Below are 53,622 nucleotides of genomic sequence, written 5' to 3' on the forward strand. Positions count from 1 at the left end.
GGGCTTTTCGCCGTTTCCACCACGTCGCAAGCCACCGACCTGCGGTTTCACACCCGAACATGCCCTGGATCATGGATTAGCTGCGGAACGCGGGTTCGACTAGCGCTTCACGTGTTTCTCCGGGTCTCCCCGTAGCGGAGATGATCAACAAGAACCGTGGAACGCGAGAACCCGCAGGTCAGGCCTTAATCCGTTGGATTTCCGCCGTTTGGTACGGGGACCCGTCACCGCACCACTTCCCTGGCTGGTGCGGTGACGGGGAACGATCACCGGGGCGGGTAGCGGTGCCGCGGTGATCGCTCGCAGCCGGCGCGGCCTCTTCGGCTACGACGCCTGACCGCTGGGCTGTGGCGCCTGCCGGACGCCGCGTGACGGGAGGCGGAACAGCCGCGCCAGCCGGCTCAGGCGCTCGCGGTCGCCGCTCACGGTGGCGGCTCCGGTGGTGACCGCCTCCGCCAGCGTCGAGGTCTGACCGATGAGCTCGACGAAGGCGTTCTCACTGATGGTGATGACCAGGTCCGGATGCTGGGCAGGACCGTGCAGCGCCTCGATGGTGCCGTCATCGACGCGGATGTGGAAGACCTCCTCGTCGACGCGGAACTCGCACACCACATGGATCCCGGCGGCGGCGTCGGCGTCGAAGCAGGCCCGCAGGCCCAGCACGGCCCAGCCGGGGTGGAAGGTCTCGTCCTCGCGCCTCTCGTCCATCGCCCATTTCAGGCCCCACCGGGCCAGTTCGAGGATGGCCGGGGCCAGTTCGGCGCCCGCCTCCGTGAGCGCGTAGGCGGAGGTGCGGGCGGGCGGTGGGAGGGTGACCTTGCGGGCGAGCCCTTCGTGTTCCAGGTGTTTGAGCCGGGCCGCCAAGAGCCCGGTGCCCAGGCCGCGAAGGCTCGCCTGCAGATCGCTGAACCTCTTGGGGCCGGTCAGCAGCTCGCGGATGAGGAGCACCGTCCAGCGTTCGCCGATGAGGTCGAGGGTACGGGCGGTCGCGCAATACTGTTTGTATGTCCGCTGCTCCACCCGCCCCATACTAAACTTCGGACTTCCGGTTTCCGAACTCACTGGTTTCCAGGAGCAGGCGGGCGAGCCGGTAGGGATGCGTCAGCATGACGTCGTGGGCGCCCTCCATGGCCAGCGTTCGATACCCGACCTCCACGCCGAAGCGGTCGAAGGGGTAGGTCTGCGGGGTGCAGTAGACGGCCGTCCCGGGGATCTTGTCGACCGCTCCGCTGAGGCGGGTCGTCTCGGTGAAGGTACGCAGCGGCTGGGGGAGTAGGCGCGGGGCCAGCCACGCCACGTCGTCAGGGGCGACCACGCCGAAGAGTTCAGGAGGCGGGGCGGGGATATGGCGCCCGTCACCGGAGGTCTCCGCGGCCGCGAGCACCGCGGCGGTGAAGTCGTCCGGCGCCAGGGTGAGCATGCCGGCGCCATCGGCTCCCGCCCATCCCTCCACCAGGACGATGTGATCGACGGACTGGGGGCGGAGGTCGGCGGCCTCGCGCACGACCAGACCCGCATAGCTGTGCCCGACCAGGATGATCTCGTCCCCGTCGTCGATCGTGTCGAGAACGGCGGCGACGGCTTCGGCGTGATCGTGCAGACCGTGATCGCCCGGATCGCTGAGATCGGGGGTCAGGGTGCGGGCACCCGCGGCGTGCAGGACCGGCAGGACGCGGTCCCAGGCCGACGGGCCATGCCAGGCGCCGTGCACGAGAACGAACGTGGTCATGCGTACTCCTCGGTGTGTAGCAGGGGCAGAACCCGGTCGGCGAGTTCTTCCAATCCCGTCTCCTGGTCGTCGGTGGCCAGGCGGATCACGAGGTGGCGGGCTCCGGCCCGCACGTAACCCGCCAACCACGCGGCAGCCTCGCGTGCGGAGCCGGCGAAGAGGGCCTGGACCTGTTCGACGAGTTCAAGGGGGGTGTTGTAGTAACGCTCGATGCTGGTGCGCAGGTGCTGACGTGCCCGTTCGGGGTCCTCGTCGAGCGTCAAGGTGGCGTAGAAGGCAGGGGTGATCGGACGGGCCGCGCCCTGTTCGACCAGTACGCGTTCCTTCGCGTACGTCGCCGGACTGGGCGGATAGGGGAGCCACCCGTCCGCGAGGCGGGCTGCCCGGCTCAGCGCGGGGCGGCCGCTGCCGGCCAGCCAGATCTCGGGGCCGGACGGGCGAAGGGGCGTAGGCACCAGGTGGACGTCGTCGAAGCTGAAGTGCCGACCCCGGTGAGACACCGCATCGCCGGACCAGAGCCGCCGCATCACGGTGATCGACTCCTCCATGCGACTGATGCGCCGGGCATAGTCGGCATCGACAGCCGCGAACTGAGCTTCGGTGTCCGCGCGCGGGAAGCCGCCGCCCATGCCCGCGATCACCCGTCCGCCTGACAGCCGGTCGAGGGTGGCGAGTTGATGGGCGAGCAGGATCGGATGGCGCAGCGCGGGCAGCAGGACCGCCGTACCGAGCGCGACCCGTTCGGTGACGCTGCTCAGAGCGGCCAGCAGCAGCAGTGGATCGGCTCGGGGCCTGGCCAGGGGGCTGTCACCCGCCCAGACCGAGTCGAAGCCGAGTTGCTCGGCACGTCGCGCGCCCTTGATGAGGGGAGCCGGATCGTGCTCGCCCTGGACCGCGCGCTCGCGCGTCGGCAGCAGGTAGCCGATCTTCACGGGTGCTACTGCACTTATTGGTAATGAAGTGCCCACATCATGAATCGTAAGTCATGGATTCAAAATCCGGTAGCAGTACGTATGCTTCGCCGGATTGCCGCGGAACCGGTCGGCGACACGTCGGCGTGGACGAGGCGAGGGCGGCCGCCCGGTCGGCGGCGCTGAACCTGCTGGCGATCGTCCGCGACGTCACCGGCAGCCTTGACGCGGTCAGGCAGGTCCTGTCCCTGCAGGGGGTGGTCAACGCCGCGCCCGACTTCACCGACCACACCCACGTCATCGACGCCGCGCTCGCGGCGGTGGGGCGTGACGCGGTCGAGCTCGTCGCGGCGTGGGACGGGCGGGTGCGGGTCCGCGAGGCGCCGTTGTGCTCTCTCCTGTTCTACGACGCGTCACGTCCCGGCACCTGTGGTCAACACCAGGGCGTACCGCGACCGGCGCCGGCAGTCCGCCTGAACGCACCGCCGCTTCCCCTCCCGGCCCGCCGGACGAGCCTGAGGCCGGCGCTCAGCCGGAGGACGGCGGGTCCGCCGTGATGCGCTGCAGGTTCTCCAGCCCTCGGGTGAGCGCGAGACCGGCGGCAGTCAGAGCGCGCACCTGCTCGTCCAGCTCGTCCACCCGCTTCTTCAGCGCCAGCAGCTCGGCGTCGAGCGCCGACGACTCCATGAGCATCCGTCCGCCGATCATGGCGATTCACCTCTCCTGCGTCCCTTGCCCTATACGCGTATGGTGAGCGTTCGGCGGCGTTCCGCACAGCGACGAACGTCCCGTGACCGTGGGGACCAAAGGCCCACGTTCGGCTGCTACGGGGTGTCTGCGACGATCACCCATGAGAATCGCCGCCGCACAGTTACGTTGCCCCTGGCTCGACCCGGCGGCCGGGACAGCGAAGGTGCTCGACTTCCTGGGCAAGGCCGCGGCCGAGGACGTCGGATCGGTCGAGATCGACGGACAAGAATTGACTGGATGCCTCTCGCCCGGCACGCCCTCTACGCCCAGGTGAGGACGTGCATGTCTCTGTCTGGCCGGGCTCCGCCCGCTCGACCATCGACATCACCCGGTTCATCGCACGCGAGGGCAGGGTCTACTCCCTGGCCGCGGGCGCGCTGTTCTCCTACGCCGACATCCCCGCCGATTTCCCCTTCCGCGACCAACTCGCCGAATGGACGGCGCGGCTCCTGGAGCGATCTCGTCGCCATCCCGGCCGCCTCCGTCGTCCAGGCGCCCACGTCGGTCAGCCTGGCCGAAGCGGCGACCCTGCCCCTGCCGGGAGTGACCGCGGTGCAGACCCTGGACTGGCTGCGGATCGGGCAGGGAGACAGACTCCTGGTGGCCGACGGCGGCAGGTACGCCTCGATCGCCTCCCAGGCCGGGCCCGTGCCCGACCTGTCGCACCGTCGGGTGCGCACCACGGTCTACCAGGTACGCGAAGACGGCCGCGCGCTCGCCGAACTCGCCGCAGCCGTGGACGCCGGGCGACTGAAGCTCCGGGTCGAGGCGCCGTACGCGATGCAGGACTTCAAAGCCGCGCACGAGCATTTCCAGCGGGGGAGCCTGACCGGGAAGATCGCGTTGATCTTCTGACGTCACCGGCCTGGTTGTGCCCGCGCCGCGGGTGCCCGTACGTCGCCGCCGGCGTGCAGGCCGGCCAGGAGCCGCAGGGTGTCCTCGGCCGGGCTGCCGGGAGCCGCGGAGAGCACCACCAGCTCCAGGCCCGACTCATCCGGCAGCGCGAAGTTCTCCTGATGCAGTTCCAGTTCCCCGACCAGGGGATGCCGGTAGGCCTTGCGCCCGTGGGTCCGTGTCCGCACGTCCGCACGGGCCCACAGGCGCCGGAAGCGCTCGCTGCCCATCGCCAGCTCCCCGATCAACGAGGTCAGGCGCGGATCATCGGGGTACTTGCCGGCCGCCAGGCGCAGGTGCCCGACCACGTCCTGGGTGCACTGGTCCCAGGCCGCGTACAGTCCGCGCTCGGCTTCTTCCAGAAAGACGTGCCGGGCCGTGTTCAGTCCCCTCATGGGGCGGCCGTACAGCAACTCGGCGAGCCGGTTGCCGGGGGCGGCGTCGAGCCGGTGGTCGAGGATGAACGCGGGCGCGTCGGTGACCAGGTCCAGGACGCGCAGCAACTCCGGCCGCAGCCGCCCGGTGGGCGACTTGGCCTTCCGGCGGCGCTGCCGGGCCAGCCGGTACAGGTGCCCGCGCTCGGTGTCGTCGAGTTCGAGGACCCGCGCGAGCGCGTCGAGCACCTGGTCCGACGGCTGCGTGGCGCGGCCCTGTTCGAGGCGTACGTAGTAGTCGACGCTCACCCCGGACAGGTGCGCGACCTCTTCCCGGCGCAGCCCCTGGACACGGCGGCGGCTGTCGACCGGGATGCCTGCCCCGGCCGGGTCGACCCGGGAACGGCGGGTGCGCAGGAAGCCCGCGAGATCGTCCATCGTCCCAGTATCCCCGAGCCCCTGGCGGGGAGGGTGGCCCTGCCGTTCCCAGGAAGCGGGGTCCGACGGAAACAGCGGCCCTGAACGACGGCCGCTCGGACGCGGAGGATCGTGGCATCTGATCCTGAGGAGCACACATGAAGACGCTGATCGTCCATGCCCACCCGGAGCCGCGTTCGCTCAACGGCGCGCTGAAGGACCTGGCGGTGACCACGCTGCGGAAGGCGGGGCACGAGGTACGGGTCAGTGACCTGTACGCGATGGGCTGGAACGCCGTCGTGGACGCCGGCGACTTCGGCTCGTCCGCCTCGAGCCCGCTGCTTGCCGTCGCCGACTCGGGCCGGGCCTTCGACACCGGGACCCTTGCCCCGGACATCCGCGCCGAGCAGGAGAAGCTGCTGTGGGCGGACACGATCATCTTCCAGTTCCCGCTGTGGTGGTACACGATGCCGGCGATCCTCAAGGGCTGGTTCGACCGGGTTTTCACGTACCACTTCGCCTACGGCGTCGGCGAGCACAGCGACGTCAAGTACGGAGAGCGGTTCGGCGAGGGGACCCTGATGGGCAGGCGGGGGCTGCTGTCGGTGACCGTCGGCGGCCGGGAGTCGCACTACGCCCCGCGCGGGATCAACGGCCCGATCGACGACCTGCTGTTCCCCATCCAGCACGGGATCCTGTACTACCCGGGGATCGACGTGCTGCCGCCGTTCGTGGTCTACAACGCGGACCGGATCGACGACGAGGGCTTCCCGGACGTCGCCAAGGCCTGGGAGCAGCGGTTGCTGACCTTGGAGTCGGCCGAGCCGATCCCGTTCCGGAGGCAGAACTTCGGCGACTACGAGATCCCGGCGCTGGAGCTGAAGGAGGGGCTGGAGCCCGCGGGCCGCTCCGGGTTCGGGCTCCACCTATGGTCCTGACCTGCGGGAACGCACCGTGCTCGGCTCCCTGGATGCCGCCCGCGTCGAACGGCACTGCCTCGACCTGGCCAGACAGCTGACCGAGCAGGCGGCAGACCTCGGCTACCAGCGCGTGGTGAGCGGCCCGCCATCGCAGATCGTCGTGCTGCGCACCGACCACGCCGACCGCCTGTCCGCGCGGCTGCGCGCACAAGGCGTGCGCGCGACCGCGCTCGGCGACCGCGTGCGGTTCGGATAGACCGCCAGCACGAGGGAGACCGCCGCGCCCGCCAGGGAGACCTTCCAGAAAAGGGGCGGCGCGGGCGGCCGCGGAGGGGGGATCGCCATGCGGACACTGCTTGCGTCCAGACACTCCGGGCCTCGGCTTCACCGAGGCCCGGCACAAAGATCCGGTACGTGTTGGCGTACCGGATGGTCGTGGATCGGCAAGAGGGCTCGCTGCCTAGCCTTTCTCGAAGCGGACGACCTCTTCCAGCACCGTGCGCATACCGGCGACCCGATCCTGGCCGAGGTGCCGTGCCCACCGCCGCTCGATGTCCCCGAGGATTCGAGCCGCGGCGACCTGCACCTGCATTCCCCGTTCGGTCAATCGGATGATCTTGGCGCGATGGTCGGCCGGATCGGTCGCCCGCTCGACGTAGCCGTGCCGTTCGAGGTCGGCGACCACCTCACCGAGCGCCTGCTTCGAGAGCCCTGAGCGTTCGGCGAGCACGGTCAGCCGCGAGCCCTCGGCGTCGATGAACCGGAACACTGCGCCGTGGCTGAAGCGGACCCCCTTGAACCCTTCCTCGTCAAGCCGCCGGTGCAGGTGCGCGACCGTGACCTCCTTGGCCTGCGTGAACAAGGCGGGAAGCGGGGTCCCGCTCACGCCTCGGTCGCCCTCCCCTCCGGCGGGCGTCGTCATCCTGGCCACCCCTTCTCTCGCGGCAATTCGTCAGGCGACTTGACAATATCGTACCGAAGGATAGTACGGTCGCCTTACTATCTGCGGCGGCTCCGGCTGATCGCGCACCGTCAGCGACGACCCAGAGGAAATGATCATGAGCAGTTCACACCCGCGACGCTTCGAGCCCACCGAGGTCAAGGCCCTGGCCGAGCGGACGAGAGGCCCGGTGCTGACACCCGAGGACGACGGCTACGACACCGAGCGGACCGGCTACCAGCTCGCTCGCCTGCATCGGCCCGACCTCGTGGTCGGCGCGACCGGAGCCGCGGACGTGCGGGCCGCGGTGGAGTTCGCGAGAAGCCACGCGCTCCCGGTGGCCGTGCAGGGCACCGGCCACTCGTCAGCAGGCATCGCCGGTGAGGGCGGCGTGCTGATCAACACCACCCGGATGACAGGTGTCCGGGTGAACCCCGAAACGAACACGGCCTGGGTGGCAGCCGGAACCCGATGGGCCGAGGTGATCCACGAGGCCGCCCCTGCCGGGCTGGCGCCGTTGTCCGGCTCCTATCCGGGCCTCGCCGTGGTGCCCTACACCCTGGCCGGAGGGCTCAGCCTGCTCTCCCGGCGCTACGGTTACGCCGCCGATCACGTGCACGGTATCGACGTCGTCACAGCGGACGGCCGGCTGCGGCATGTTACCGACAAGTCCTACCCGGACCTGTTCTGGGCACTACGCGGCGGCCGGGACAACTTCGGCGTGGTCACCGGCATCGAGATCGGCCTCGTGCCCATCACCACCCTCTACGGCGGATCACTGCAGTATCCCGGCGAACTGGCCGCCGAGGTGTTCGACACCTACCTACGCTGGACGGCCACCGTCCCCGACGAGATGAGCTCATCGATCATGCAGATGTCCTACCCGGACATCCCCGCCTTCCCCGCCGCATTGCGAGGCCGGCAGGCCGTCCATGTCCGCATCGCCTACTCCGCGGACGTCCTCGACGGCGCCGAGCACCTGGTCGAGCCGTTACGGGCACTCGGCCCCATGAGCGACACCCTCGGCGTCCTGCCCTACACGGAAGCCGGGTCCATCTACGCCGATCCACCCTTTCCCGGACACGTCGAAGCCGGTACGGCCCTGCTCGGCGAACTCGACACCACGGCGGTACGCACCATCCTCGATCTGGCCCCGCCACACACGCCGGTGCCGCACATCGTCGAACTGCGTCACCTCGGCGGCCGACTCGCCCTCCCGCCGGCCGCTCCCAACGCCGTCGGCAACCGGGACGCGCGCTACCTGTTCAATGTGATCTCCCGGCTGGAACGCGCCGACATCACCGAGATCCGGCCGGCACACCAGCGCATCCTCGAAGCGCTCGGTCCGTGGAGCACTGGCGGCCGCCTCCTGAACTTCATGAACGGAGAGAACGCCGCCCAGGAGGTGCGCTCGGCGTACGAGCCCCAGGACTACCGGCGCCTCACCGAGATCAAGGCCATCTACGATCCGGACAACACTTTCCGGCTGAATCACAACATCCCGCCCGCTGACGCCGTCAACCTCACATCAGCCTGACCCTCTGCCCTCCGGGGTCGGCGCCTCGTCGTCCGCGACGAGCACTTCGATCATGTCGGTAGCCTGACGCTACTTGCTCGGGTTCGAGCTGCTGCCGCGGATGAAGACATCGCCCGACAGAAGCTGATGAAGGCCGACGCCGATGTCCAGGAGGTGCGGGCCCGGGCCCGCCTGGAGGTCGAACAACAACTCGTCCATGACGCCGGCGAACGCGGCTGGACTCCTGAGGTTGAACGACACACCGCCGTGGCCAGGCGGCTGCAGGCCCTGCTGACCGATCTCGGCGAAGCCCCCGGTCATATGGATGCCCCTGCCTGCCATGGAGCCTTGGCAGCGTCGAACTCCGGGCGATCCCAGATCGAGGACGATTCCGCCGGGTCCACCTCCTGAACAGGTGGTGTTTTTGAACCCTTCCCGTCGCGCATACTGGTGCCAGTCGCCCACGGACGGAGATGCCATGCTGAGGAGGACGACCCTTAACCGGCCCCTGGAGCGTCTCCTTACGGCTCGTGCTCAGCAGGCGCTCGACCTGGCCAAACAGGAGGCCAAGACTTTGGGCCATGACCGCGTCACCGCCGATCACCTCCTGATGGGCTTGGCCCGCCTGGACGAGGGCGTGGCCATCACGACGCTCAGAAGCCTCGGATGCGACCTCACCACACGCGTCCAGGAGACAGGCGTCGACCTTGACCACGTCGTGGAACTGGCCCGCCGCGAGGCCGCCGGGCTCAAGCACCGGTATATCGGCACCGAGCACCTTCTGCTCGGCCTCCTACGCGAGGAGAGAACGGCTGCTGACCTGGGTGTTGACCTGGGACAGACCCGTGCTCAGGTCATCAAAGTTCTGCATGGCAAGGCTGCTCTAACTCGCTACAGCGATTCGCGACCGTTGGACTCCGAGCCAGGGCCGCTTGACAGTGTCCACATAAAGACCGAGATCGGGTTCGGCGTGACCCGGCTCTTGGGCTTTGACCTGCTCCCGCGTATCAAGCAGATCAACAAGGTCAAGCCGTACCGGATCGAGAGCGGCGAGAGCGAGCTGTACCCGCGGCTGACGCCGGCGCTGACCCGGCCGATCCGCTGGGACCTGATCGAGCAGAACTACGACCAGATGATCAAATACGCGACCGCGATCAAGCAGGGCACCGCCTCCACCGAGGCCATCTTGCGCCGCTTCACCGAGTCCGCCTCCCATTCGACCTACCAGGCCATGCTGGAGGTGGGCCGGGCGCAGAAGACCATTCTTGTGGCCCGCTATCTGGGCCTGCGCGAGCTGCAGCGGGAGATCCAGGAAGGGCTCAACGTGGTGGAGTCCTCCAACGGAGCGAACTCGGTGATCTTCTACGGCAAGGGTGGCGACATCGCCACCAACCGGCGCGAGCACTTGGAGATGAGCGTGTTGTGCCTGCGCATCCTGCAGGCCGCGCTCGTGTACATCAACACCCTGATGCTGCAGGAGGTCCTGGCCGACCTCGAACGGGCTGAGCTGCTCAAACCCGCCGACCAGCGCGGCCTGACCCCGCTGTTCTGGCAGCACATCCAGCCCTACGGCGAGGTACGACTGGATGTGGCCAAGCGCCTTTCGCTCGGCGGCGCTGCGCGGGCCGGCGATTCACGTGCAGGCCTGGGGAAGTCGTACAAGGAACTGCGTGTGTTGCGCGGCATGGACTTCGAGATGGCCACTTGCGTCGAGACGACGCTGCCCACGCATCCCCTGCTGACCTTTCCTGAGCGGGAAACGGGGGTCCCGGCGTCGCCGCCGGCTGAGGTTGCGGGACGCCCGGGTGGCTTGACAGCCGCGGTGCAAGGTTGCATGGTTACTTACACATGTAGCTAACCAGTTGGGCGGCTAAGCCAACAATGGACGACGACCGACCGATCTTCCTTCAGATCGCCGAGCTGATCGAGAACTCGATCATCGACGGGTCGCTGGCGGAGGAGGCCCAGGTCCCCTCCACCAACGAGCTTGCCGCCTTTCACCGGATCAACCCGGCCACCGCGGCCAAGGGCGTCAACCAGCTCGTGTCGGAGGGAACGCTCTACAAGCGACGCGGCATCGGCATGTTCGTCGCCGGTGGCGCCCGGGCCAGGCTGCGCGAGCGGCGACGGGAACGGTTCACCGAACAGTACGTGGAACCCCTGCTCGCCGAGGCGCGCAAGCTCGGCATCGGCCACGACGAGCTGATGAAGATGATCGATTCATTCGGTGCGGTTGTCGGGAGGGACCTGGGATGACGGCGGTGGTAACCGCACACGGGGTGACCAAGCGCTTCGGTGACGTCACGGCGCTCGACGACGTGAGCTTCGCGCTGGCCGAGCACACGATCTACGGCCTGCTCGGGCGCAACGGGGCGGGCAAGACCACCCTGATGCAGATCCTCACCGGGCAGGCGTTCGCGTCGTCGGGGAACGTGTCGGTCTTCGACGCGCCACCGGTGGAGAACCCGGCCGTCCTGTCGAAGGTCTGTTTCGTCCGGGAGAGCCAGCGCTACCCCCACGTCTACACCGTGCGCCACGTCTTTCGCACCGCACGCCGGCTGTTTGCGAACTGGGACGACACGTTCGCGCACGGCCTCGCCGCGGACTTCCAGCTACCGGCCGGGCGGCTGGTCCGCAGGCTCTCGCGGGGCATGCTGTCGGCCCTCGGCGTGACCGTCGGGCTGGCCGCGCGGGCGCCCCTGACGTTCTTCGACGAGCCGTACCTCGGGCTCGACCCGGCCGCCCGGCAGCTTTTCTACGACCGCCTGCTCGCCGACTACGCCGGGCATCCCCGCACCGTGGTGCTGTCCACCCACCTCATCGACGAGGTGAGCGATCTGGTCGAGCGGGTGCTGCTCATCGACCGTGGCCGGCTGCTGCTCGATGAGGACGCCGACGACCTGCGCGGGCGGGCGGTGGTGGCCACCGGACGGGCGGAGGCCGTGGACGGGTTCGCCGCCGGACGCACCGAGTTGCACCGCGAGCGGTTGAGCGGCCTGGTCCGGTCGACCATCCTCGATGGGCTCGGACCGCACGCGAAGGCGCACGCGCAGACGCTGAACGTCGAGCTGGAGCCGCTGTCGTTGCAGCAACTCGTGGTCCGCCTGACCGTACCGCCGACGACAACGGCGCCGGCGGACCGGGAGGCCGCCCGATGAACCGCATCCGTCAGGTGGCCCGTCTCCAGATGCCGGCCTGGCCGCAAATCCTGGGCTGGACGTGGAGCATGGTGGCCGTCGCGTTCGGCGTCAACCTGTTGACCTTCATCGCGAACTACGACCCGGGCGACGGCGTGACGACCACCGGCGGCCTGGTCAGCCTGTGCGGCATCGTGATCGGGATGGCCACCGTCTCGGTCACCCAGATCTTCCCGTACGCGCTGGGCATGAGCGTGACCCGTCGGGAGTTCTACCTGGCCTGGTCGCTGCTCGCGGTCGTCCAGTCGGTGCTCTACGCGCTGGCGCTCTGCCTGCTGCGCGCCGTGGAACAGGCCACCGGCTACTGGGGGGTGGGGATGCGCTTCTTCGGCCTGCCGTTCATGGATGACGCCCACCCGGTGCTGCTCCCGCTCTGGTACGCGGTACCCATGCTGGTCATGACCCACCTCGGGATCCTGCTCGGCACGTTGCACCTGCGCTGGGGCACCACCGGCGTCCTGGCCGGCCTCACCCTGGCGTTCGCAGCGCTTGGGCTGGCCGCCGCGCTGATCACGTGGACCCGGCAATGGCACGCGATCGGCCGCTGGTTGCTCGACCAGTCTCCCACGGCGCTGCTCGCCGGCTGGCCGGTCCTGGTGGCCGCCGCGTTCGCGGTCGGCGGGTACAGGCTCATCCGCCGTGCCACGGCGTAGGCGCGGCGGGCACTCGGCCGCTCCGGACACCGGACAACGCGAACACCGACATCCGCCGTGATGGGCCGCCAGATTGTCAGCCCTGTCCACCCGCGTCCTCAGGAGAGATGTAATGACGAGCAACAACACGCCCCCGCCCGCCGGAGGTCTCGGGATCTGGGCAAATCTTGGGATCTGGATCGCCTTCGGCGCTGCCTTCGGCGTCCTCGTCGGCGTCGTCGTCGGGGGCTTTTTCGACAACCTCGCTTACGGTGTCGCGCTAGGTTCGTCCATCGGTCCGGGCCTGGGTGTGGCCGCCTGGGCCGTCTTCATCGCGCCGCGAAGGAATGGCCGCCGCGACTCCTGAACCGTCGAGCCCGAGTATCGGCTACGGGGTCGTAGGCGCCACCGGGAAGTCCAGGAAGCAACGCAACGGCGCTGGCGATGGTGGCCGCGTCAGATGATCGCGCCCCGGCGGGCCGAGATCTGGTGGCGGTTGAGTTGGATCAGCTCCTGCAGCAGGTGCTGAACTACAGCCCACTGCAGGCTGGACTGGCATTCCTGCCCATGGCGATCGGGATGCTGCTGACCGCACAGAACGCCTCACGGGCCATCGCCAAGTTCAACGGCAAGACGGTCGCGCTCATCGGCGTGGCCTTGGTCACGACCGGCGTCGCGTGGCTCGTCCCGATCACGGCAACCACCGGCTATGCGGCCGGCATCGCCGGTCCCCTCCTGCTGACCGGAGCGGGGCTGGGATTGATGGTCGTGCCGTTCAACATAGCGATCATGACCACGGTCGACCCTGCCGAGTCGGGAGCCGCCGCGGGGGTGCTCCAGACCGCGATGCTCACCGGCGCATCACTCGGCATCGCCGTACTGTCCGCCGTGTACGCCTCCACCATCGAAGACAACAGCGGCTCCGCGACGCAGCCCACGGTCCACGCCATCGCTGACGGCATGGGAACCGCCTTCACCGTCAGTCTCACCTTCGCAGTCGCCGCTCTCTTGATCATCCTTCTGGTGGTCAAGAGAACGGGTGCACGATGAGAATGGGCGCCACCGTTGAGTGCCTGGCTTTTTACCCGTATCACGGCTGGACCCGACCTGGAGCCGCCACCTGTCCGCCCCCCGGTCGATGGCTCGCCGATCGATGCGACCGGGATCGCCGGCGGACCGAGGCCGGGTCCGGCGTCGCTCGTCCCAGTGCGGTGGCGGCCGCTCAGCCGGGTGGGTCGGGCAGGAGGGGCGCGGCGGTGGGGACGCGGAGTCGTTCCACGGCGTCGCGTGCTTCTTCGTCGGGGCGTACGTCGTAGCGGAGGGTGGTGCTGGGGCTGGCGTGGCCGGCCAAGCGGGCGGTCATGATCGCGTCTGCTTGCGGCAGAAGGTTGGAGATGAAGGTGCGGCGCAGGTCGTGGGGTCGCACGGGGGCGGTGGCGGCCTGTTCTGTGCGTTTGGCGAGGATGTCGCGTACCGCCTGTGGGTTCATCTGCCAGGGGCGGCCGTCCGGGGTGGTGCGTACGGCGCCGCCACGGGTCAGGCGGGGGAACAGCGGGCCGCGGTGGGTGCCGCGGCGGGCGAGCCAGGCTTCCAGGCGGCGTGCGGCGAAGGTGTTGACGGGGATGCGGCGTTGTTTGTCGCCTTTGCCGATGACGGTGAGCAGGCGGCGGGCGCGGTCGTAGTCGGCGTACTGCAGGGCGACCAGTTCGGCGCGGCGCAGGCCGCAGGCGTCCAGTACGGCGATGACGGCGGCGTCGCGCAGTCCGGCGCCGGTGGGTGCGCCGGCGGGGGAGCGGTCGGCGTCGCATGCGGCGATGAGGGCGCCGATGACGGTGTCGGGGATGTGCTGGCCGGCTGGTTCGCGGTGGCCGGTGAACGGGGCCAGGGCGACGGCCCGCTGGTGGTCGTCGGTGCTGAGCAGGCCGAGTTTCCAGGCTTCCTTGAGTACGCCGCGCAGGCCGGCCAGGTGCTTGTTGCGGTAGGCGGGGGACCAGTCCATCTGGTCGATCTGTTCGCGGATCCAGGCGGTGTGCTCGTAGCGCAGGTGGTGCCAGGGCTGGCCTTGGCCGGTGATGGCAGCGTCGTCGAGGCGGTCGCCGGTGAGCATGCGGGTGATGTGGTCGAGGCAGATCCGCATGGTGCGGCGGGAGTCGGCGCTGCCCAGGCGGCCCAGGTAGAGCAGGTAGGGGTCGCGGGCGGGCGCGGCGGCTACGGGCGTCTGTCCGATGGTGGACGGGGCCGAGCCGGGGAAGGCGGCCGGGGGGAGTGGGCGGGGCCCGGGCTGAGGGGCCGTGTCAGGCTCGATCACGCAACACACTCTAGCAGAAATGATCTTTGAGAACTTCACTTCTCAGTGATCATTCAAGAAACGCATAGGCGGAATGCGAAACTTCAGGTTTGTATCGCATGTGCCGATGCTAAATTGATCGCGTGACGGAGATCAGCGCGACACCGGGCGAAGAGCTGCCGATGCCGCAGATGGAGTCCGCCGAGGGGCGTGGGCAGGTCCAGACTTCGGCCGAGGCGGGCACCGGAGAGGACGCGGAGCCGGCGCGGGGCGGACGCGGACACAGTCGTGACTGTCTCGCCGTTCACACCGACGACGTGCTGCGCCGGTGCGCCCGGCCCGGCTGCGGCCGTGCCAAGCCCGGACGCGAGCCCGGAAAGGGCGGCCGTCCCAGTAAGTACTGCTGCAAGCTGTGCGGCAACGAGGCCAGCCGCGCCGCCGATAACGCCCCGGCGGCGCTGGCCACGCACACGGCGGTCAGCGTCTTCACCGCCGAGGCCGGTCAGATCCGCGCGGCTCTGCAGCAGCGCGACGCCCAGCTGGCCGCGGAACGCGAGGACCTGCAGCGGCTGAGCGAGCGGCTGGAGCAGGTAGGCGACGCCATCGCCGCCCAGCTGGCCCAGGCCGAGACCCGCGCGCAGCTGGCCGAAGCCGATGCCGAGCAGGCCCGCGCCGCGATGCGCGCCGCCCACGCCGACCGTCAGACAGCCGAACAGGAACGGGACGCGGCCCTGCACGCCCAGAGGGAAGCCCTCGACGCCCAGCACGAGGCCGAGCAGCACCGCGACCGCATCCACACCGAAGCCCGCGCCCACGCCGAACGCCTCGGCGTCCAGATCGGCAACCTCACCACCCGGCTGGACGACGAGCGACTCCTCACCGCACGCCAGGCAGAGCAGCTCAGCGGCCTGGCCGCCGACCTGTCACGCGCCCAGGACCTGGCCGAGGAACGCGCCACGGCGCTGGCCGAACGCGACCGTCAGCTGCACCAGGCCGGCGCCGACGTCCGACGGCTGAACGACACCCTCGAACAGACCAGCGCTCACCTGGCCACCACCCGCCGGCAACTCCAGCAGGCCGACCTGGCCGTCGAGCAGGCCCGCGCCGAAGCCCGCGCGGCCCGTGACGCCTTCGCCGACGGTCAGCGCCGCTTCGAAGAGGACCGCGTCCGGCTACGGGCCCAGTTCGACCAGGCACGCCTCGGCCAAGCCACCGCCGAGGCCCGTCTCGACATGGCCGAACGCGAACTGCGGACCATGCGCCGCCAACTCGCCGCGGCCCAGGCGGCCACCGGTCTGGTGGTGCCACCACTGGCCGACGTCGAAGGACTGCCCGGCGTGCGGCTGCCCGGAAACACCGTCGACGCGGTAACCCTCCACGACGGCGTGGTGCGGCTGCATCACGCCGACGGCGTCATTCCCCTCGGCGGTCCCTCCCAGTCCCCGGGGCAGGCCCGTGCGCTGAGCGCCGCCCTCCAGGCAGTTGCCGCATCCCCACCTGAGTAGTCGTGTGGGCTCGGTTGTCATGCCCCGAGTCCCACACCGATTCCTGTCTTGGGTTAGGCAAGGCGCCACCACTCGCGCGGGCTCGGCAACCAGCGCAGATAGTCCAGCTCTTCCTGGGCGGCCGCCTCCAGCCCGGATGCGGCGACGGTGCGGCGCGCATGGGCGTCGAGACTGCCCTGGTGAATACCACGAAAGACCTCGAGGACCGCCACGTCGTCGGGCTCGGGACGGAATTCGAGGCGGCCCGGACCCCTTACCGGCGATCACCCGTCCGCGTAAGTCGGGGCGGGACGCCTCGACGCCGGTGTCCACCACGGCGACCTGCACTCCTGCCCCCTTCGTGATCCGGTGCACCGCCTGGATGTCCAGCGCGCGCAGGTGCCACTGGGCCTGGCGAACGGTGTCGGCCCGGGCCGGCGCCGCAGTCACTACCGCGCCCGTCACGCCTGCCAGAAGCGCTGCGGCAACGGCCGTCATTTCGCGCCACCAGAACCACACGGGCGTCAGGCAGCTCTGCGAACGCTGATTGTCAGTACGGCCTGCCACCATGGCCGCCATGACCGCACCTGATCCTTTAGCTCCGTTCCAGTGGCTCAACACGTCCGAAAGCGGCAACCCACTGGGGGAGATCTTCAGCGTGGCCTTCTTCCGCGGCCTCGACCCGGCAGAGGTGGTGCGCCGCTTCAGCCGTGGCCAGGACTCCGGCCAGGAGTCGGACTTCGACGGACTCGACGACAAAGCGTACGAGTTCGTCGAGGAGACCGATGGCGGGGACGGCGGCGGCTACGTGGGCGTCTTCCAAGCAGGTGAGTGGTGCGTGGCCATCGAGCCCTATGGCTGGAGCGCCACGCTGCCCGAGGTGGTGACCGAGCTGTCGCAGAACTGCGAGGTGCTGGCGATCAACCGGCACGACTATGCCGCCGAGCACCACTTCGAGTACGCGATCGACGGCACGAGAATCATCGGCTACGCGCTGCGGCGCCCCCATGAGCGTTACGGCTCCGACCCCGATCGGCTCAACGCTTTCATGCGGGAGCTGGGCATGGGACTGGACCAGCCCGAGGACGAAGCCGCGAGGGACGCCGCCTGGCAGGACGATTACCACACTGCCATACCAAGGGGCTTCGCCCTGGCGGCGAAGGTCACCGCTGTGCCGTTCACTCCGGACGTGCTCAGCCGTCCGATGCTCGTGGGGCCCATCGCCGAGAGGTGAGCGTCTTGTGGCCGTTCGCCGAAGACCTGCGGTGAGCCCGCTCGAGCTGCACCACCACGGTCAGAGCGGCACGCGGTCGGCCCGGTACGAGGTGGTCACGTGCGTCCGTAGTCGGCCAGGAACAGTGCCAGGGCGACGGTCACACGGCGCAACTCCTCCAGATCGACCCGTTCGTTCGGGGCGTGAGCGGCCGCGTCCTCGCCCTCGGCGCCGAGCCGAAGGCCAGTCTGGTGTGCCGTGTGGGGGCGAAGGCGAGGTCGAACACCTGCGAGGCCCCCGTCCGCGACCTCGGCGTGAGAGGAGAAGGTGGGCGAGCAGGCGATGTGCACGGCCAGCCGCACCACGCCGGCTACGGCCGCGAGCCCGACGGTCGCATGGGTGACTGCCAGCGCGGTGAGCGCCGCCATCGCGGCTGCGGAATGACCTTGAGCGGTCTCGATGTCGTCGCCGAGCCGTCCGGTCACGAGGGGCCGGCCCTGGCGCAGAGGGAGCATGCCGCTGAGGAACAGCAGGTTGTCGGCCCGTATGGCAGGAACGTAGGAGCCCAGAGGCGTCGGCCCTTCAGGGAGCGTCAAGCCTGCGTCGTGCAGGGGTCGCAGGGGGTCGGTCATCGAGCGCTCCGTCCGTTCAGGTAGGTGATCGATTCGGGTGACGCGGTGGACCGGGAAGAAACCCGCCGGTCCACCGCGCTGCCGCACCGCGTTCGTCCGGAGTCCGCGCAGGGCTCCGGCAGCCCGGCTCAGGCGATCAGCGGTCCGATCGTGTGGTCGGCCTGGCCCGGCGTCCACTGCTCCCCGAGCAGCTTGTAGTTCATCCGGGGGAAGAAGTCGTAACGCGCGCCGAGTTCGCCGCTGAGCAGGGTCATGCGTTCCACGGTGCGGGCGTTGCTGAGCCGTCCCGCGTCAAGGTAGCGGAACGGGGTGCCCTCGCCGAGCCGGATGACCTGCTGCTTGGCCTCCTCGTCGTCGGAGACGACGAAGACGTCGCTCAGCGTGCCGTCGAAGTCAGGGGCGTCGAAGACCTCCCACCACACGTTCTTGAACGCGCCTACCACCCTCACCCCAGGCAGCCGCTCGGCGATCTGCTCGGCACCGCTGGTCGTCCAAGGCGTGATGAAGTCGCTGTAGTCATCGTTGAACGGGTTGGTGATGTCGATGAGAATCTTCCCGTCGAGGCTCTCGCGCATCTCCTCAAGCTGGTCGAGCAGTCCATCGCGGATGAAAATGGCCGGCAGGACGATCGGCGCGTCGAGCGCGTCCTGATAGGCGCCCGCCTTCAGGCGGGGATGAGCCAGCTTCTCGGCGATGCCGCCGGCCCGGGCCGGATCGCGGGAGCCGAGGACCACCTCGTGGCCGGCCGCGCTGTAGAGCGCGGCGAGCCGGACCCCCATGCGTCCTGTGCCCAGGATGCCTATCTTCACTGTGGTCACTCCTTTGCCGTTGTGGTGTTCGGTGAGCGGGTGGGCTCACGCGGCCCGTGACGTGGTGCCTTCGTCCGGACAGGTTCAACCGTATCAAGACATCGCAATATTCGAATATAACTATCTACATGTGCGCCCTGCTAGCCTGAGGCTGTGAGCGACGCAGAGCAGACAGTCGACGAAGAGGCGCTGCGCGCCATCGCCAGCTCTACGAGGCTCGACATCCTGCGCTGGATGAAGGACCCGGCGCGCAACTTTGGCCATCAGGAGATCGGCGACTTCGACGTCGAGGGCGTGTGCGTATCGGTGATCCAGGAGCGTGCGGGCCTGTCACAACCGGCTGTGTCCGCGCACTTGAAGGTTCTCTATCAGGCGAAGCTCCTGACCCGCCGGAAGATCGGCCCATGGCACTTCTACAAGCGTGACGAAGAAGCGATCCGGCGCTTCCTCGAGACGTTGACCGACGCGCTACAGCTCTCTCGCCCGAGCCCGTGAAGCCTGGCGCGCGATCGCCCAAGCGTCCGCCACCGGCCCCACGTGTGCGAGCTTGTCTGGGTTGAGCACCGCCCGGATGGCCTGGGGAGATGGCGGTCATCTGGTGCACGATCACGTCCGGGCCCGCCGTGGCCACCGCCTGGCCGACCGAGGCCGCGTTCAACCCGTCCATCAGGGCCGCCTCGGCGCCCAGCCTTCTCCAGCATGCCCAGCTTGGCGGGGCTCGTCGTGGTCGCCGTGACGTGGTGGCCTCTCGCCACGAGCTGGGGCACCAGCCGCTGTCCCACGACACCGGAGCCTCCTGCCACGAAAACCCGCACCCTCATCACCTACCTGTTTTTGAAGTACGCTCGTGATCTGAGACGGGGGAGCGCGAACGTTTGTGACATCGGTTCCCCTGCACCGCGTAGCGGGTGGCGTGATGTGCGGGGCAGAAGGCGTTGACCTCTGCCCGAGCACGTACGCGAACAGGTTCTGAGGCAATACCCGCGACTTCACCCAAGCCCGGCGCAAGCCGGCCGGCGCCGCGGCCGATGCCGTACGGAGCGGGCTGGCCACGCGCATGGCGGCCAACCCGCTCGAACGATAGGCGACCTGCTCGGTCAGGCGCGCAGGAACTCTGTGAGCACGGGGCCGAGGACCTTGGCGTTGACCACGTGCTCGCGCACGTCGAGAGTCCGGCGCTCGGCGTGGGGCAGGCACGCGGCGATCGCGTCGGCGGCCTGACCGAAAAAACCGCCCGGAAGACCTGCCATATGCGGGTCGACGCCCGCCCCGGTCGCCACCAGCACCGGCCGGTCGATCATGGCGAGTCGCGCGACGGGCGGAGGCCCCTCTCCCAGGCAGGCGGCATCGTAGGCCAGCGTGGGCGCGAGATTCAGCAGCGGCGACCACATCGGCGAGCCTTCCGCCCCGGCGATGTCCTGCTCGGACGCGCCGGCCAGCCGCATGAACAGCTTCAGCGCCTCGCCGCGCTCGCCGTCGGCGAGCGTGACGCGCAACTGCCTGACGTACTCCTGCCAGGTCTGGACGGCGGTGTCGCCGATGGCGTAAGGCACGTCGAACACGGCGATCTTGCCTACGGGCAGTCCGGCCGCCGCCGCCTCCAGCGCGAGGGCGCCACCAGAGGACGCGCCGAACAGATGCGCCGGCCCGCCGACCTCGTCGATCAACGCCGCGAGATCCTCGATCTCACGTTCCAGCGCGTACGGCTGCACGTCGCCGCTTCCGGCGCGGCCACGGCGGGCGTAGTTGACGGAGGTGAAGTCTTCGGCCAGTTCCTGGGCCAGCGGCCGGTTCTCCGTCCCGTCGTCCAGCCCGCCGCCCACCAGGACGACGACCGGGCCGCTGCCGGCCCGCTCGTAGACGATCGACGTGCCGTCCCGGGAAATGACCTGGGGCATCGTTTCTCTCCTCGCTCCGACTACACTCCTTACCTAGGAGACGTTACTCCTGAAGAAGGAGAGATAGTAGCGTGGCTGGTTCGCGGAGCTATGGAGATCTGTGTGGCATCGCCCGGGCCCTGGATGCCGTGGGTGAGCGCTGGGCCCTGCTGATGGTGCGCGAGCTGGTGTTCGGCCCCAAACGTTTCGTGGATCTGCATCGCGGGCTGTCCGGGGTGAGTCACAACGTGCTGTCGCAGCGGCTGCGCGAGCTTGAGGACTCCGGCGTGGTCGCGCGACGCGTCCTCGGGCCGCCCGCCGGAGCGCGGGTCTACGAGCTGACGCCGCGCGGACAGGAGCTCGAGCCGGTTCTGCTGGCGCTCGGCCGGTGGGGCAGCACCATCACCCCGGCGAGCACGTCGGCGACCGAGTTGAGCCCGGACGCGCTGGCTTTCGCCCTCAAGACCACGTTCGTCCCCGCCGTGGCGGGCGATCTCTGCGGCCGCTACCGGTTGCGCCTTGCGCAGGACGTCTTCTCCGCAGAAGTAGCCGAAGGACGGCTGCACATCGTCCGCGGCGAGGTTTCCGACGCGGCGGCCACCATCACCTGTGACGTGCGCGTCCTGCAGGACCTGGTCTTCGGCGGGCGGGACCTCGATGCCGCCGTGCATGCCGCGGACGCCGCCGTCACCGGCGACGCATCCTCCCTGCGGCGCTTCCTGCGGTGCTTCGCGTCCTGACCTCGTCAGCGCCTTTTCTGGACAACCGCCGACCAACGTCGAAGAGCTCGCCCCAGGGTCCGCCTGGCCCGTATTCTGGGAGGACTCGTACGTGACCTGCATCGTCTCGTACGCAACGGGCTCGAATTTTTGGTTTTTATTTTCCAGAATTCAATAATGCTAGGCTCCCGCCGTGACGGAGATCGACACTGTGGTGACGCCGTGCAAGCACTGTGGGGCGCCGATCGAGCAGCGGCGGGGGCGGGGCAGGCCGAAGGCGTACTGTCCTGAGGGCGACTGCCAGGCGGCCGCCAAGCGGGAGCGGGAGCTGCGCCGGGCCACGCCCGGGCTCGAAGGGGCGCTGGTCAGGGCCGAGCAGTTGTACGAGCGGATGGAGAGCGGGCTGGCGGCGGCCATCGAACCGCTCGCCCGCGCGCTGGCCGACGAGCTGAGCCCGGCTGGTGTCGAGGCGCGGATCAGTGCGGTGCAGGCCGAGGCCCACACCCGGGTGGCGATCGCGCGTACCGAACGGGAGCAGGCGTTCGAGCAGGTGAGGCTCGCCCGGGAGGCGGCCGAGCACGCCCGGCGGCAGGCCAAGGAGACGCGGGCCCGCATGGAGGAGGCCGAGGCCGAGCGCGACACCGCGCTGGCCGACGCCGAGCGCGCCCGCGAACAGGCGCTGGCCGCCCTGCGGGAGGCGTCCAGCACCGAGCGCCAGGCGCTCCAGGCGGCCGACGAGGCGAGCCGGCGGGCGGAGGCGGCCGAGCAACGGGCCGAGGAAGCGCTGCGCCGGGCCGAGGCGACCGAGCGGGCCCGCGACCAGGCCGTTCAGGAACTGGCTGAGCGGGTGGAGGCGGCCGAGGCCCGAGCCGAGGAGGCGCGGGCGCAGGCCGTACGGGCCAGAGAGGACGCCGGGCGGGCGGAGAAGGAGCGTGACCGCGTGCGCGAGGAGACCGCGGCGGCCCTGCGCGCCCGTGAGCAGGCCGAACGGGACGCCGCCGCGGCGCTCGTCCGGGCGGAGGCGGCGGGGCAGGAACGCGACCGCGCGGTGGCGCGCGCCGAGAACGCGGAGCGCGCGGCCGCGACGGCTGAGCGGGAGCGGGCCATCGCCCTGAACGAGGCCGCGGCGGCCCGGGAGACGGCCGAGCGCGCCCGTACGACGGCCGACGTCGAGGTGGCCCGGGCACGCAAGACGGCCGAGACGGAGACGGCCAAGGCCGAGAAGAGCGCGCGGCGCGAACGGGAGCGCGGCGAGAAAGAGGCCGCGACCGCGGCGCGGGAACGTGACCAGGCGCTGCTGGAGCTGCGGCTGGAACGGTCGAGGGTGGACGACCTGCGTGCCGAGCTGGAGGCGTCCCGGGCCGAGGCCGCGCAGTTGCGGGAACGGGCGGTCGCGGCCGAACTGAGACGGGGCTGAAGGGGGTGCGGGGCCTGACTGTCGTCCGGCCCGACGCTGCTTTGACCGTGACGTCCGGGCCGGAGTTCACGGCTGTGTCGCCAGCCCGACGGGGCAGGCCGTCCTCGCCGCGATGTTCACCGGAGCGGCTCACCTCCCGGAGATCGCCGCGGCGCGACGGCAGGTGTTCGACGACCGCCTCGCCAGGGCCGAGCCCGTGGTCACCCGGGCAGCTCCGGCGATGACGACCGTGAGCACGTCCGCAGCACGACGGCCGGGATCATCGCACGCTGCCGGACCTGGCCGTGTCCGACCCGAGCCGGGCCACCTCGTCCAGCGCCCGGGCCAGCAGCTCCGGCTCGGTGATCATCGGCCAGTGTCCGGCGTCCAGCGTGACCACCTCCAGGCCCGGCATGCTCGGCGGGCGGCCCGGGTCGGCGGCACAGGCGATGTAGGTACGGGGCAGTTCCTGGGCAGCGCGCAGGTCGGCCGGCGCCGGGTCCTGGTAGGTGCCGAGGGGCTGGCCTACGCCGCGGGCCCGCAGCCAGGCGCGGTCCTCAGGGGTGAGCCCGTGGTCGCCGAAGTTGGCGTCGATGACCTCGTCGCTCATCACCGGGATCCGCCCGTCCCGGACGGTTTCCATGATCGCTTCGACGACGGGCGGGGGAGTGATGTCGAACAGGCTCTTGCCCGCCTCGGGCAGGAGCGCGGCGAGGTAGACCAGGCGGGCGATCCGTCCGGGGATCGCGGCGGCGGCGATCGTGGCCGGGGCTCCGCCGTAGGAGTGCGCCACGAGCACCACCTCGCGCAGCCCCGCGTACTCGATCGCGGCCGTGATGTCCTGGGCGTGCGTGGTGAGGGTCGTGTCCGGCGAGCCGAGGTGCGCACGGTCACCGAAACCGGTCAGCGTCAGCGGACGCACCTGGTGGCCGTACGCGGTCAGCAGCGGCGTGACCCGCTCCCAGGCCCAGGCGCCCAGGAACGAACCGCCGACAAGGACGATGGTCGACATCAGGCCGACTCCTTTCGATCGCTCTTTCCAGCGTCAGGCTAGGGAGGATTGTGGACGTTTTCTGCCCTCTTTAGGATCGGGACCGTGTCCCGTCCCGCGACCCGCGTCCTGGCGCTGCTGGAGATCCTTCAGGACCGCGGCCTGGTGTCCGCGGACGAACTGGCCCGGCGCCTGGACGTCGACGCCCGCGCCGTCCGCCGCTACATCACCGCCCTGCGCGACCTGGACATCCCCGTCGAATCCGTACGGGGACGCTACGGTGGCTACCGGCTGGCCCGCGGCGTACGGCTGCCGCCCCTGATGCTCGCCGACGACGAGGCGGTCGCCGTCGCCGTCGCGCTGGCCACCGGCAAGCAGCGCGACCCGGCGGGGGAGCCCGGCCCTGCCGACCGGGCGCTGGTCAAGCTCAACCGCGTCCTGCCCACGCCACTGCGCCGGCGCGTCACCGCGTTGATCGCCGCCACCTCGGCGACGGCGGGCCCGCTGACCCCCGAACCGCACCTGGCCCTGACGCTGGCCGCGGCCGTCCACGCGCGGCGCACCGTCCGCATCGAGCACAGCCGCGGCGCACGCGAGGTGGACCCGTACGGGCTCGTCGTGCACGCGCGCCGCTGGTATCTGGTCGGGCACGACCGTCTCCGCGCCGACATCCGCATGTATCGCCTGGACAGGATCAGCGGCGCCGTCGAAGTGCCCGGCACCTTCACCCCGCCCGAAGGTTTCGACCCCGTCGCCCACGTGCTGCACACGTTGACCCTCGGCGCCTGGACGCACCGTACCGAGGTCTGGCTCGACACCGACCTGCGGACCGCCCGCGACCAGCTGTCGCCCACCTTCGGCGACCTGCACGCCTGCCCCGACGGCGGCGTGCTCCTGGTCAGCGGCGCGGAGAACCTGCCCGCCATGGCGCGCATGCTCACCGGCCTGCCCTGGCCCTTCACCGTCCGCCATCCGCCCGCGCTGGTCACGGCGCTCGCCGAGCACGTCACCGCGCTCACCCAGGCCGTCGCCCGCTCCCGGCCCGTACCGTAGCCGTCGGCGATCATCGATCCACGCGTTCGAGCCTGGTCCAGCCCGTCCAGCCTCGCTGCCGCAGCAGGGCGATCAGCCGCCGGGCGGGCGGCACCGTGGCGAACGCCAGCGTGTCCATGAGCCTGGCCAGCGGCGGCTCGATGCCGGTGTCGTCGACGTAGTCCTCGCCGCGCTCGTCGGCCAGCCGCGTGAGGTAGGCGGCCAGCCTGTCCGCCAGCTCCACCAGCCGCGGGTCGTCGTCGGCCTGGCCGAGCGCCCGGCTCAGGGTGAGGTGGAAGTCGACCAGCTCCGGGTCGTCGAGCTGCTCCCGCTTGCGCGCCACCCACTCCGGGACCCGTTCGGGGGATTGCGCGGCCAGCGGGATCCATCCGTCGCGCTCGGCCTGGACGATCCGCTCGTCGACCCCGAGCTCCCTCAGCCGGTCCAGATACGCGACCACCTCCGGAGGCAGCACCAGGTGATCCCCGGAGGCGAGCCGGGCGATCCGCTCGCGATGCCGCTGCCGCTCGCGGATCTCCGCCCGCAGCCTCCGGTCGATGTCGGCGATGGCCGCGGCGAACTCCTCCTCGCCGGCCCGCAGCAGACTGCGCACCCGCGCCAGCGGGACCCCGGCCTCGGCGAGAGTCCGGATCTTGATCAACTCGACCACGGCGCCGGCGTCATACCTGCGGTAGCCGGAGTGGTCGCGCTCCGGCTCCGGCAGCAGCCCCTTGGCGTGGTAGTGCCGCACCGCGCGGACCGTCACCCCGGCGTACGACGCCAGCTCGCCGATCGTCAGCATCGAATCAGTCTGCCTCGAATCAGTCCGTCTCGAAATCGCGGATGAGCCGGGCGATGTGCCCAGCATGGGTGAAGACCAGTCGATGGTCGGCGTCGAGCCAGGTGGCGGTGATGTGCGGGTGCTCGCGGACGAGCCGCTCGACGCCCGCACGCCAGTTCCGGTTGAAGTCCCGTACGTGTCCCTCGTCGATGTCGCCGGCCATCGAGGTCGACATGATCATGCTGACCGGCCGGTCGATCTTCCTGTACCGGCCGAGGACGCCGGACCTGAACCCGTCGATCTCGAGGTTCAGGTCGAGGATCTCCTGGGCGGTGAGCAGGACCTGACGCGCGGTGCCCCGGTGGGCTTCCTGCTCCGCCGCCAGGTCCTCCCACATGGCGCGGAACTGCGGCAGGAGGTCCTCGGTGACGAACGGTTCCGGCACCGGGTTCGCCCCGTCCACGAGAACGAGCCCGGCGACGGTGCCGGGGTGCTCGGCGGCATAGCGTACGGCCAGATCGGCGCCCAGCGAGTAACCCACCAGCACAGGCGCCGCAGACCTCAGCTCCGCCATCACCGCAGTGAGATCGCCCAGGAACGCATCGAAGGTGTACCGGTCGGCGGCCGGGGCGAGGCCGTGGCCCCGCAGGTCGAAGGTCACCACGTCGTGATCGCGTCTCAGGGCCTCGATCAGTTCGCTCAGGTCGGCCTGGGTGGTGTTGAGGCCTGGGCACAGGACCAGCGGCCGTCCCCGGCCGCCGCGGGACACCGGGATGGTGACGCCGTCGTGGTGGATCGTGAAGTGGCGAATCGCCGTCTTTTCCTGATTCATGCCATCAGGCTGCGGGCTTGACCCTGCGTCAGGGTCAAGCCCGCAGCCTGGCGGCGGCTGCACCGCTCAGAAATCTTCCGCCGCGTCGTCAGTTCTGGCAGCCCCTCGCCACCTGCGGAAGGATTGACAACATGACCGACGCCAGACTGCTGGGCGACGACGAGGCCGCGTTCATCGCCGCGGCCCGCTCGGACGACGCGGCACGGTTCGCGCTCCTCACCGAGCGCTACCGGCGTGAGCTGCAGGTGCACTGCTACCGGATGCTCGCGAACTACGAGGACGCCCAGGACATGACGCAGGAGACGTTCCTGCGGGCGTGGCGCAAGCGGGAGTCGTTCAAGGGCCACGCCGCGGTGCGGACCTGGCTGTACCGGATCGCGACGAACGCCTGCCTCGACTTCCTGGGGAAGCGCAACGACCGCACCCCCGTGCCCGCAGAGCTGCCGGGCGAGGGCTCGGAAGTGCCCTACCTGCAGCCCTACCCGGACCGGATGCTCCCGGAGGACCCGCAGGAATCGGTGGTGGCGCGGGAGACGATCGAGCTGGCGTTCATCGTCGCCGTCCAGCACCTGCCGCCGCGGCAGCGGGCGGCGTTCATCCTGCGCGACGTCCTCGGCTGGCCGGCGTCGAAGACCGCCGACGTTCTGGAGCTGACCGTCGCATCGGTGACCAGCGCACTGCAGCGGGCGCGCGTGACAGTACGCGAGCAACTGCCCGGCCGCCGCCTCGACTGGCGGAACCCTGGCACGCACGGGCTGTCGGACGACGAGCGCGGCGTGGTGAGGTCGTACATGGACGCCCATGAGCGCAACGACCTCGCCGGGCTGACGGCCCTGCTGCGCCACGACCTGCGCTTCGCGATGCTGCCCGAGCCGGGCGCCTTGATCGTCACGGCCGAGGACGCGGTGGACGGCTGGGTCGCCGGTGGGCTCTTCCAGCCCGGCCGCGACGACTGGCGCTGCGTCGCCACGACGGTCAATCTCATGCCGGCCGCCGCGCTGTACCTGCGCGCACCCGGCGACCCGGACCACCGTCTGTTCAACATCGCGGTCCTGCACATCGTCGACGGGAGGATCGTCGAGCTCACCGGATTCGAGGCCACCGGCAAGACCTGGCTGGGCCTGCCCGCGACGCTGTGATCGGACGCGGCCGGCGGGCAGGCCATCCTGCTCGGTCGACGGCTCGCGCGGAACGCGCTCATCACGTTGTCTCGTATCGGGTCAGCATCTCCGCCGGTGTGGCACCCGGCTGCTCGTCGGCGGTCGGCCAGTGGGAGCTCATCGCGTCCCACAGCTTGCGCCCGTACAGCGCCAGGTCCGTCGCGTCCACCCGGTCGAACCACCACTGGAACAGCTCGGCGCCCGGGACGAGTCGGGTCCCTCCCCGCCACTCCAGCCCAGGTCGTCGCCGGGCGCGGCGATGTAGCCGTCCAGGGTCACGTTCATGGCGAAAATCAGTTTCCGCATCATGTCAGCCTCCCTTGGGTCGATCTCACACGTACAGACGGGGGCGGCGCGGAAGGCTAATCGGCACGCGAGCTCACCACCGTTCCCAGTGCAGGACCTCATTGGCGGGATTCGGGGGCGGGCCTGAAGTCGGTGCCGAGGGTGAAGGCCAGTTGCGGGTTGCGCCCGGGCTCAAGCCGTGATCCCGGCCTTTCTCGAGGACACCTTCGAGGCCCTCACGCGCGAGGAGCGCGCCCAGCTGAGCGCGCTCCTCGCCAAGGTCCTGCAGCCCGGGGCCGGCAGCCCCCGACCATGAACCCCGGCAGCCTCGTCTCAGCGTGACTGGCCGGCGGCGGACGGAGGGATGACGGCCATCGCCTCGACCTCGACCAGTTGGTCGGCGTACCCGAGCACGGTCACGCCGAGCAAGGTGCTGGGCACGTCATGGGCTCCCATGTACGCGCGGTAGACCTGCCAGACGGCTCCGAGGTCAGCCTGCCGGGAGGAGGCGACGTAGACGGTGGTCTTGGCGATGTCGGTCAGGGAGGCGCCCGCTCCGCGCAGCGCGGTGACGAGGTTGCGCATCACCTGGTGCGTCTGTTCCACGTAGTCGCCCACGGCGACCGTCTTGCCGTCGGCGTCGAGCGGGCAGGCTCCGGCCACCCAGACGCAGCGCAACGGGGTGTCCGCGACCGAGGCGTAGGCGTACTCGACCGTCTGGGCGAGCTCGATGTCGCGGACCAGCTTGACAGGTGCAGTCATCGATTCTCCTGGGGTGATGGGTCACTGGGGTCGGTTCGGAGGACGCCCGTGGACGGCCACGATCCGATCGAGGGCGCTCCGCGGGACCAGGCGATCATGGGCGCGAAGGCCGCGCCTGCCGCACGACGCATGTCGGCGAAGGCGGCCAGGACGCGAGGGGCGGAGCTGCGGTAGGCGCCTGCCACGTCGTTGGCCGAGTGACCGGGCGGTCCAGGTCGCCGGTTCTCCCTCTCGGATCGCCGGATCGTCGTCTCAGGTGGACGCGGCGATGTGCGCCGGCAGCCTGTTCAGGCTCGCGTCGGCCTGCTGGTGTCGTGACCGGCCGAGGTCACCTCACGCACGTCCTCGAAATGGGCATCTGCTCATGGTTGTGGGCCGCCCCTCGGCTGTCAAAGGTATTAACGAGGGTCCCGGCCTCGCTGCGATGCTCCACACCCTGGTCCGATTCCTCGTCGCCGCCGAGGACGCCTGCTCTTACTCACCGAGACGGGCCGCGCTCCGTATCGAGCCGTCCCGGACGAGATCCAGGCCGACGAGAACCGGACTCCCTGAAGAGGACTCGGATGAGTCGATCCGGTATTTCCCCCCACGGCGGCTGACGTGGTGTCGGGCATTCCGGACCAGCGCGCTCGGGCGCCGGATGACAATGATCATCTTGGCGGCCGGAATCGGCCGGCTCTCCCTGGCTCATGCCGACAGCGGCTATGTCACCAGCGTGCTCGGGCCTACCCTGCTCGTCGCAGCCGGCATCGGGCTGACCTTCCCCGCCCTCATGGCCGCGGCGACCGCCGACGCTCCCGAGGGCGACGCGGGGATCGTCGGCGGCCTGGCCCGAACCGCCGGTCAGGGCCCGGAACTCCTGCAGCTACGGCGAGCCGCAAAGTAGCGGTGAGCTATCTTTCGGGTTCGTCGCGTAGTGGTCGCAAGTAGGTCAATCCCGGCGAAATGGGCGACCTCTTCCTTGATCGTGAGCCATGTCCTGGTGGTGGTCTCGGTCTGGGAGTGGTGGGGATGCGCGCGGAGTGGGAACCGGATGAGCTGATCGGTTCGTGGACGCTGGTCGAGGGTGATTGGAAGCTGATCCGTAACAAGTCGGGCGCGACGCGGTTGGGGTTCGCGTTGTTGCTGAAGTTCTATGAGCTTGAGGGCCGGTTCCCGGACGGTCCGCAGGCGGTTCCGCTGGTCGCGGTCGACTACGTGGCGTCGCTGGTGAAAGTCGACGCCGGGGAGTTCGCGAAGTAGCGGTGGACGGGGCGGACGATCGAGTATCACCGCAAGCAGATCAGGGAGGCGTTCGGGACGCGGCCGGCGACGGAGGAGGATGAGGACCGGTGGGCACGGTGGCTGGCGGAGGAGATGTGCCCGACGGAGACGAGTCGCCAGCGGCTTGCTGAGGCGCTGCGCCGCAGATGCCGGAGCGAGGATGTGGAGCCGCCGACGCCCGGCCAGGTGGAGCGGGTGGTGGGGTCGGGCCTTTCCAAGTTCGAGGTGGCGTTCTCGGAGGGCGTGGTGGGCACGCTGGGGTCGTTCCGGGGCGCGCGGATCGGATGGCCCAGGTCGGCTCGTGGAGCTGATCGTTGTACACGATGATGTCAGCGTGATCGGTCGGGCGGGCTGTCGCGAAGTAGAGCTGTTGGGATGGGATGTAGCGGTGGCGCCAGAACCGTTCGATCTCGGCGGCATCGGCGGATCCGGCCATCGCCATGCTGCGGGTCAGGGCGCGATCTATGGTCTGCTCGAAGTCGACGGACACGAAGATCCGCAGCTCGATCGAGCTGGGCCCGATAGTCCTATGACGTCGGCGCGGCCCCGCCAACCCCGGAGACTCTGATGTGCTGATGTCCTACCCGGCGGGCAGGATGGGCGCGGGAGGTACAGATGAGCGACATCGCGGACGTTCCACCCGCCGTTGTGGGCCGGCTCCGGGTGATCTGCGGGGAGCTGCCCGAGGCGTACGAGGAGCCAGCGTGGATCGGCTTGCGGTGGCGGATTCGCCGGCGGACGTTCCTGCACGTCTACACCACCGACGTGAGGGGGTCGGCGTACATCGATATGGACGATCCGGCCATCCTGATGACCTTCCGGGCGCCGCCCGGGGAGTTGGCCGCGCTGGCGCATGCCGGCCCTCCGTTCTTCCGGGCCGACTGGGGTGTGAATGTCGTGGGAATGGTGCTGGACGACGAGACGGACTGGGTCGAGGTTGCCGAGCTGGTGACGGACAGCTATCGCGTGCAGGCGCCCCGCCGCCTCGCGTTCCGGCTGAAGGCAGGGGGATGAACCGCCGGCTACCTCCCCACGTTGCCGCTTATCCAGGTTCGGTGCTGAGAAACATTCCTATTCACGGTGGGATAGGTCGGGTTGCCGCACTGGCCAGAGATATTTCAGGAGTCGATTCCGATGACGACATCACCCAGTGCCGCATGCTCGGGCCGTCTGGCCGGATTTGCGGGTGCAGTTCATTCCGGGCGTGATCGGCTTCACGAACTGGTAGATGCCTTCGCAGGTCCACCGCGGCGTGACATCGAGGAAGACCTCGCGTCGTTCGTTGGGGAAGCCCGCATTGCTGGTCTTTCCGTAGCCGGTCGTGACTACCTCGCCGGTCGGCACCGCGCCCTGGCTGGGCAGTGCGAGTGCGATGAGGGGCTCCGACAGCAAGATGGGCTGGTCAAGCGCAGGATCGCGAGATCGCCGTCCATTGCCGGGACGCGCCTTCACTCGGTTCGGGCACCGGCCTCGAGCACGGTGAGGTCGCGGACCGCATACCGGTGATGCTCGGCCTCTTCCTTGCACACCACCGTGAGGCAGCGGCGCACGACGTACTCCTTGTCCGGGTAGGGGTCGGCCGGCTTGCGACCACATACCCGGTCGAGCTCGGCCTCGGTGAGCTCGTCGACGACCCGGCGCATTGTGGCCATGCGGGCGAGCCGCGGCGCGAGTACCTCGTCGAGCGTCGGGGTGGCATCGAGGGTGAGCCCGAGCTTCGCCGATGCTTCGGCCGGCATCCCGCCGGCAGGAAGGCCCAACGGGTGGTACGGCGCGTCCTCCTCAAGCACGGCGTTGCCGATCCAGGCATCGCTGGCCATCAGCAGATGCCGCTGCGTCTCGACGAACGACCACTCGCCGTCGACCTGCTCGTGCAGATTCGCCTCGGGTAGGCGCCTGGCGCGGTCGAGCGTCTCCTCCCATTGCTTCTCGATGGCATCCCAAGCGGCCCGGTATTCGGCGGCGGACGTGGCCTCACGGGCCAGCACCCGGTTGGGATGCAGCCGGTCGAGCTCGGCCTCGACGTAGGCGGTCACGTCGACGTCGTTGACAACGACACGCTCGAAGCCGCCACCGAGGGAGACGTTGCCCCCATAGCAGTCCACGATCTTCAGGCCGGTGACGTCGCAATCGCGAATCTCGAGGTCGGAGAGGTCGCACAGGTGGATGCGGGCACCACGGAGCTGGTCACTTTGGGTGTACTCAGCAGGCATCGGGACAGTTTGCCGTATCCGTCCCGCCCGCGCCAGTGAATGGCACAACGTGAAGGTTGCGTGTTGCGTCCGGGTGGGGGAGTGCGGGATCGAGCATCTTGGCGAGCGCTCGACGATCGATCTTGCCCGCGCGGTTGAGAGGCATCTCGTCCAGCCAGACGTAGACGCGTGGAACCATCGGCGCGGGTAGCCAACTACCCAGTTGGCTCGTGAGCAGCTCGTTGGGTCGCCGTTCGCCGACCAGATAGGCGACGATGGCCGCGCCGCCCGGGGTGTCCTCGCGCAACAGTGCCGCCGCGTCGACCACGCCTCGGCGTGCGCGCAGGTTGTGCTCCACCTCGCCGATCTCGACCCGGTACCCACTGATCTTGATCTGGTCGTCGATTCGGCCGACGTACACGTAGTTCCCGTCCGGCTGAAGCCGAACGTTGTCCCCGGTGGCGTACATGCGCTCGCCGGGCCTCTCGGCGAACGGGTCCGGGAGGAACGAGGCCGCCGTGCGGCCGGGATGGCCGAGATAGCCTCTGGCAAGACCGGCGCGCCCTGATCGAAGGGGCCGCGTCCGCATCAATTTTTCGGACGGAGTTTTCTGGACGGCATCGTGGCTGGTCGCTTTCGTGTCCAGAAACGTATACGTTCTTGGACTCGCGAAGGGTGGCGGCGATGACCGTCTGGGCGTACGCGCGGGTCTCCACACGTGATCAGAACCCGCAGCTCCAACTCGATGCCCTGGCGGTCAGTGGCTACGACGAGCTGGTCATGGAAAAGGAGTCCGGCAAGCGTGGCGTGGCCCGACCGGCGTGGGAGGCACTGCTGGCACGGCCGCAGTCCGGCGACACGCTGAAGTTCTGGAAGTCCGACCGATGGGGCCGCTCGGCCGGGCACGTCCTGACCACGATCAACGAGCTCCGCGACCGCAGCATCGCCTGGCAAACAGCACATCGGCCGCCCACGCGTCGTCGGCCCGGCAGAACTGCAGACGTTGCGCCGGCTGGTAGATGACGGCACCTCGGTGACCGAGGCGGCCCGCACGCTGAAGATCTCACGGTCGACGGCATACGCCGCGCTCACCCAGCACGCCCCATAGCGCCGCAAGAATCACAAGCCAGACACCGAGCACGTCGCACCCGGCAGCGTCCGGCGAACGAAGTTTCCAGGACCAAGGGGGCCTCGCCGCCGGATACGAGCTGGTCTTCCTCATGGCGGCCGGGCTCGGCCTGGCCATCGCCGTGGTCAGCGTGCTGCTGCCTCGGCACCGGCGAGGCTGACCGCCGGCGAGGCCGCGGGATCCGCTCGCCGCGATCAGGGCGCGGGAACCACCCGTGACCCGCTGAGCGGCGCACGCGGTGCGTCACCCACTTCTCCTGCGGGGCGCACTCCGGTCAGCGCGAGGATGAGCAGCCGGTCGGCCTGGTCCGCGCCGTCGGGTTCGTGCTCGACGGCCAGGCAGATGGCGTTGACGAGGGTGAACAGATCCATGATCGAGACGTCGGGCCGCACGGCGTTCGCCCGGCGTGCGCGGGCCAGCAGATCCGCCCCGGCGTCGATGATCAACGTGTGGCAGGTGTCACCCAGGACGGAGTCGCCGCCGTCCTGGGCACCCCGCATCAGCGAGGCGGCCAGGCCCCGGTTGGTCACGACGTGCCGGGCGACGGCTCGCAGCCAGGTCGTCAGCGCGTGCCCGGGCTCGGCGCCGGTGGCCAGATCGCCGGCGGTGGCGCACAGGGCCTCGACCTTGTCGCGGAAGACCGCCTCCAGCAGCCGCTGCCGGGACGGGAAGTGGCGGTGCAGGGTGGCCGATCCGACGCCGGCACGCCGGGCGATCTCCTCCAGGGACGCCTCGGCCCCCTCTTCGGAGATGGCCTCGGCGGCCGCGGCCAGGATGCGGTCGTAGTTGCGCCGCGCGTCCGCGCGCATCGGCCGCGCGGACGAGGTCGTACGGCTGTCGAGCGGCATGTGTTCTCCGGCTGGGTTGCAAAACGGGGTGGCCCTCCATATCGTACTCGACCAGAACCGGAGGGCCACCCCACTTAGAGGGTGGCCGCCGCATGCCTACCTTCTGGAGACATACCGTGAAGACCATCGTCGTGATGGGAGCGACCGGCCTGCAGGGCCGGGCCGTGACAGCACACCTGCTCGCCGACGGCTGGCACGTACGGGCGGTGACGCGCGATCCGGACGCCGCGCCGGCCCGCGCGCTGGCCCAGGCGGGCGCCGAGCTCGCCCGCGCCGAGATGGACGACGTCCCCTCGCTCGTCGCCGCCGCCGAAGGCGCCCACGGCCTGTTCAGCGTGCAGCCGACCGTCGGCTCCCCGGGCACCCCGCCCGGCTTCTCCAACGAGGACGAGGTCCGCTGGGGCCGCAACGTCGCCGACGCGGCCCACACCGCCGGCGTGCGCCACCTGGTCTACGCCTCGCTCGCCGGCGCGGGCCGTCACGACACCGAGAAACTGCCGGGCAACACGATCAACAAGTGGCGGATCGAACAGCACATCACCCGGCTGGGCCTGCCCGCGACCTTCCTGCGCCCGGTCTCGTTCATGGAGAACTACACCGGCCCCTACCACCTGCGCGACGGTGCTGTGGCCACCGCGTTCGCCGCCGACGTGCCGCAGCAGATCATGGCCGTCGACGACGTCGGCGCCTTCGCCGCGCTCGCCTTCGGCCGGCCGGGGGAGTGGATCGGCCGCGCGGTCGACCTGGCCGGGGACGAACTGACCCCACGCCGGATCGCCGCGGCCATCTCCGAGGCGGTCGGCCGGTCCTTGCCGTACGTCCAGATCCCGATCGAGGCGATCGCTCAGCTGGGCGAGGAGTTCGCGTACGCCTACACCTGGCTCAACGAACGCGGCTACCGCGCCGATGTCGCCTTCGCCCGCGCCCTGCACCCCGGCCTGATGGACCTGCGCACCTGGCTGCGGCGGACGGGAGCGGCCCAGATCGCCGCCTTCCTAGACTGACCGGCGCATGTCGCGGCCCGGGCCGGTCACCGGGCTGAGCGGGCGATCAGCGCCTCGATGCCGTCCAGCAGGAGGTCGAGGCCGAACCGGAAATCGGCGTCCTCCGTCCAGCCGGTGGAGTCCCCTAGCAGGCCGGAGCGCATCATGGCCGACAGTGCCGGGTACGTCGCGGGGTCCAGGACCTCCGTGAGGATCTCGCCGTACTCGGCGGCTCCCCTGGCGCCGGCCGCGAACTCCTCGCCACCGGCACCGAGCGAGCGGGTGAGTGTGGCGCTGGTGAGGGCGTAGCCGGTCAGGGCCGTGGCGGCGTTGAACTTCTGGCCGTCGTCCAGCCCGGTGCCGGACAGCGCGTCCAGGGCCCGGTCAAGCCAGAGCAGCCGCCGCGGGCCCATGGGCGGGGTGTCCTGGCGCAGGTCCAGCAGCCAGGGCCGGGACAGCAGGAGGTCGCGGGTGAGCCGGGTCCACGTGGCGAGGTAGGCGCGCCAGGACAGGTCCCCGCGTTCGGGTGGTGGGGGCACGGCGCTGTCCGCCATGACGGTCAGGAGTTCGTCCTTGCTGCCGACGTACCGGTAGAGCGCCATCGGAGCGACGCCCACCTGGGCGGCGACGTTGCCCATGGAGACGGCGGCCAGCCCCTCGGTGTCGGCGATCTCGATGGCGGCCGTCGTGATCGTGGCCAGATCCAGGCGCGGCCTCGGGCCTCTGCGCGTGGTGGGTTCGCGGTCCCACATCCGCGCCACGACGGGGGGCAGCTGTGCCATCGAACGTCCTCTCGTGCGGTCGGGATCTGTGTACGTCATATAGGATAGTAATTGTGTATGACGTACAGAGTAAGCTGTACATAGAAGGAGGCGTCATGGAGATCCGCGCGTTCGCACCGAGTGACCGCGCCGAGCTGCGCGAGCTGTTCGGGCGCGTGGGCGAGGGCGCTCCCACGGCGTCGCTGTGGGGGCACGTGGACTCGGAGGCGGCCGTCTACCTGGACCCCTACATGGAGCTGGAGCCGGAGTCGCTCTTCGTCGCCGTCGCCGGGGGCGCCCTGGTGGGCTACCTGACGGGATGCCTCGACAGTGCGAGGTTCCCCGGCGAGGACGAGCGCATGGAGAAGGCGATACGGACTTACCGGCTGGTCTTCCGGCCCAGGCCCGCGGCCTTCTTCGCACGCAGCCTGGCCGATCTGGCGTGGGGCGCGGTCCGCGGGGAGCCTGGCGTCGGCGCGTTCGCCGACGCCAGGTGGCCCGCGCACCTGCACATCAACGTGGCACCCGAGGCGCGAGGGACCGGTGCCGCCGACGGGCTGATGAGCCGGTGGTTCGACCGGCTCAGGAAGGCCGGATCCCCCGGCTGCCACCTGCAGACCCTGGTCGAGAACGCCAGGGCGGTGCGGTTCTTCGAGCGCATGGGCTTCGCCGAGTACGGCCCGGCACCACTGGTGCCCGGTCTCCGGCACGACGGCCGGCGGGTCCACCAGCGGACGATGATCTGGAGCGCCGACCGCGCCGCCGGGGATGCCACGCATGGCAGTCCGACGGCGACCCGTCGATGACGCGGCGGGCGACGGCACCCCGAAGGCGTGGCTTGTGGCGGATCGTACCGGCGATCGAAGATGGATCATCGGGCGGCGAGGGAGAAGGTGGCGATGGACACGACATTCTGGGACGAGGCGGACCGGCTGCTGATCCGCTACGGATCCGGCTTCACCCCACGGGTCATCGAGAGGGCCTCCGGCGTCCATGTCTTCGACCGCCAGGGCACGCCGATCCTCGACTTCACCTCGGGTCAGATGAGCGCCATCCTCGGCCACGCGCACCCCGACATCGTGGCGACGGTGTCGTCCGCGGTGGCGTCGCTGGACCACCTCTTCAGCGGCATGCTCAGCACCCCGGTGGTGGAGCTCGCCGCCAGGCTGACCGCGACCCTGCCCGCCGAGCTGAGCAAGATGATGCTGCTCACCACGGGCGCCGAGGCGAACGAGGCCGCGATCAAGATGGCCAAGCTGGCCACCGGCCGCTACGAGATCGTCTCCTTCGACCGCTCTTGGCACGGCATGACCCAGGGCGCGGCTTCCGCGACCTTCTCGGCCGGGCGGCGCGGCTACGGCCCGCCGGTGCCGGGCAACCTCGCGCTGCCCGCGCCGAACGCCTACCGCTCGCCGTTCCGGTCCGCCGACGGGTCGCACGACTGGGAGAGCGAGCTCGCCTACGGCTTCGCCCTGGTCGACCAGCAGTCGTCCGGCAGTCTCGCCGCCTGTCTGGTCGAGCCCGTCCTGTCGTCGGGCGGGATCATCGAGCTGCCGCCCGGCTATCTGCGCCGCCTGCGGGAGCTGTGTGACGAACGGGGGATGCTGCTCATCCTGGACGAGGCGCAGACCGGGCTCGGTCGTACCGGGACGATGTACGCGTTCGACCGCGACGGCGTCACCCCCGACATCCTGACGCTGTCGAAGACCCTCGGCGCCGGGTTGCCGGTGGCGGCCGTCGTCACGTCCGCCGAGATCGAGCAGACCTGCCACGAGCGGGGGTTCCTCTTCTACACCACGCACGTCTCCGACCCGCTGGCGGCCTCCGTCGCGCTGACGGTCCTCGACGTGATCGAGCGCGAGAACCTCGTCGAGCGCGCCGCCCGCCTGGGCGACCTGCTCGCCGACCGGCTGCGGGCGCTGCGTGACGCGTACGAGGTCGTCGGCGACGTCCGCGGCCGTGGCCTGCTCCAGGGCATCGAGCTCGTACGGGACAAGACGAGCAAGGCCCCCGCCGACGCGCTGGGCAACGCCGTCACCGCGGCCTGCCTGGACCGGGGCCTGCACATGAACATCGTCCAGCTGCCCGGGATGGGAGGCATCTTCCGGATCGCCCCGCCCCTCACGATCAGCGAGGACGACCTGCACGCCGGCGTGGACATCCTGGAGGCGTCGCTCAAGGCGGTGCTGGACGACGCCGCCGGGTGACGGGCGCGGAGCCCGTCACCCGGCCGGGGCGTCAGACCTCTTCGACGCTGCTCGGCTCACGCCGGGACAGGTCGATGCCCAGTTCCTCCGCGGCGCGGAAGACGTCCTCGTCGGAGTCGCGCATCTCGATCGACATGCCGTCGCTGGACAGCACCTCGACGTTGAGGCAGAGCGACTGCATCTCCTTGATGAGGACCTTGAAGGACTCCGGGATGCCGGGCTCGGGGATGTTCTCGCCCTTGACGATGGCCTCGTAGACCTTCACCCGCCCGATGACGTCGTCGGACTTGATGGTGAGCTGTTCCTGCAGGGCGTAGGCGGCGCCGTAGGCCTCCAGCGCCCACACCTCCATCTCGCCGAAGCGCTGGCCGCCGAACTGCGCCTTACCGCCGAGCGGCTGCTGGGTGATCATGGAGTACGGGCCGGTCGAGCGGGCGTGGATCTTGTCGTCGACCAGGTGGTGCAGCTTGAGGATGTAGATGTAGCCGACGGCGATGGGGTAGGGGAACGGCTCGCCGCTGCGCCCGTCGAACAGCCGGGCCTTCCCGCTGCGCTCGACCAGCCGGTCGCCGTCGCGGTTCGGGATGGTGCTGTCGAGCAGGCCGATGATCTCCTCTTCGGTCGCTCCGTCGAAGACCGGGGTGGCGACGTTCGTCCAGGGCTCCACCCGTTCGAAGCCCTTCTCGTGCAGCCGCTCGGCCCACGCCTCCTCGATGCCGGAGATGTCCCAGCCGCGGGCGGCGATCCACCCCAGATGGGTCTCCAGCACCTGGCCGACGTTCATCCGGCCGGGCACGCCCAGCGGGTTGAGGATGATGTCGACCGGCGTGCCGTCCTCCAGGAACGGCATGTCCTCCACCGGCAGGATCTTGGAGATGACACCCTTGTTGCCGTGCCGGCCGGCCAGCTTGTCACCGTCGGTGATCTTACGCTTCTGCGCCACGTACACGCGCACCAGCTCGTTGACCCCCGGCGGCAGCTCGTCGCCCTCCTCACGGGAGAACACCCGCACGCCGATGACCTTGCCCTGCTCACCGTGCGGCACCTTCAGCGAGGTGTCACGGACCTCCCGGGCCTTCTCCCCGAAGATCGCCCGCAGCAGCCGCTCCTCCGGCGTCAGCTCGGTCTCGCCCTTCGGGGTGACCTTGCCGACCAGGATGTCGCCGGGCACCACCTCGGCGCCGATCCGGATGATGCCGCGCTCGTCGAGATCGGCCAGCACCTCCTCCGACACGTTCGGGATGTCCCGGGTGATCTCCTCCGGGCCCAGCTTGGTGTCACGGGCGTCGACCTCGTGCTCCTCGATGTGGATCGAGGACAGCACGTCGTCCTGCACCAGCCGCTGCGACAGGACGATGGCGTCTTCGTAGTTGTGACCCTCCCACGGCATGAACGCCACCAGGAGGTTCTTGCCCAGCGCCATCTCGCCGGAGTCGGTGCTGGGCCCGTCGGCGATGACCTGACCGGACTCCACGCGGTCGCCTTCGGCCACGATCGGCTTCTGGTTGAACGAGGTGCCGTGGTTGGAGCGCTTGAACTTGGCCACCCGGTAGGTGGTGCGGGTGGCGTCGTCGTTGGCCACGGTGATGTAGTCGGCGGAGACCTCCTCCACCACCCCGGCCTTCTCGGTGATGACCATGTCGCCCGGGTCGGTCGCGGCACGGTACTCCATGCCGGTGCCGACCAGCGGCGCCTCGCTCTTGAGCAGCGGCACCGACTGGCGCATCATGTTGGCCCCCATGAGCGCGCGGTTGGCGTCGTCGTGCTCCAGGAACGGGATCATCGCGGTGGCCACCGACACCATCTGGCGCGGCGACACGTCCATGTAGTGCACCTCGTCGGAGCGCACGTACTCGAACTCGCCGCCCTTGGTGCGGACCAGCACCCGGGACTCGGCGAAGGAGCCGTCAGGCGACAGCGGCGAGTTCGCCTGGGCGATCACGTACCGATCCTCGACGTCGGCGGTCAGGTAGTCGATCTGCTCGGTCACCCGGCCGTCGACGACCTTGCGGTAGGGCGTCTCGATGAAGCCGAACGCGTTGAGCCTGGCGAAGCAGGCGAGGTAGCCGATGAGGCCGATGTTGGGGCCTTCAGGGGTCTCGATCGGGCACATCCGGCCGTAGTGGGACGGGTGCACGTCGCGGACCTCCATGCCCGCCCGCTCACGGGACAGGCCGCCGGGGCCGAGCGCGTTCAGCCGCCGCTTGTGTGTCAGGCCGGCCAGCGGGTTGGTCTGGTCCATGAACTGCGACAGCTGGGAGGTGCCGAAGAACTCCTTGATCGACGCCACCACCGGGCGGATGTTGATCAGGGTCTGCGGCGTGATCGCCTCGACGTCCTGCGTGGTCATGCGCTCGCGGACGACGCGCTCCATGCGGGCCAGGCCCAGGCGGACCTGGTTCTGGATGAGCTCGCCGACGTTGCGGATGCGGCGGTTGCCGAAGTGGTCGATGTCGTCGACCTCCACGACGGCCTCGCCCATCGTGGTCTCGCCGGCGTGCAGCCGCACGAGATATTCGATCATCGCGACGATGTCTTCTTCGGTCAGCGTGCCCTGGGTGATGTCGGCGGCCACGCCGAGCTTCTTGTTGATCTTGTAGCGGCCGACCTTGGCCAGGTCATACCGCTTGGGGTTGAAGTACAGGTTCTCCAGCAGGGTCTGCGCCGACTCCTTGGTCGGCGGCTCACCCGGCCGCAGCTTGCGGTAGATGTCGAGCAGGGCGTCGTCCTGACCGGCGGTGTGATCCTTCTCCAGCGTGGCCCGCATCGACTCGTACCGGCCGAACCGCTCCAGAATCTGCTCGCTGGTCCAGCCCAGCGCCTTGAGCAGCACGGTCACGGCCTGCTTGCGCTTGCGGTCGACGCGCACACCGACGCTGTCGCGCTTGTCGATCTCGAACTCCAGCCAGGCGCCCCGCGAGGGGATCACCTTGCAGCCGAACAGATCCTTGTCGGAGGTCTTGTCGACACTGCGGTCGAAGTACACCCCCGGCGAACGCACCAGCTGCGAGACCACGACCCGCTCGGTGCCGTTGATGATGAACGTGCCCTTCGGCGTCATGAGCGGGAAATCGCCCATGAACACCGTCTGGCTCTTGATCTCACCGGTCGTGTTATTGATGAACTCCGCCGTCACGAACATCGAGGCGGAGAAGGTCATGTCCTTGTCCTTGCACTCATCGACCGAGTGCTTGGGCGGCTCGAACCGGTGATCGCGGAACGACAAGGACATGGTCCCCGAGAAGTCCTCGATCGGACTGATCTCTTCGAAGATCTCTTCGAGACCCGACTGGGTCGGGACGTCCTTGCGCCCGGCCTGGCGAGCCGCCTCGACCCGGGCCTTCCACTTCTCGTTGCCCAGCAACCAGTCGAACGACTCGGTCTGCAGGGCGAGAAGGTCAGGAACTTCGAGCGGCTCCTGGATACGCGAAAAAGAGACGCGACGGGGACCGGCGGATAGGGCGGAGGCGTTGCGCGAGGCTGCCAACAGATGTCCTTCCGGAAGACACGGAATGGAATCGACTGCGCGCATGCCAAACGCCCCGACCGAAATCGGGGCATTGCGAAGCAGCGCGGGCGAGCAGCATAACGCAAATGGAAACGAGTGTCCACGCGTACTATAACCGTCAACCTCGGGGCCGCCTTCAGCATCCCATAGGGACCTGCACTCGTCAATTCCATTTCCACGAAAAGCCGGGAACGGGGTTCAGCCGTCGAGGTGGTCGAGGATCTCGGTCAGGTCCGTGACGAGGGACGTGGCCCCGGTGAGCCGGTGCGCCGGGGTCAGGGCGGCGTAGCCGAGAACGGGCATGCCGGCGGCGTTCGCCGCGCGGACGCCGTTGGGGCTGTCCTCGACGACCAGGCAGTCACGCGGGTCGCTGCCGAACGAGGCCGCGGCATGGAGGAAGAGATCAGGGGCGGGCTTGCCGACGCCGCCGACGTCCTGGGCGCTGAAGACCACCTCGGGCGGCAGCAGGGGACGCAGGCCCGTCCGGTCGAGGGTGAGGTCGATCCAGGCATGGTCGGAGGAGGACGCCACGCAGTAGGGGACGCCGCGCCCGCGCAGCTCGGTCAGGACGGCGGCGGCTCCCTGGACGGCGGTCAGTCCTCGCCTGAAGGCGGCGAACACCCGCTCGTGGCAGCGTGCGGTGAAGTCGTCGGGGAGCGTGCCGCCGTACCTGTCGGCGACGACCGTGTGGACGGTGCGAGCGGCGTTGCCGAGGAAGTGCCGGTACGACTCCTCCAGGGTGAAGGGGAAGCCCAATTCGGTGAGGTACTCGGACAGCACCCGGTGCGCGGTGGGCTCGCTGTCGACGAGGACGCCGTCGTTGTCGAAGATGATCAGCTTGGGTGTCATGGGTTCTCCGTTGCGCTGGGGCGGTCCGAGGGCACCCGACGACAATAAGGACCCGATTGGGCCGAAGGTAAGATCCACTTCAATGGCGGATGAATGGCCCAATCCGGGCATGGATCTGCATCTGGACCTGGACGTCACGGAGGGCCGGCGGACCGGGCTGGAGCGGGCGCTGCGGGAGGCGGTGCGGTCGGGACGCCTGCCGACCGGGACACGGCTGCCGGCGACCCGCAGGCTCGCGGCGGACCTGGGGCTGGCGCGGGGCACGGTGCGGGCGGCCTACGACCAGCTGATCGCCGAGGGATACCTGACCGCGCGGCAGGGTTCGGGCACCGTGGTGGCGCTGCGACCGCAGGCCGCGCCGGCTCCCTCCGCGACACCGGCGGCGGAGCAGCCGCGGCACGATCTGCGGCCGGGGAGGGCGGACGCGTCGGCGTTCCCGGTGGCGGCGTGGCTGGAGTCGGCGCGGCGCGCCCTCGGATCGGCTCCGGCCGACGCCTTCGGCTACGGAGACCCGCGGGGCCGCCCGGAGCTGCGGGCCGCGCTCGCCGGATACCTGGGACGGGCCCGGGGCGTGTCGGCCCACCCGGACGAGGTGGTGATCACCAACGGTTACCTCCAGGGCCTGACGCTCCTCGCCACCGTCGTCGGCGGGACCTTCGCGATGGAGGACCCCGGTGTCCCGATGCACCGCGAGGCGGTCCGCCGCACCGGCGCCCGGGTGATGCCGCTCCCGGTCGACGACCTCGGCGCCCGTACCGACCTTCTCGGCGACCTGGGCGCGGACGCGGTGGAGGTCACCCCGGCCCATCAGTACCCGACCGGCCGGACCCTCCACCCCGATCGGCGGCGCGCCCTGCTCGACTGGGCGCGCTCGTCCGGCGGCCTGATCGTCGAGAACGACTACGACGCCGAGTTCCGCTACGACCGCAAGCCTGTCAGCGCGCTGCAGGGCGTCGCCCCCGACCGCGTCGCCTACCTGGGCACGACCTCCAAGACGCTCGGCCCGGCGCTGCGGATCGGCTGGATGGTCCTGCCGCCCTGGCTGATCGCCCCGGTCGCCGACGCCCGCCTGCACACCGACCACCACACCGAACACCTCGGCCAGCTGACCCTGAGCGACCTGATCGACCGCCACGGCTACGACCGCCACATCCGCGCCTCCCGCCGGCGCTACCTGCGCCGCCGCGACCAGCTCCGCCGTCACCTCGCCGGGTTCCCGATCGCGCTGACGGGCATCGCCGCCGGTCTGCACGCCCTGGCGCTCCTGCCGCCGGACGGCCCCGCCGAGTCCGACATCCGCGACGCCGCGCGGGCTCACGGACTCGCCGTCGGCTACCTGTCGGAGGGCAGCGAGGTGCCCTCCACCCGTCAGGGCGTCATCATCGGCTACGGCCGTCCGCCCGACCACGCCTACACCCCGGCCCTGGACGCCCTCACCGCGACCTTCGCCACCTGTTTCGGCCGGTCAGGGCAGGTCTGAACCGTCCCTGCGCGGAAGCAGAGAGACTGCGCCGCCTCATAAGGTCTAACCGTTAGCTATAGTGGCTAACGGTTAGAGGGAGGTGGCCCATTGCACCAGGAAGTGCTGCTGGCGATGCTGGCGAAGGAGCCTTCGCACGGCTATCAGCTGCGCGCGAGACTGCGCGACGCGCTCGGTCCGCTCGGCGACGCGATGAACGCCGGCCATGTCTACGTCACGCTGACCAGACTGGAGAAGGCCGGTCTGCTGGCGGTCGAGAAGTCGGCCGACGAGGCCGACCGGTCGGATCGGAAGGTGTACGCGCTCACGCCCCAGGGCCGGGAGCGAGTCGCCGAGTGGCTCGCCGAGGTGAGCTGGCCGAAACCCGACCTCGCCGAGTTCCATCTCAAACTGATCGCCGCCGCGTCGGCCGGGCTCGCCGACCCGCTCACCATCGTCGACACCCAGCGCCGCGAGCTGCTGCGCCGGCTGCGTGACGCCCAGCGCGCCGCCATGGCCGAGCCGGACCACTCGGACGCGGCGCTGCTGCTGGAGGGAATCGTGCTCCGGCTGCAGGCGGACCTGCGCTGGCTTGAGGCATGTGAGCGGAACTGGACCCATCTGAGGAGTGGATCGTGAGCGATGTGGAGAAGCCCGTGCTTCGAGCCAGTGGATTGAGCAAGCACTACGGCAAGGGCGAGGGGCTGGTGCGCGCCGTCGACGGCGTCGATCTCGAGATCGGCGCAGGTGAGACGGTGGCGATCATGGGCCCCAGCGGCTGCGGGAAGTCCACGCTCTTACACCTGCTCGGAGGCCTGGACCGGCCCTCGGCCGGAGAGGTGTCGCTGAACGGCCGCCGCATCGACGACATCGGCGAGAAGGCCCTGGCCCGGATGCGACGGACCGACATCAGCTTCGTGTTCCAGTCCTTTCACCTGATGGAGGAGCTCACCGCGGTGGAGAACGTCGAGCTGTCGGCGTTGCTGGCCGGGCGCTCACCGCGGGTCGCCAGACGGCGTGCGGAGGAGCTGCTGGAACAGGTCGGGCTGGCCGGCCGGGCGCGGTTCCTGCCCTCCGCGCTCTCCGGCGGGCAGCGGCAGCGGGTCGCGGTCGCCCGCGCGCTGAGCAACGAACCGAAGGTCGTCCTGGCCGACGAACCGACCGGGAATCTCGACAGCGCCGCCACCCTGGACGTCCTTCAGCTCTTCGACGACCTGCACCGGTCCGGGCAGACGCTGGTCATCGTCACCCACGACCCCCGGATCGCGGCGACCGCGGACCGGATGTTCTCGATGCGCGACGGCGCCCTGGTGGACGAGACCAGGCTGACGGGCGGCACCACCGGCAAGCTCGGCGCCCTGATCGGCCTGGAGGACTGACGATGATCGGACGCCTTCTGCTCGTGTGCCGCCTGGCGGTGCGTGACCTGCGGCGACGCCGTACCGAGACCGTGTTGCTGCTGCTCGCCGTCATGGCCGCCACGACGACGTTGACGCTCGGGCTCGTCCTGCGCGACACGGCCGGCGACCCCTACCGGAGCACCCGGGAGGCGACCGACGGGCCCGATGTGGTCGCCGGCGCCGGTGACCCCGCCCTCCTGACCGACCTGCAGAAACTGGCCGGTGTCGCCGGCCACGGCGGGCCCTATCCGGTCGCCGCGGCGCGACTCCGGGCATCGGACGGGACCTCGGACGTCCAGGCCGTCGGACGGGAGGCCGCGATGGCCTCGGTCGACCAGCCCCGGCTCACCCGGGGAAGCTGGGTACGCGACGGCGGCGTGGTGGCCGAGGCCGCCTTCGCCACCGCGCTCGGACTCCGCGTCGGCGATCCGGTGACCCTGAACGGCCGGTCGTTCGAGGTCGTCGGCGTGGCGGTCACCGCCGCCATGGCGCCCTACCCCAGCGGAACCTGCCTTGTCGCCCAGGGATGCGTCCATGGAGCCAGGTCGGCCGGCACGCCCGAGGGGCTCCTGCAGAACCCCGGACTGGTCTGGCTCACCCAGGCGGATGCGCGCAGCCTCGATCCGGACAACCTGACGTACGTGACGAACCTGAAACTGGCCGACCCGGATCAGGCCCAGGCGTTCGTCGACGCCCATCAGAACGGCCGGACACTCCTGCAGTCCTGGGAGACCGTCCTCGCCGACGCCACCGAACTGGCCCAGGACTCGCAGATCCTGCTGATGATCGGCGCGTGGCTGCTCGGGCTGCTCTCCGTGGCCAGTCTCTCCGTGCTGGTCGGAGGCCGCATCGCCGACCAGCACAGACGTGTCGGCCTCCTCAAGGCCGTCGGCGGAACCCCCGGCTTCGTCGCCGCGGTCCTGCTCGCGCAGTACGTCCTCGTCGCCGTGCTCGCCACCGCCGCCGGACTGACCGTCGGAACGCTGACCGCGCCGCTGCTCACCGAGTCGAGCGCCGGTCTCGTCGGCGCCGCGGGCCCACGGCCGGTGACCCTGTCCACCATCGGTCTGGTGACCGCGGTCGCGCTGGGAGTCGCGGTGACCGCGACCATCGTCCCCACCGTGCGAGCCGCCCGTGCCAGCACGGTCACCGCGCTGGCCGACTCGCCACGCCCGCCCCGCCGCGTCGGCTGGCTGATCGCGCTCTCGGCCCGGCTGCCCACTCCGCTGCTGCTCGCCTTCCGGGTCGCCGCCCGCCGCCCGCGCCGGGTCGTGCTGGCCGTGGTCAGCATCGCGATCACGGTCAGCGGGGTCTACGTCCTCCTGGTGCTCGACGCCTTCCTCGCCGACCAGCCACTCGTCGGCGGCTACGGCGACGTCCAGGTGGAGGTGCTCCGCCGCGTGCTCCTCACCTGGACGGTCCTGCTGCTCGCGCTGGCGGCGATCAACGCCGTCGTCATCACCTGGGCGACGGTGCTCGACAACCGGCACGCGTCGGCTCTGACCCGGGCACTCGGCGCGAGCCCGGGTGAGGTGAGCACGGCCATGGCGGCCGCGCAGGTGCTGCCCGCGCTCGCCGGCGCCGTCCTGGGCGTCTTCCCGGGAGGGCTCGCGCTGTTCGCCGCCATCAACGCGATCACCGGCGGCGACAGCGGCAGAGCCACGCTCCCCGCCTCCTGGCACCTGCTCGTCCTGGTGCTCGCCACCGTGCTCGTGGTGGCGATGCTGACCGCGGTGCCGGCCCGCCTCGGCGCCCGCCGGCCGGTGGCCGAGACCCTCTAGTCAGCGGCGCCACTCCGCCCGAGCGGGATCGTGAGCCCTTCCTCGGCCGCCACCACCTCACCGCCGAACTCCTTCCGTGCGGCGGCCACGGCGGCGGCCCGGTCGTTGCCCGGCCAGAAGTGGGTGAGCATCAACCGGCGCGCGCCCGCGCGGCCGGCCCAGTGACCGGCCTCCGCTGAGGTGAGCAGATTGCGGGTGGGACGTCCGGTCTCGCCCTCGCGGTCGGTGGCCTCGACGACGAACAGGTCGGCGTCGCGCCCGAGCTCGGCGAGCAGGGGAGTCGGGCCGGTGTCGCCGGTGTAGGCGAGGACGATCCCGTCGGCCTCCAGGCGGACGCCGGCGGCGGGCACGTAATGCGGCAGCGGCAGCCCGGTGAGGGCGAACGGCCCCACCCGGTGGCTGCCCGGCAGCGGACGCATGTCGAAGACCGCGTGGAGGTCGGCGTCGGGCTCCAGCCCGCCGATCCGGTCGAGCACGCCCGGCGGGCAGTACAACGGCAGCCGGGGGCCGCCGGGGTCGCCGTAGTAGCGCATCCGGAACAACCCGTGCAGGTCGACGCAGTGGTCGGGGTGTTCGTGGGTGACGACGACGGCGTCCACCGCGCCGTCCGGCCAGTGCGCGAGCAGCCGGGGCAGCGTGGCGTAGCCCAGGTCGAGCAGCAGTCGGTAGCCGTCCCACTCGACCGCGAACCCGCTGCAGGCCCGGCCAGGCTCGGGGAACGCGCCGCAACTGCCGAGAACGGTCACCTGTCTCATCCGTACAGGATGTCAGTTCAGGGACCGACCGAGATGCCGATCATGGACAGGAACGCCGCGGCGGCGGGGGAGGGCCGCAGACGGCTCCAGATGAGGTGCTCCAGGCGGGCCGGGGCGTCGCTGAGCCGGACCACGGGCAGGTCGGGGAAGACCGGCGCGAACGACTCGGGCAGCATCCCGATCCCCAGGTCCTGCCGGATCAGGCGGGCCATGAAGTCGGGGGTCGACACCTCGAAGGCGACCTCACGCCGCACCCCGGCCGCCGCGAAGGCCTCGTCCGACTGGATCCGCCCGGCGCTGCCCGCGGGGAAGTCGACGAACGGCTCGTCCGCCAGGTCGCGCAGCATCACGTGGTCGCGGTCGGCCAGTGGATGGCCGGGCGCCACCACGGCGACCAGGTCGCCGCGTGCCAGCTCCCGCCCGTTGACCCCCTTGGGCCGCGCGTCCAGGGGAAGCCCGAGGAAGGCGAGGTCCATGGTGCCCTGCCGGACCCGTTCGATCATCTCCTCGCTCGCGCCGGAGCGCAGGGTGATCCGCACCTCCCGGTGACGCCGGTGGAACCGGCGCAGCGCGACCGGGAGGTCGACCGCCGTGACGGTGGGGATGGCGCCGATCGCTAGCCGGCCCCGGATCTCGCCGGCGGCGGCCGCCACCTCGGCCCGGGCCCGCTCGGCGGCGTCGAGAGCCTGCCGGGCCGCCGGGAGGAACGCCTCGCCGGCCGGGGTCAGCCGGACGCGGCGGCTGGTGCGCTCGAACAGCTTGGCGCCCAGCTCGCGCTCCAGCCGGGCGATCTGGTGACTCAGCGCCGACTGGACGACCAGGCACTGCTCGGCTGCCCGGGTGAAATTGCGCGTCTCCGCGACCGCGACGACGTACCGCATCTGCTGAAGCTCCACCGATCAATCGTGAAGCACGATCGTTGGAATGACAAACATGTGTTGGACTCATTGATCCCCTCTCGCCGATGCTTGACCGCATGACGACGCGAACCCGTGCGAAAGGCGGCCTGTCACAGGGGCTGCTGCTGCTCATGTCGGTGGCGACGGGGCTGGCCGTCGCGGGCAACTACTTCGCCCAGCCGCTGCTCGACCTGATCGGCCGGGAGTTGGGGCTGGGCCCGTCGCAGGCGGCGCTGACGGTGACGGCGGCGCAGGCCGGGTACGCCCTGGGCCTGATCCTGCTGGTGCCGCTCGGCGACCTGATGGAGCGCCGGCGGCTCGCCGTGGCGCTCTACGCCGCCACCGCGCTGTTCCTGCTGGTGTCGGCCGTCGCGCCCGACGGCCGGGTGCTGCTGATCAGCACGGCGCTGACCGGGCTGACCTCGGTCGCCGCGCAGGTGGTGGTCCCGTTCGCGGCGACGCTGGCGGACCCGGCCGAGCGCGGCCGGGTGGTCGGCACCGTGATGACCGGGCTGATGCTCGGCCTGCTGCTGGCCCGTACCGCGTCCGGAGCGCTGTCGGAGCTGGGCGGCTGGCGGACGGTCTACTGGGTGAACGCCGCGCTGATGTTGCTGATGGCCGTGCTGCTGCGGGCGCTCCTGCCCCGGCTCGGCGGCGGCAGCGGACGGCTGTCCTACCTGGCCCTGCTGCGCTCCACGGTGGCGATGTTCCGGTACGAGCCGCTGCTGCGGTGGCGATCGGCCATCGGCGCCCTGAGCCTGGCCTCGTTCAGCGTGCTGTGGACGGCGCTGACCCTCCTGCTGGCAGGCTCGCCCTACGACTGGACGGAGTCGGCCATCGGACTGTTCGGCCTGGTCGGCGTCGCGGGGGCGCTGACCGCCACGGTGGCCGGGCGGCTGGCCGACCGCGGGCACGTCCAGCGGGTGACCGCGGCCGGGACGATCCTGCTGGTGGCGTCCTGGGCGGCCATCGGCGCCGGGGCGCACTCCCTGACGTGGCTGATCATCGGCGTGATCGTGCTGGACCTGGCCCATCAGGCGGTGCTCAACAGCAGCCAGAACGTCATCTACGCGCTCCGCCCCGAGGCGCGCAACCGGATCAACTCCGCCTTCATGACCTCCTTCTTCGTCGGCGGCGCGGTCGGCTCCGCGTTGACGTCGGTGGTCTGGGCGTACGGGGGCTGGTCCGGCGTGTGCGTGCTCGGCGCCGCTCTCTCGGCCGGCACTCTCGCGCTCTGGACGCTGGAGCGCCTCTCCGTGCGGGCGGCCGGGAAGGAGCCCGCACCGCGTCACCCGGAGCCGGCCGCCTCGCTCGACTGAACCCTGTCCCATCACCATCTGAGGAGCACGACCATGTCACGGAACGTACTGATCACCGGAGCCACCGGCACGGTGTCCACCCTGCTGATGGAGGCGCTGCGCGGCACCGACCTGAACCTGCGCGCCCTCGTCCGCGACGAGTCCAGGGCCGCCGCCGTCCGGGAACGGGGGGCCGAGGTCTTCGTCGGCGACCTCGGCGACCCCCGCACGCTGCCCGCCGCGTTCGAGGGGGTGCAGGACGTGTGGCTGCTGCCGCCGAACGGCCCGCGCGCGCCGGAGCACAGCAGCAACGTGCTGTGGGCGGCGCGCCGGGCCGGGGCGGAGCGGGTCGTGCGCCTGTCCGCCGTCGGCTCGGCGCACGACGCGCCGACGCGCAGCGGCAGGCTGCACGCGCTGTCCGACCACGAGATCGAACGCTCCGGCCTGCGCTGGACGATCCTGCGCCCGCACTGGTTCATGCAGAACCTGCTGAACGAGGCCGGCGACATCGCCGGCACCGGCACGTTCGCGCTGAACATCGGCCCGGCCCGGATCGGCATGATCGACGCCCGCGACATCGCCGCGTGCGGCGCCCGGGTGCTGCTCGACGGCCCGGACCGGCACCACGGCCGGACCTACACGCTCACCGGCCCCCGCTCGGTGACGTTCGACGAGGTCGCGGGCGACCTGAGCGCGGCTCTCGGCAGGCCGATCGCGTACCTGCCGGTCAGCGACGACGCCAAGCGCAAGTCGCTGCTCGACGCCGGCGTCCCGGCGTGGATCGCCGACATGCTGGAGGAGTACGCGCAGGCGTACGTCACCGGCTGGGGCGACTTCACCACGGACGCGGTCGCCGAGATCCTCGGCCGTGCACCGCGCGACGTCGCCTCGTTCGCCCGCGACCACGCCGGGGCGTTCACCTCGGGCCGCTGAGCTCGGGGGTGTGGTGCTCGACCTCGGGGTGGCGTGCCGACGGCCCGTCCAGGACGGGCTGTCGCCGCCCCTTGAGATGCAGGTCGAGGAAGGCCGCCACGTACGTCCTGGTGAGCTCCGCGGCGCGGGCCGGCGTTAGCCGCGCATCGGCGGGTTCGATGCCGAGCGCGCCCGCCAGCACCGGGATGTCGGTGAAGGACTGGTGGTCCGCGCCCTTCAGCACGATCCACCGCTTCCACCCGGTCAGCAGCTTCCAGTCGCGATCCCACGTGGTGTCCCGGCCGCCGGGGGCGTGCTCCGGCGAGCCGATGAACATGAACGGCTTGGTGAACCCGCCCTTGGGGATGCGGGCGTAGGTGGTGCCGTCCATGTCGATGCCGGCGCGTACCCGGGGATCCTGGACCATGGCCGCCACCGCGCTCGCCCCGCCGATCGACTGGCCGGCCATCGCGATCCTGGAGCGGTCGATCCGGGCGGCGCCATCCCAGCGGGACGGCAGCTGGTCGAGCACGAAGGAGACGTCGGCCGCCCGGCCCCGGACCACCACCGCGCCGAAGCCCGGGTCGGTGTCGCTGTCGCAGGCGAGACACTCCGCGACCCGGCCGCCGGCCAGCGTCGTGGCGTAGCTCTCGTGGGTGTGGTCGATCCCGGCCACCACGTATCCCCGGCCGGCCAGGTCCTCGGCCAGGGACGTGAGCGTGCTCAGCGGTTTGGTGAAGCCGGGGGACAGCACCACCAGCGGGAGGTTCCGCCCCGTGGGCTCGGCGTCCTGGACGGCGTTGGTGCGGGTCCGGCTCAGGATGTCGGACGGGACGCCGGTGATCCTCGAACCCTTGAGGAACAGCTCCGACTCGCGCGGCGTCATGTACGGCGCGCGTTTCCCGTCACGCCGCTCGGCCGGGTACCACAGGGTGACCTTGAGCTCCCTGGCGTCGGCGTCGAGGTCCCAGGGGTCCGGGCGGGAGGTGTCCTTCAGATGCAGGACGGTGGTGCCGACGGGATGGCCGCCGGAGGGCGCGGGCAGGACGGCCGGGCCGGTGGGCGTCGGCGACGGGGCGGCGGAGCGGGGCGGCACCGGCGCGGAGCAGGCCGACAAGGAGGCTGACGAGGCCAGCACGACCAGGCCCGCGGCGACCGCCAGGAGGTGTCTCATCGAGAGGTCCCTTCACTTCTGCAGCAAGGTCAGGGCCTTGGCCAGCGCGGGGTCGCGCCCGGCGGCCGCGTCCTTCGGGGTCAGGGGCACGTGGTGGTCGGGCGGCACGCCGACCCGGTCGATCACCTCCCGGTCGGGCCCCAGGTGGTGCCTGTTGGGGAAGCTCAGCAGGGTGTTGTCGCTCAGGAGGTACGGCTGCGCGGGCCCGGAGATGACCCCGGCGGTCCTGGTGCCGACCAGCCGGCCGGCGCGCAGGTCCTTGATCGCGGAGCTGAAGTGCTCGCAGGCCGAGGCGCAGCCGCGGTCGGTGAGCACCACCAGCGGCAGCCCGATCAGCTCGACGGTGTCGTCGGTGCGCATGGCCTCGCAGGCGCCGTCGGCCGTGCACTGGTAGGCGGTGACCTTGCCGTGCGCGAACCCGCTCACCAGCCGGGTCGCCTCGACGGGGCTGCCGCCGCCGTTGCCGCGCAGGTCCAGCACGACGCCGGAGAGCGTCCGGCCGGCGCGCAGCCGGGAGATCGCCCTGAAGACCCGGTTCGCGACGTCGGAGCTGAAGCCGCGCACCCGCACGTAGGCGACGTCGCCGGCCAGCAGCTCCGACCGCACCGCCTGCAGGCCGGCCAGGTCCCGCTGGTAGAGGCCGGGCTTGAGCGTCACGCTCCAGCGGCGGCCGGTGCTCTGCCGCAGCAGCCGCAGCCGGACCGGCCCGGCCTCGGGGTAGCCGGGGTAGAGGGCGGCGATCGCCGGGGTGGCCTTCCCTCCGACGAAGGGCGCCGTACCGTTGATCGACTCGATGACGTCGCCGGGGCGCAGCCCGGCGGCCCGCGCCGCGCCGCCCTCCACGGTGGTGACGAACAGCGGCGGCAGGGCGGTGCCCGGGTTGCCTTCGACCTGCGGACCGGCGACGTTCGCCGCCAGGCCCAGACCGTAGCCGTCGCCGTCGTAGCGGTCGGGGTGCCGTTCGAGGCCGTGGGCCCAGCGGGCGTGGTTGTCGCCGAGCGCCGCCACCATGGCCTCCAAGGTCACCACGGCCAGCCGGTCGCGCAGGTCCGGGACCTGGTCGGCAGTCCGGCGGTAGACGGCCTCGAAGGCGACCCAGTCGGCCTTCCTGTCACCGGTCAGCGGCGGCATGGTCGCGTCGGCCAGGTCGCGCCCTTGGCGGTTGAGCTCCTGGGTCAGGGCGACGAACCCGGAGGTCAGCAGCGTGCTGGCGTCCATCGTGGCGCCGCTGTAGTAGTTGCCCAGGATGCAGAAGTACGCCTGCTCGATCACGTCGACGGTGGTGGGCTTCTCCGGCTGGGGGGCGCCCTGGGGCCGCGCGCAGATCGTGCCGGCCGCCGTGTTCTCCTGGCTGCGCGGCGGTGTCGGCGCGGTGCAGGCCGCCGCCAGGAGGAGCGCCAGCCCGGCTGCTCCGATCCTTGGCCCGATCCTGACGGCGGTCATGAAAGGCGTCTCCGGATCCACCAGAAGCAGAGCCCTGTGAGCCCGGCGGTGAGGAGGGCGTAGATCCCGGTCTCGATCCACTGGAACGGCCAGAAGCGGTCGAGGGGCTGGTAGGTGGCCTGCTGCCGGTAGCCGAGCCGGTTGATCTCGGCCAGGCATCCGTCCATGCCGCCGCTCGGCGCGCAGGGGCCCGACGTGGTGGAGATCGTGACGCCGCTCCC

At 70.4% G+C, this 53,622-nt stretch carries 61 protein-coding genes and 1 pseudogene (1 of these 62 only partly in view); 33 read left to right on the forward strand and 29 right to left on the reverse strand.

Annotated features, from left to right (window positions below):
- Window positions 1-324: 324 nt before the first annotated feature.
- The 3 genes from ACGFI7_RS24780 to ACGFI7_RS24790 are packed head-to-tail and all read right to left on the reverse strand — an operon-like array spanning window position 325 to window position 2,661.
- Window positions 325-1,020, reverse strand: a complete 696-nt coding sequence (locus tag ACGFI7_RS24780; RefSeq protein WP_393408626.1) for a winged helix-turn-helix transcriptional regulator — start codon at window positions 1,018-1,020, stop codon at window positions 325-327.
- Window positions 1,021-1,030: 10 nt separating this feature from the next.
- Window positions 1,031-1,729 (reverse strand): alpha/beta fold hydrolase, encoded by a 699-nt coding sequence (locus tag ACGFI7_RS24785; protein WP_393408628.1) that lies wholly within the window; start codon window positions 1,727-1,729, stop codon window positions 1,031-1,033.
- Window positions 1,726-2,661, reverse strand: coding sequence for an LLM class flavin-dependent oxidoreductase (locus ACGFI7_RS24790; protein ID WP_393408630.1), 936 nt, complete (start codon window positions 2,659-2,661; stop codon window positions 1,726-1,728). The genes ACGFI7_RS24785 and ACGFI7_RS24790 overlap by 4 nt, the downstream gene beginning before the upstream one ends.
- 125 nt (window positions 2,662-2,786) lie before the next feature.
- Here ACGFI7_RS24790 and ACGFI7_RS24795 point away from each other — a divergent pair, with 125 nt between their 5' ends.
- The gene (locus ACGFI7_RS24795) at window positions 2,787-3,197 is read left to right on the forward strand and encodes a hypothetical protein (RefSeq protein WP_393408632.1); all 411 of its coding nucleotides are present in this window, start codon (window positions 2,787-2,789) and stop codon (window positions 3,195-3,197) included.
- On the opposite strand, the gene ACGFI7_RS24800 is transcribed toward ACGFI7_RS24795, so the two are convergent.
- Window positions 3,169-3,348: a hypothetical protein gene (locus ACGFI7_RS24800; RefSeq protein ID WP_393408635.1), complete on the reverse strand. Its 180-nt coding sequence runs from the start codon at window positions 3,346-3,348 to the stop codon at window positions 3,169-3,171. The genes ACGFI7_RS24795 and ACGFI7_RS24800 overlap by 29 nt on opposite strands.
- 142 nt (window positions 3,349-3,490) lie before the next feature.
- Here ACGFI7_RS24800 and ACGFI7_RS24805 point away from each other — a divergent pair, with 142 nt between their 5' ends.
- Window positions 3,491-3,664, forward strand: coding sequence for a hypothetical protein (locus ACGFI7_RS24805; RefSeq protein WP_393408638.1), 174 nt, complete (start codon window positions 3,491-3,493; stop codon window positions 3,662-3,664).
- A 278-nt stretch (window positions 3,665-3,942) separates the two neighbouring features.
- A complete protein-coding gene (locus tag ACGFI7_RS24810) occupies window positions 3,943-4,245 on the forward strand; it encodes a zinc-binding dehydrogenase (protein WP_393408640.1) in 303 nt (100 codons plus the stop codon).
- A gap of 2 nt (window positions 4,246-4,247) precedes the next feature.
- Here ACGFI7_RS24810 and ACGFI7_RS24815 read toward each other — a convergent pair whose 3' ends face one another.
- A complete protein-coding gene (locus ACGFI7_RS24815) occupies window positions 4,248-5,096 on the reverse strand; it encodes a helix-turn-helix domain-containing protein (RefSeq protein ID WP_393408642.1) in 849 nt (282 codons plus the stop codon).
- Window positions 5,097-5,233: 137 nt separating this feature from the next.
- On the opposite strand from ACGFI7_RS24815, the gene ACGFI7_RS24820 reads away from it, so the two are divergent.
- Both ACGFI7_RS24820 and ACGFI7_RS24825 read left to right on the forward strand, forming a co-directional pair.
- Entirely contained in the window at window positions 5,234-6,013 is a 780-nt protein-coding gene (locus ACGFI7_RS24820) for an NAD(P)H-dependent oxidoreductase (RefSeq protein WP_393408644.1), read from the forward strand.
- A gap of 16 nt (window positions 6,014-6,029) precedes the next feature.
- The gene (locus ACGFI7_RS24825) at window positions 6,030-6,251 is read left to right on the forward strand and encodes a hypothetical protein (RefSeq protein WP_393408646.1); all 222 of its coding nucleotides are present in this window, start codon (window positions 6,030-6,032) and stop codon (window positions 6,249-6,251) included.
- A 204-nt stretch (window positions 6,252-6,455) separates the two neighbouring features.
- Here the strand turns inward: ACGFI7_RS24825 and ACGFI7_RS24830 are convergent, their stop codons facing one another.
- Complete coding sequence (locus ACGFI7_RS24830; protein ID WP_393408649.1) at window positions 6,456-6,917, reverse strand: MarR family winged helix-turn-helix transcriptional regulator; 462 nt, start codon at window positions 6,915-6,917, stop codon at window positions 6,456-6,458.
- Window positions 6,918-7,053: 136 nt separating this feature from the next.
- Between ACGFI7_RS24830 and ACGFI7_RS24835 the strand changes: the two genes are divergently transcribed.
- Entirely contained in the window at window positions 7,054-8,472 is a 1,419-nt protein-coding gene (locus tag ACGFI7_RS24835; protein ID WP_393408652.1) for an FAD-binding oxidoreductase, read from the forward strand.
- Between the two features lie 69 nt (window positions 8,473-8,541).
- Here ACGFI7_RS24835 and ACGFI7_RS24840 read toward each other — a convergent pair whose 3' ends face one another.
- Entirely contained in the window at window positions 8,542-8,772 is a 231-nt protein-coding gene (locus ACGFI7_RS24840) for a hypothetical protein (protein WP_393408655.1), read from the reverse strand.
- A 157-nt stretch (window positions 8,773-8,929) separates the two neighbouring features.
- On the opposite strand from ACGFI7_RS24840, the gene ACGFI7_RS24845 reads away from it, so the two are divergent.
- The 6 genes from ACGFI7_RS24845 to ACGFI7_RS24870 all read left to right on the forward strand — a co-directional run bounded on the left by ACGFI7_RS24845 (window position 8,930) and on the right by ACGFI7_RS24870 (window position 13,330).
- Entirely contained in the window at window positions 8,930-10,309 is a 1,380-nt protein-coding gene (locus tag ACGFI7_RS24845; RefSeq protein ID WP_393408658.1) for a Tn3 family transposase, read from the forward strand.
- Window positions 10,310-10,332: 23 nt separating this feature from the next.
- On the forward strand, window positions 10,333-10,707 hold the full coding sequence (locus ACGFI7_RS24850; protein WP_345407710.1) for a GntR family transcriptional regulator: 375 nt from the start codon (window positions 10,333-10,335) through the stop codon (window positions 10,705-10,707).
- On the forward strand, window positions 10,704-11,609 hold the full coding sequence (locus ACGFI7_RS24855; protein ID WP_393408661.1) for an ABC transporter ATP-binding protein: 906 nt from the start codon (window positions 10,704-10,706) through the stop codon (window positions 11,607-11,609). Before ACGFI7_RS24850 ends, ACGFI7_RS24855 begins: the two co-directional genes overlap by 4 nt.
- On the forward strand, window positions 11,606-12,301 hold the full coding sequence (locus tag ACGFI7_RS24860) for a hypothetical protein (protein WP_393408663.1): 696 nt from the start codon (window positions 11,606-11,608) through the stop codon (window positions 12,299-12,301). The genes ACGFI7_RS24855 and ACGFI7_RS24860 overlap by 4 nt, the downstream gene beginning before the upstream one ends.
- A gap of 112 nt (window positions 12,302-12,413) precedes the next feature.
- Complete coding sequence (locus ACGFI7_RS24865; RefSeq protein WP_364379483.1) at window positions 12,414-12,647, forward strand: hypothetical protein; 234 nt, start codon at window positions 12,414-12,416, stop codon at window positions 12,645-12,647.
- 122 nt (window positions 12,648-12,769) lie between these two features.
- Window positions 12,770-13,330, forward strand: a complete 561-nt coding sequence (locus ACGFI7_RS24870; protein WP_393408665.1) for an MFS transporter — start codon at window positions 12,770-12,772, stop codon at window positions 13,328-13,330.
- A gap of 172 nt (window positions 13,331-13,502) precedes the next feature.
- On the opposite strand, the gene ACGFI7_RS24875 is transcribed toward ACGFI7_RS24870, so the two are convergent.
- Window positions 13,503-14,588, reverse strand: a complete 1,086-nt coding sequence (locus ACGFI7_RS24875) for a tyrosine-type recombinase/integrase (RefSeq protein ID WP_393408667.1) — start codon at window positions 14,586-14,588, stop codon at window positions 13,503-13,505.
- Window positions 14,589-14,710: 122 nt separating this feature from the next.
- Between ACGFI7_RS24875 and ACGFI7_RS24880 the strand changes: the two genes are divergently transcribed.
- Window positions 14,711-16,072, forward strand: coding sequence for a hypothetical protein (locus ACGFI7_RS24880; protein WP_393408669.1), 1,362 nt, complete (start codon window positions 14,711-14,713; stop codon window positions 16,070-16,072).
- Between the two features lie 53 nt (window positions 16,073-16,125).
- Here the strand turns inward: ACGFI7_RS24880 and ACGFI7_RS24885 are convergent, their stop codons facing one another.
- Window positions 16,126-16,284, reverse strand: coding sequence for a hypothetical protein (locus ACGFI7_RS24885; protein ID WP_393408671.1), 159 nt, complete (start codon window positions 16,282-16,284; stop codon window positions 16,126-16,128).
- Between the two features lie 344 nt (window positions 16,285-16,628).
- Here ACGFI7_RS24885 and ACGFI7_RS24890 point away from each other — a divergent pair, with 344 nt between their 5' ends.
- Window positions 16,629-17,285: a DUF6461 domain-containing protein gene (locus ACGFI7_RS24890; protein WP_393408673.1), complete on the forward strand. Its 657-nt coding sequence runs from the start codon at window positions 16,629-16,631 to the stop codon at window positions 17,283-17,285.
- Window positions 17,286-17,380: 95 nt separating this feature from the next.
- Here the strand turns inward: ACGFI7_RS24890 and ACGFI7_RS24895 are convergent, their stop codons facing one another.
- Together ACGFI7_RS24895 and ACGFI7_RS24900 are read right to left on the reverse strand one after the other, a co-directional pair.
- Window positions 17,381-17,896, reverse strand: coding sequence for an Atu1372/SO_1960 family protein (locus ACGFI7_RS24895; protein WP_393408675.1), 516 nt, complete (start codon window positions 17,894-17,896; stop codon window positions 17,381-17,383).
- A 128-nt stretch (window positions 17,897-18,024) separates the two neighbouring features.
- Entirely contained in the window at window positions 18,025-18,705 is a 681-nt protein-coding gene (locus tag ACGFI7_RS24900) for an NADPH-dependent F420 reductase (protein ID WP_393408678.1), read from the reverse strand.
- Between the two features lie 153 nt (window positions 18,706-18,858).
- Between ACGFI7_RS24900 and ACGFI7_RS24905 the strand changes: the two genes are divergently transcribed.
- Window positions 18,859-19,200, forward strand: a complete 342-nt coding sequence (locus ACGFI7_RS24905) for an ArsR/SmtB family transcription factor (protein ID WP_393408680.1) — start codon at window positions 18,859-18,861, stop codon at window positions 19,198-19,200.
- Window positions 19,201-19,802: 602 nt separating this feature from the next.
- On the opposite strand, the gene ACGFI7_RS24910 is transcribed toward ACGFI7_RS24905, so the two are convergent.
- Entirely contained in the window at window positions 19,803-20,603 is an 801-nt protein-coding gene (locus ACGFI7_RS24910; RefSeq protein ID WP_393408683.1) for an alpha/beta fold hydrolase, read from the reverse strand.
- Between the two features lie 71 nt (window positions 20,604-20,674).
- On the opposite strand from ACGFI7_RS24910, the gene ACGFI7_RS24915 reads away from it, so the two are divergent.
- Together ACGFI7_RS24915 and ACGFI7_RS24920 are read left to right on the forward strand one after the other, a co-directional pair.
- Window positions 20,675-21,322, forward strand: coding sequence for a winged helix-turn-helix transcriptional regulator (locus ACGFI7_RS24915; RefSeq protein ID WP_393408685.1), 648 nt, complete (start codon window positions 20,675-20,677; stop codon window positions 21,320-21,322).
- Window positions 21,323-21,494: 172 nt separating this feature from the next.
- Window positions 21,495-22,718, forward strand: a complete 1,224-nt coding sequence (locus tag ACGFI7_RS24920; protein WP_393408687.1) for a hypothetical protein — start codon at window positions 21,495-21,497, stop codon at window positions 22,716-22,718.
- 259 nt (window positions 22,719-22,977) lie between these two features.
- Here the strand turns inward: ACGFI7_RS24920 and ACGFI7_RS24925 are convergent, their stop codons facing one another.
- On the reverse strand, window positions 22,978-23,709 hold the full coding sequence (locus ACGFI7_RS24925; protein ID WP_393408689.1) for an alpha/beta fold hydrolase: 732 nt from the start codon (window positions 23,707-23,709) through the stop codon (window positions 22,978-22,980).
- 84 nt (window positions 23,710-23,793) lie between these two features.
- Here ACGFI7_RS24925 and ACGFI7_RS24930 point away from each other — a divergent pair, with 84 nt between their 5' ends.
- Entirely contained in the window at window positions 23,794-24,741 is a 948-nt protein-coding gene (locus tag ACGFI7_RS24930) for a helix-turn-helix transcriptional regulator (RefSeq protein ID WP_393408691.1), read from the forward strand.
- Between the two features lie 10 nt (window positions 24,742-24,751).
- Here ACGFI7_RS24930 and ACGFI7_RS24935 read toward each other — a convergent pair whose 3' ends face one another.
- Window positions 24,752-25,522, reverse strand: a complete 771-nt coding sequence (locus ACGFI7_RS24935) for a MerR family transcriptional regulator (RefSeq protein ID WP_393408693.1) — start codon at window positions 25,520-25,522, stop codon at window positions 24,752-24,754.
- A gap of 19 nt (window positions 25,523-25,541) precedes the next feature.
- On the reverse strand, window positions 25,542-26,333 hold the full coding sequence (locus tag ACGFI7_RS24940) for an alpha/beta fold hydrolase (RefSeq protein WP_393408696.1): 792 nt from the start codon (window positions 26,331-26,333) through the stop codon (window positions 25,542-25,544).
- A gap of 131 nt (window positions 26,334-26,464) precedes the next feature.
- On the opposite strand from ACGFI7_RS24940, the gene ACGFI7_RS24945 reads away from it, so the two are divergent.
- Complete coding sequence (locus tag ACGFI7_RS24945; RefSeq protein ID WP_393408699.1) at window positions 26,465-27,472, forward strand: RNA polymerase subunit sigma-70; 1,008 nt, start codon at window positions 26,465-26,467, stop codon at window positions 27,470-27,472.
- A 61-nt stretch (window positions 27,473-27,533) separates the two neighbouring features.
- On the opposite strand, the gene ACGFI7_RS24950 is transcribed toward ACGFI7_RS24945, so the two are convergent.
- A complete protein-coding gene (locus ACGFI7_RS24950; RefSeq protein WP_393408702.1) occupies window positions 27,534-27,662 on the reverse strand; it encodes a hypothetical protein in 129 nt (42 codons plus the stop codon).
- A 449-nt stretch (window positions 27,663-28,111) separates the two neighbouring features.
- Entirely contained in the window at window positions 28,112-28,540 is a 429-nt protein-coding gene (locus tag ACGFI7_RS24955) for a RidA family protein (RefSeq protein WP_393408704.1), read from the reverse strand.
- A gap of 655 nt (window positions 28,541-29,195) precedes the next feature.
- Between ACGFI7_RS24955 and ACGFI7_RS24960 the strand changes: the two genes are divergently transcribed.
- The 3 genes and pseudogenes from ACGFI7_RS24960 (at window position 29,196) to ACGFI7_RS24970 (ending at window position 30,817) form a co-directional block, all read left to right on the forward strand.
- Entirely contained in the window at window positions 29,196-29,426 is a 231-nt protein-coding gene (locus tag ACGFI7_RS24960; RefSeq protein WP_393408706.1) for a hypothetical protein, read from the forward strand.
- Window positions 29,427-29,551: 125 nt separating this feature from the next.
- A pseudogene (locus tag ACGFI7_RS24965) lies at window positions 29,552-30,130 on the forward strand (DUF4158 domain-containing protein).
- A 288-nt stretch (window positions 30,131-30,418) separates the two neighbouring features.
- Window positions 30,419-30,817 carry an MmcQ/YjbR family DNA-binding protein gene (locus tag ACGFI7_RS24970; RefSeq protein WP_219537622.1) on the forward strand — a complete coding sequence of 133 codons (399 nt, stop codon included), beginning with the start codon at window positions 30,419-30,421 and terminating at the stop codon, window positions 30,815-30,817.
- A gap of 129 nt (window positions 30,818-30,946) precedes the next feature.
- On the opposite strand, the gene ACGFI7_RS24975 is transcribed toward ACGFI7_RS24970, so the two are convergent.
- Genes ACGFI7_RS24975 through ACGFI7_RS24985 form a run of 3 tightly spaced genes read right to left on the reverse strand, consistent with a single transcriptional unit; the run spans window position 30,947 to window position 32,584 of the window.
- Window positions 30,947-31,195 carry a trypsin-like serine protease gene (locus ACGFI7_RS24975; RefSeq protein ID WP_393408709.1) on the reverse strand — a complete coding sequence of 83 codons (249 nt, stop codon included), beginning with the start codon at window positions 31,193-31,195 and terminating at the stop codon, window positions 30,947-30,949.
- 56 nt (window positions 31,196-31,251) lie between these two features.
- Window positions 31,252-32,016, reverse strand: coding sequence for a DinB family protein (locus tag ACGFI7_RS24980; RefSeq protein ID WP_393408712.1), 765 nt, complete (start codon window positions 32,014-32,016; stop codon window positions 31,252-31,254).
- Complete coding sequence (locus ACGFI7_RS24985) at window positions 32,006-32,584, reverse strand: hypothetical protein (RefSeq protein WP_393408715.1); 579 nt, start codon at window positions 32,582-32,584, stop codon at window positions 32,006-32,008. The genes ACGFI7_RS24980 and ACGFI7_RS24985 overlap by 11 nt, the downstream gene beginning before the upstream one ends.
- Window positions 32,585-32,679: 95 nt before the next feature.
- Between ACGFI7_RS24985 and ACGFI7_RS24990 the strand changes: the two genes are divergently transcribed.
- Window positions 32,680-33,018: a recombinase family protein gene (locus tag ACGFI7_RS24990; protein ID WP_393408717.1), complete on the forward strand. Its 339-nt coding sequence runs from the start codon at window positions 32,680-32,682 to the stop codon at window positions 33,016-33,018.
- On the forward strand, window positions 32,999-33,103 hold the full coding sequence (locus tag ACGFI7_RS24995; RefSeq protein WP_393408719.1) for a helix-turn-helix domain-containing protein: 105 nt from the start codon (window positions 32,999-33,001) through the stop codon (window positions 33,101-33,103). The genes ACGFI7_RS24990 and ACGFI7_RS24995 overlap by 20 nt, the downstream gene beginning before the upstream one ends.
- A gap of 215 nt (window positions 33,104-33,318) precedes the next feature.
- On the opposite strand, the gene ACGFI7_RS25000 is transcribed toward ACGFI7_RS24995, so the two are convergent.
- Entirely contained in the window at window positions 33,319-33,972 is a 654-nt protein-coding gene (locus ACGFI7_RS25000) for a TetR/AcrR family transcriptional regulator (RefSeq protein WP_393408722.1), read from the reverse strand.
- Between the two features lie 116 nt (window positions 33,973-34,088).
- On the opposite strand from ACGFI7_RS25000, the gene ACGFI7_RS25005 reads away from it, so the two are divergent.
- Window positions 34,089-34,976, forward strand: a complete 888-nt coding sequence (locus ACGFI7_RS25005; protein WP_393408724.1) for an NmrA/HSCARG family protein — start codon at window positions 34,089-34,091, stop codon at window positions 34,974-34,976.
- A 26-nt stretch (window positions 34,977-35,002) separates the two neighbouring features.
- Here ACGFI7_RS25005 and ACGFI7_RS25010 read toward each other — a convergent pair whose 3' ends face one another.
- The gene (locus ACGFI7_RS25010) at window positions 35,003-35,737 is read right to left on the reverse strand and encodes a TetR/AcrR family transcriptional regulator (RefSeq protein ID WP_393408727.1); all 735 of its coding nucleotides are present in this window, start codon (window positions 35,735-35,737) and stop codon (window positions 35,003-35,005) included.
- 95 nt (window positions 35,738-35,832) lie between these two features.
- On the opposite strand from ACGFI7_RS25010, the gene ACGFI7_RS25015 reads away from it, so the two are divergent.
- Together ACGFI7_RS25015 and ACGFI7_RS25020 are read left to right on the forward strand one after the other, a co-directional pair.
- The gene (locus ACGFI7_RS25015) at window positions 35,833-36,522 is read left to right on the forward strand and encodes a GNAT family N-acetyltransferase (RefSeq protein ID WP_393408730.1); all 690 of its coding nucleotides are present in this window, start codon (window positions 35,833-35,835) and stop codon (window positions 36,520-36,522) included.
- A gap of 93 nt (window positions 36,523-36,615) precedes the next feature.
- Window positions 36,616-37,923, forward strand: coding sequence for an aspartate aminotransferase family protein (locus ACGFI7_RS25020; protein ID WP_393408732.1), 1,308 nt, complete (start codon window positions 36,616-36,618; stop codon window positions 37,921-37,923).
- 31 nt (window positions 37,924-37,954) lie between these two features.
- Here the strand turns inward: ACGFI7_RS25020 and rpoB are convergent, their stop codons facing one another.
- Both rpoB and ACGFI7_RS25030 read right to left on the reverse strand, forming a co-directional pair.
- Entirely contained in the window at window positions 37,955-41,410 is a 3,456-nt protein-coding gene (gene rpoB, locus ACGFI7_RS25025) for a DNA-directed RNA polymerase subunit beta (protein ID WP_393408734.1), read from the reverse strand.
- Window positions 41,411-41,629: 219 nt separating this feature from the next.
- Entirely contained in the window at window positions 41,630-42,280 is a 651-nt protein-coding gene (locus tag ACGFI7_RS25030) for an HAD family hydrolase (protein ID WP_393408736.1), read from the reverse strand.
- 109 nt (window positions 42,281-42,389) lie between these two features.
- Here ACGFI7_RS25030 and ACGFI7_RS25035 point away from each other — a divergent pair, with 109 nt between their 5' ends.
- From ACGFI7_RS25035 to ACGFI7_RS25050, 4 genes are all read left to right on the forward strand, one after another.
- Window positions 42,390-43,760 (forward strand): PLP-dependent aminotransferase family protein, encoded by a 1,371-nt coding sequence (locus ACGFI7_RS25035; RefSeq protein WP_393408738.1) that lies wholly within the window; start codon window positions 42,390-42,392, stop codon window positions 43,758-43,760.
- A 90-nt stretch (window positions 43,761-43,850) separates the two neighbouring features.
- Window positions 43,851-44,378 carry a PadR family transcriptional regulator gene (locus tag ACGFI7_RS25040; protein ID WP_393408740.1) on the forward strand — a complete coding sequence of 176 codons (528 nt, stop codon included), beginning with the start codon at window positions 43,851-43,853 and terminating at the stop codon, window positions 44,376-44,378.
- Window positions 44,375-45,118 carry an ABC transporter ATP-binding protein gene (locus ACGFI7_RS25045; protein ID WP_393408743.1) on the forward strand — a complete coding sequence of 248 codons (744 nt, stop codon included), beginning with the start codon at window positions 44,375-44,377 and terminating at the stop codon, window positions 45,116-45,118. The genes ACGFI7_RS25040 and ACGFI7_RS25045 overlap by 4 nt, the downstream gene beginning before the upstream one ends.
- A gap of 2 nt (window positions 45,119-45,120) precedes the next feature.
- Window positions 45,121-46,920: an ABC transporter permease gene (locus ACGFI7_RS25050; RefSeq protein WP_393408746.1), complete on the forward strand. Its 1,800-nt coding sequence runs from the start codon at window positions 45,121-45,123 to the stop codon at window positions 46,918-46,920.
- Here the strand turns inward: ACGFI7_RS25050 and ACGFI7_RS25055 are convergent.
- Window positions 46,917-47,675: an MBL fold metallo-hydrolase gene (locus tag ACGFI7_RS25055; RefSeq protein WP_393408748.1), complete on the reverse strand. Its 759-nt coding sequence runs from the start codon at window positions 47,673-47,675 to the stop codon at window positions 46,917-46,919. The two genes, ACGFI7_RS25050 and ACGFI7_RS25055, sit on opposite strands and share 4 nt — an antisense overlap.
- Before the next feature lie 17 nt (window positions 47,676-47,692).
- Window positions 47,693-48,571, reverse strand: coding sequence for a LysR family transcriptional regulator (locus ACGFI7_RS25060; protein WP_393408751.1), 879 nt, complete (start codon window positions 48,569-48,571; stop codon window positions 47,693-47,695).
- Between the two features lie 80 nt (window positions 48,572-48,651).
- Here ACGFI7_RS25060 and ACGFI7_RS25065 point away from each other — a divergent pair, with 80 nt between their 5' ends.
- Window positions 48,652-49,893 carry an MFS transporter gene (locus ACGFI7_RS25065; RefSeq protein ID WP_393408753.1) on the forward strand — a complete coding sequence of 414 codons (1,242 nt, stop codon included), beginning with the start codon at window positions 48,652-48,654 and terminating at the stop codon, window positions 49,891-49,893.
- 33 nt (window positions 49,894-49,926) lie between these two features.
- On the forward strand, window positions 49,927-50,805 hold the full coding sequence (locus tag ACGFI7_RS25070) for an SDR family oxidoreductase (RefSeq protein WP_393408755.1): 879 nt from the start codon (window positions 49,927-49,929) through the stop codon (window positions 50,803-50,805).
- Here the strand turns inward: ACGFI7_RS25070 and ACGFI7_RS25075 are convergent.
- The 3 genes in view from ACGFI7_RS25075 to ACGFI7_RS25085 are tightly spaced (at most 12 nt apart) and all read right to left on the reverse strand, a layout consistent with a single transcriptional unit that may run on beyond the window.
- Complete coding sequence (locus ACGFI7_RS25075) at window positions 50,789-51,958, reverse strand: alpha/beta hydrolase family protein (RefSeq protein WP_393408757.1); 1,170 nt, start codon at window positions 51,956-51,958, stop codon at window positions 50,789-50,791. The two genes, ACGFI7_RS25070 and ACGFI7_RS25075, sit on opposite strands and share 17 nt — an antisense overlap.
- Before the next feature lie 12 nt (window positions 51,959-51,970).
- Window positions 51,971-53,401 carry a S41 family peptidase gene (locus ACGFI7_RS25080; RefSeq protein WP_393408759.1) on the reverse strand — a complete coding sequence of 477 codons (1,431 nt, stop codon included), beginning with the start codon at window positions 53,399-53,401 and terminating at the stop codon, window positions 51,971-51,973.
- Window positions 53,398-53,622, reverse strand: the final stretch of a protein-coding gene (locus ACGFI7_RS25085; RefSeq protein ID WP_393408762.1) for an ABC transporter permease. 819 nt of this gene lie beyond the right edge of the window; 225 of the gene's 1,044 nt are visible here — the last part of the coding sequence; its start codon lies off the right edge, out of view — the gene reads right to left on this strand; its stop codon occupies window positions 53,398-53,400. Before ACGFI7_RS25085 ends, ACGFI7_RS25080 begins: the two co-directional genes overlap by 4 nt.

Source organism: Nonomuraea sp. NPDC048826, assembly GCF_043198225.1.
Taxonomy (GTDB): Bacteria; Actinomycetota; Actinomycetes; order Streptosporangiales; family Streptosporangiaceae; genus Nonomuraea.

Excerpts from the sequence above, each read along its gene's own strand:
- ACGFI7_RS25075 (WP_393408757.1), bottom strand. The coding sequence starts at position 51,958 with ATGAGACACCTCCTGGCGGTCGCCGCGGGCCTGGTCGTGCTGGCCTCG.
- ACGFI7_RS24865 (WP_364379483.1), top strand. The coding sequence starts at position 12,414 with ATGACGAGCAACAACACGCCCCCGCCCGCCGGAGGTCTCGGGATCTGG.
- ACGFI7_RS24835 (WP_393408652.1), top strand. The coding sequence starts at position 7,054 with ATGAGCAGTTCACACCCGCGACGCTTCGAGCCCACCGAGGTCAAGGCC.
- ACGFI7_RS24860 (WP_393408663.1), top strand. The coding sequence starts at position 11,606 with ATGAACCGCATCCGTCAGGTGGCCCGTCTCCAGATGCCGGCCTGGCCG.
- ACGFI7_RS25050 (WP_393408746.1), top strand. The coding sequence starts at position 45,121 with ATGATCGGACGCCTTCTGCTCGTGTGCCGCCTGGCGGTGCGTGACCTG.
- ACGFI7_RS24925 (WP_393408689.1), bottom strand. The coding sequence starts at position 23,709 with ATGTCGACCATCGTCCTTGTCGGCGGTTCGTTCCTGGGCGCCTGGGCC.
- ACGFI7_RS24820 (WP_393408644.1), top strand. The coding sequence starts at position 5,234 with ATGAAGACGCTGATCGTCCATGCCCACCCGGAGCCGCGTTCGCTCAAC.
- ACGFI7_RS24955 (WP_393408704.1), bottom strand. The coding sequence starts at position 28,540 with ATGACTGCACCTGTCAAGCTGGTCCGCGACATCGAGCTCGCCCAGACG.
- ACGFI7_RS24845 (WP_393408658.1), top strand. The coding sequence starts at position 8,930 with ATGCTGAGGAGGACGACCCTTAACCGGCCCCTGGAGCGTCTCCTTACG.
- ACGFI7_RS24980 (WP_393408712.1), bottom strand. The coding sequence starts at position 32,016 with ATGCCTGCTGAGTACACCCAAAGTGACCAGCTCCGTGGTGCCCGCATC.
- ACGFI7_RS25035 (WP_393408738.1), top strand. The coding sequence starts at position 42,390 with ATGGATCTGCATCTGGACCTGGACGTCACGGAGGGCCGGCGGACCGGG.
- ACGFI7_RS24970 (WP_219537622.1), top strand. The coding sequence starts at position 30,419 with ATGAGCGACATCGCGGACGTTCCACCCGCCGTTGTGGGCCGGCTCCGG.
- ACGFI7_RS24840 (WP_393408655.1), bottom strand. The coding sequence starts at position 8,772 with ATGACCGGGGGCTTCGCCGAGATCGGTCAGCAGGGCCTGCAGCCGCCT.
- ACGFI7_RS25070 (WP_393408755.1), top strand. The coding sequence starts at position 49,927 with ATGTCACGGAACGTACTGATCACCGGAGCCACCGGCACGGTGTCCACC.
- ACGFI7_RS24800 (WP_393408635.1), bottom strand. The coding sequence starts at position 3,348 with ATGATCGGCGGACGGATGCTCATGGAGTCGTCGGCGCTCGACGCCGAG.
- ACGFI7_RS24990 (WP_393408717.1), top strand. The coding sequence starts at position 32,680 with ATGACCGTCTGGGCGTACGCGCGGGTCTCCACACGTGATCAGAACCCG.
- ACGFI7_RS25000 (WP_393408722.1), bottom strand. The coding sequence starts at position 33,972 with ATGCCGCTCGACAGCCGTACGACCTCGTCCGCGCGGCCGATGCGCGCG.
- ACGFI7_RS25080 (WP_393408759.1), bottom strand. The coding sequence starts at position 53,401 with ATGACCGCCGTCAGGATCGGGCCAAGGATCGGAGCAGCCGGGCTGGCG.
- ACGFI7_RS24850 (WP_345407710.1), top strand. The coding sequence starts at position 10,333 with ATGGACGACGACCGACCGATCTTCCTTCAGATCGCCGAGCTGATCGAG.
- ACGFI7_RS25010 (WP_393408727.1), bottom strand. The coding sequence starts at position 35,737 with ATGGCACAGCTGCCCCCCGTCGTGGCGCGGATGTGGGACCGCGAACCC.
- ACGFI7_RS24945 (WP_393408699.1), top strand. The coding sequence starts at position 26,465 with ATGACCGACGCCAGACTGCTGGGCGACGACGAGGCCGCGTTCATCGCC.
- ACGFI7_RS24940 (WP_393408696.1), bottom strand. The coding sequence starts at position 26,333 with ATGAATCAGGAAAAGACGGCGATTCGCCACTTCACGATCCACCACGAC.
- ACGFI7_RS25055 (WP_393408748.1), bottom strand. The coding sequence starts at position 47,675 with ATGAGACAGGTGACCGTTCTCGGCAGTTGCGGCGCGTTCCCCGAGCCT.
- ACGFI7_RS24935 (WP_393408693.1), bottom strand. The coding sequence starts at position 25,522 with ATGCTGACGATCGGCGAGCTGGCGTCGTACGCCGGGGTGACGGTCCGC.
- ACGFI7_RS25015 (WP_393408730.1), top strand. The coding sequence starts at position 35,833 with ATGGAGATCCGCGCGTTCGCACCGAGTGACCGCGCCGAGCTGCGCGAG.
- ACGFI7_RS24815 (WP_393408642.1), bottom strand. The coding sequence starts at position 5,096 with ATGGACGATCTCGCGGGCTTCCTGCGCACCCGCCGTTCCCGGGTCGAC.
- ACGFI7_RS24830 (WP_393408649.1), bottom strand. The coding sequence starts at position 6,917 with ATGACGACGCCCGCCGGAGGGGAGGGCGACCGAGGCGTGAGCGGGACC.
- ACGFI7_RS24855 (WP_393408661.1), top strand. The coding sequence starts at position 10,704 with ATGACGGCGGTGGTAACCGCACACGGGGTGACCAAGCGCTTCGGTGAC.
- ACGFI7_RS24985 (WP_393408715.1), bottom strand. The coding sequence starts at position 32,584 with ATGCGGACGCGGCCCCTTCGATCAGGGCGCGCCGGTCTTGCCAGAGGC.
- ACGFI7_RS24785 (WP_393408628.1), bottom strand. The coding sequence starts at position 1,729 with ATGACCACGTTCGTTCTCGTGCACGGCGCCTGGCATGGCCCGTCGGCC.
- ACGFI7_RS25020 (WP_393408732.1), top strand. The coding sequence starts at position 36,616 with ATGGACACGACATTCTGGGACGAGGCGGACCGGCTGCTGATCCGCTAC.
- ACGFI7_RS25030 (WP_393408736.1), bottom strand. The coding sequence starts at position 42,280 with ATGACACCCAAGCTGATCATCTTCGACAACGACGGCGTCCTCGTCGAC.
- ACGFI7_RS24890 (WP_393408673.1), top strand. The coding sequence starts at position 16,629 with ATGACCGCACCTGATCCTTTAGCTCCGTTCCAGTGGCTCAACACGTCC.
- ACGFI7_RS24910 (WP_393408683.1), bottom strand. The coding sequence starts at position 20,603 with ATGCCCCAGGTCATTTCCCGGGACGGCACGTCGATCGTCTACGAGCGG.
- ACGFI7_RS24895 (WP_393408675.1), bottom strand. The coding sequence starts at position 17,896 with ATGACCGACCCCCTGCGACCCCTGCACGACGCAGGCTTGACGCTCCCT.
- ACGFI7_RS25065 (WP_393408753.1), top strand. The coding sequence starts at position 48,652 with ATGACGACGCGAACCCGTGCGAAAGGCGGCCTGTCACAGGGGCTGCTG.
- ACGFI7_RS24805 (WP_393408638.1), top strand. The coding sequence starts at position 3,491 with ATGAGAATCGCCGCCGCACAGTTACGTTGCCCCTGGCTCGACCCGGCG.